At 72.8% G+C, this 54,093-nt stretch carries 61 protein-coding genes (1 of these 61 only partly in view); 20 read left to right on the top strand and 41 right to left on the bottom strand.

Annotated elements, in window-relative coordinates:
• On the bottom strand, positions 1-728 hold the 5' portion of the coding sequence (locus ACZ6N8_RS26410) for a helix-turn-helix domain-containing protein (RefSeq protein ID WP_466013195.1). The gene continues 223 nt to the left of window position 1, outside the view; the window shows 728 of its 951 coding nt (coding positions 1-728); it begins with the start codon at positions 726-728; the stop codon falls past the left edge of the window.
• Between the two features lie 421 nt (positions 729-1,149).
• Here ACZ6N8_RS26410 and ACZ6N8_RS26405 point away from each other — a divergent pair, with 421 nt between their 5' ends.
• Complete coding sequence (locus ACZ6N8_RS26405; protein WP_377602022.1) at positions 1,150-1,473, top strand: hypothetical protein; 324 nt, start codon at positions 1,150-1,152, stop codon at positions 1,471-1,473.
• A 258-nt stretch (positions 1,474-1,731) separates the two neighbouring features.
• On the opposite strand, the gene ACZ6N8_RS26400 is transcribed toward ACZ6N8_RS26405, so the two are convergent.
• The 3 genes from ACZ6N8_RS26400 to ACZ6N8_RS26390 are packed head-to-tail and all read right to left on the bottom strand — an operon-like array spanning position 1,732 to position 3,346.
• Positions 1,732-2,208: a MarR family winged helix-turn-helix transcriptional regulator gene (locus ACZ6N8_RS26400; protein ID WP_466013194.1), complete on the bottom strand. Its 477-nt coding sequence runs from the start codon at positions 2,206-2,208 to the stop codon at positions 1,732-1,734.
• Between the two features lie 52 nt (positions 2,209-2,260).
• Entirely contained in the window at positions 2,261-2,776 is a 516-nt protein-coding gene (locus tag ACZ6N8_RS26395) for a DUF2087 domain-containing protein (RefSeq protein ID WP_466013193.1), read from the bottom strand.
• Positions 2,777-2,830: 54 nt separating this feature from the next.
• Positions 2,831-3,346: a MarR family winged helix-turn-helix transcriptional regulator gene (locus tag ACZ6N8_RS26390; RefSeq protein ID WP_466013192.1), complete on the bottom strand. Its 516-nt coding sequence runs from the start codon at positions 3,344-3,346 to the stop codon at positions 2,831-2,833.
• Positions 3,347-3,414: 68 nt separating this feature from the next.
• On the opposite strand from ACZ6N8_RS26390, the gene ACZ6N8_RS26385 reads away from it, so the two are divergent.
• The gene (locus ACZ6N8_RS26385) at positions 3,415-4,647 is read left to right on the top strand and encodes an MFS transporter (protein WP_466013191.1); all 1,233 of its coding nucleotides are present in this window, start codon (positions 3,415-3,417) and stop codon (positions 4,645-4,647) included.
• On the opposite strand, the gene ACZ6N8_RS26380 is transcribed toward ACZ6N8_RS26385, so the two are convergent.
• The 5 genes from ACZ6N8_RS26380 to ACZ6N8_RS26360 form a co-directional block, all read right to left on the bottom strand.
• Positions 4,644-5,216 carry a GNAT family N-acetyltransferase gene (locus tag ACZ6N8_RS26380; protein ID WP_466013190.1) on the bottom strand — a complete coding sequence of 191 codons (573 nt, stop codon included), beginning with the start codon at positions 5,214-5,216 and terminating at the stop codon, positions 4,644-4,646. The two genes, ACZ6N8_RS26385 and ACZ6N8_RS26380, sit on opposite strands and share 4 nt — an antisense overlap.
• Before the next feature lie 24 nt (positions 5,217-5,240).
• Complete coding sequence (locus ACZ6N8_RS26375; RefSeq protein WP_466013189.1) at positions 5,241-5,747, bottom strand: mycothiol transferase; 507 nt, start codon at positions 5,745-5,747, stop codon at positions 5,241-5,243.
• Positions 5,744-6,775, bottom strand: a complete 1,032-nt coding sequence (locus ACZ6N8_RS26370; protein ID WP_466013188.1) for an aldo/keto reductase — start codon at positions 6,773-6,775, stop codon at positions 5,744-5,746. Before ACZ6N8_RS26370 ends, ACZ6N8_RS26375 begins: the two co-directional genes overlap by 4 nt.
• Before the next feature lie 61 nt (positions 6,776-6,836).
• Positions 6,837-7,655: a DUF4232 domain-containing protein gene (locus ACZ6N8_RS26365; protein WP_466013187.1), complete on the bottom strand. Its 819-nt coding sequence runs from the start codon at positions 7,653-7,655 to the stop codon at positions 6,837-6,839.
• On the bottom strand, positions 7,648-8,160 hold the full coding sequence (locus ACZ6N8_RS26360; RefSeq protein WP_466013186.1) for a SigE family RNA polymerase sigma factor: 513 nt from the start codon (positions 8,158-8,160) through the stop codon (positions 7,648-7,650). Before ACZ6N8_RS26360 ends, ACZ6N8_RS26365 begins: the two co-directional genes overlap by 8 nt.
• A 161-nt stretch (positions 8,161-8,321) precedes the next feature.
• Here ACZ6N8_RS26360 and ACZ6N8_RS26355 point away from each other — a divergent pair, with 161 nt between their 5' ends.
• The gene (locus ACZ6N8_RS26355; RefSeq protein ID WP_466013185.1) at positions 8,322-9,866 is read left to right on the top strand and encodes a glycosyltransferase family 39 protein; all 1,545 of its coding nucleotides are present in this window, start codon (positions 8,322-8,324) and stop codon (positions 9,864-9,866) included.
• Between the two features lie 7 nt (positions 9,867-9,873).
• Here the strand turns inward: ACZ6N8_RS26355 and ACZ6N8_RS26350 are convergent, their stop codons facing one another.
• Complete coding sequence (locus ACZ6N8_RS26350) at positions 9,874-10,359, bottom strand: RrF2 family transcriptional regulator (protein ID WP_466013184.1); 486 nt, start codon at positions 10,357-10,359, stop codon at positions 9,874-9,876.
• 125 nt (positions 10,360-10,484) lie between these two features.
• Here ACZ6N8_RS26350 and ACZ6N8_RS26345 point away from each other — a divergent pair, with 125 nt between their 5' ends.
• Positions 10,485-11,225 carry an SDR family oxidoreductase gene (locus ACZ6N8_RS26345; protein ID WP_466013183.1) on the top strand — a complete coding sequence of 247 codons (741 nt, stop codon included), beginning with the start codon at positions 10,485-10,487 and terminating at the stop codon, positions 11,223-11,225.
• A gap of 63 nt (positions 11,226-11,288) precedes the next feature.
• Here the strand turns inward: ACZ6N8_RS26345 and ACZ6N8_RS26340 are convergent, their stop codons facing one another.
• The gene (locus tag ACZ6N8_RS26340) at positions 11,289-11,861 is read right to left on the bottom strand and encodes a GNAT family N-acetyltransferase (RefSeq protein WP_466013182.1); all 573 of its coding nucleotides are present in this window, start codon (positions 11,859-11,861) and stop codon (positions 11,289-11,291) included.
• A gap of 147 nt (positions 11,862-12,008) precedes the next feature.
• Between ACZ6N8_RS26340 and ACZ6N8_RS26335 the strand changes: the two genes are divergently transcribed.
• Positions 12,009-12,470 carry an HNH endonuclease gene (locus tag ACZ6N8_RS26335; protein WP_466013181.1) on the top strand — a complete coding sequence of 154 codons (462 nt, stop codon included), beginning with the start codon at positions 12,009-12,011 and terminating at the stop codon, positions 12,468-12,470.
• A gap of 263 nt (positions 12,471-12,733) precedes the next feature.
• Here ACZ6N8_RS26335 and ACZ6N8_RS26330 read toward each other — a convergent pair whose 3' ends face one another.
• From ACZ6N8_RS26330 to ACZ6N8_RS26320, 3 genes are read right to left on the bottom strand one after another with little or no spacing between them, the layout of a single operon-like run.
• Positions 12,734-12,862, bottom strand: coding sequence for a hypothetical protein (locus ACZ6N8_RS26330; RefSeq protein WP_466013180.1), 129 nt, complete (start codon positions 12,860-12,862; stop codon positions 12,734-12,736).
• A 54-nt stretch (positions 12,863-12,916) separates the two neighbouring features.
• Entirely contained in the window at positions 12,917-13,375 is a 459-nt protein-coding gene (locus tag ACZ6N8_RS26325) for a hypothetical protein (protein WP_466013179.1), read from the bottom strand.
• Positions 13,372-14,376 (bottom strand): NAD(P)-dependent alcohol dehydrogenase, encoded by a 1,005-nt coding sequence (locus ACZ6N8_RS26320; RefSeq protein WP_466013178.1) that lies wholly within the window; start codon positions 14,374-14,376, stop codon positions 13,372-13,374. Before ACZ6N8_RS26320 ends, ACZ6N8_RS26325 begins: the two co-directional genes overlap by 4 nt.
• A 111-nt stretch (positions 14,377-14,487) precedes the next feature.
• Between ACZ6N8_RS26320 and ACZ6N8_RS26315 the strand changes: the two genes are divergently transcribed.
• The 3 genes from ACZ6N8_RS26315 to ACZ6N8_RS26305 are packed head-to-tail and all read left to right on the top strand — an operon-like array spanning position 14,488 to position 16,365.
• Entirely contained in the window at positions 14,488-15,204 is a 717-nt protein-coding gene (locus ACZ6N8_RS26315) for a TetR/AcrR family transcriptional regulator (RefSeq protein WP_466013177.1), read from the top strand.
• A 34-nt stretch (positions 15,205-15,238) separates the two neighbouring features.
• Entirely contained in the window at positions 15,239-15,745 is a 507-nt protein-coding gene (locus ACZ6N8_RS26310; RefSeq protein WP_466013176.1) for a hypothetical protein, read from the top strand.
• A gap of 44 nt (positions 15,746-15,789) precedes the next feature.
• The gene (locus tag ACZ6N8_RS26305) at positions 15,790-16,365 is read left to right on the top strand and encodes a maleylpyruvate isomerase N-terminal domain-containing protein (RefSeq protein WP_466013175.1); all 576 of its coding nucleotides are present in this window, start codon (positions 15,790-15,792) and stop codon (positions 16,363-16,365) included.
• Here ACZ6N8_RS26305 and ACZ6N8_RS26300 read toward each other — a convergent pair.
• Positions 16,362-16,904 carry a GNAT family N-acetyltransferase gene (locus ACZ6N8_RS26300; RefSeq protein ID WP_466013174.1) on the bottom strand — a complete coding sequence of 181 codons (543 nt, stop codon included), beginning with the start codon at positions 16,902-16,904 and terminating at the stop codon, positions 16,362-16,364. The genes ACZ6N8_RS26305 and ACZ6N8_RS26300 overlap by 4 nt on opposite strands.
• Before the next feature lie 52 nt (positions 16,905-16,956).
• Positions 16,957-17,445, bottom strand: coding sequence for a DnaJ family domain-containing protein (locus ACZ6N8_RS26295; protein WP_466013173.1), 489 nt, complete (start codon positions 17,443-17,445; stop codon positions 16,957-16,959).
• Between the two features lie 211 nt (positions 17,446-17,656).
• On the opposite strand from ACZ6N8_RS26295, the gene ACZ6N8_RS26290 reads away from it, so the two are divergent.
• Complete coding sequence (locus ACZ6N8_RS26290) at positions 17,657-18,307, top strand: LysE family translocator (protein WP_466013172.1); 651 nt, start codon at positions 17,657-17,659, stop codon at positions 18,305-18,307.
• Between the two features lie 10 nt (positions 18,308-18,317).
• Here the strand turns inward: ACZ6N8_RS26290 and ACZ6N8_RS26285 are convergent, their stop codons facing one another.
• Genes ACZ6N8_RS26285 through ACZ6N8_RS26275 form a run of 3 tightly spaced genes read right to left on the bottom strand, consistent with a single transcriptional unit; the run spans position 18,318 to position 21,172 of the window.
• Positions 18,318-19,136 carry an SDR family NAD(P)-dependent oxidoreductase gene (locus tag ACZ6N8_RS26285; RefSeq protein WP_466013171.1) on the bottom strand — a complete coding sequence of 273 codons (819 nt, stop codon included), beginning with the start codon at positions 19,134-19,136 and terminating at the stop codon, positions 18,318-18,320.
• Positions 19,133-20,467, bottom strand: coding sequence for a flavin-containing monooxygenase (locus ACZ6N8_RS26280; protein WP_466013170.1), 1,335 nt, complete (start codon positions 20,465-20,467; stop codon positions 19,133-19,135). The genes ACZ6N8_RS26285 and ACZ6N8_RS26280 overlap by 4 nt, the downstream gene beginning before the upstream one ends.
• A gap of 57 nt (positions 20,468-20,524) precedes the next feature.
• Positions 20,525-21,172: a TetR/AcrR family transcriptional regulator gene (locus ACZ6N8_RS26275; RefSeq protein WP_466013169.1), complete on the bottom strand. Its 648-nt coding sequence runs from the start codon at positions 21,170-21,172 to the stop codon at positions 20,525-20,527.
• A gap of 56 nt (positions 21,173-21,228) precedes the next feature.
• On the opposite strand from ACZ6N8_RS26275, the gene ACZ6N8_RS26270 reads away from it, so the two are divergent.
• Both ACZ6N8_RS26270 and ACZ6N8_RS26265 read left to right on the top strand, forming a co-directional pair.
• On the top strand, positions 21,229-22,584 hold the full coding sequence (locus ACZ6N8_RS26270) for an MFS transporter (RefSeq protein ID WP_466013168.1): 1,356 nt from the start codon (positions 21,229-21,231) through the stop codon (positions 22,582-22,584).
• Positions 22,585-22,610: 26 nt separating this feature from the next.
• Positions 22,611-23,768, top strand: a complete 1,158-nt coding sequence (locus ACZ6N8_RS26265) for a hypothetical protein (protein ID WP_466013167.1) — start codon at positions 22,611-22,613, stop codon at positions 23,766-23,768.
• A gap of 12 nt (positions 23,769-23,780) precedes the next feature.
• Here the strand turns inward: ACZ6N8_RS26265 and ACZ6N8_RS26260 are convergent, their stop codons facing one another.
• A complete protein-coding gene (locus ACZ6N8_RS26260) occupies positions 23,781-25,262 on the bottom strand; it encodes a peptide MFS transporter (protein WP_466013166.1) in 1,482 nt (493 codons plus the stop codon).
• A 222-nt stretch (positions 25,263-25,484) separates the two neighbouring features.
• On the opposite strand from ACZ6N8_RS26260, the gene ACZ6N8_RS26255 reads away from it, so the two are divergent.
• The gene (locus tag ACZ6N8_RS26255) at positions 25,485-25,826 is read left to right on the top strand and encodes an RNA polymerase-binding protein RbpA (protein ID WP_046564157.1); all 342 of its coding nucleotides are present in this window, start codon (positions 25,485-25,487) and stop codon (positions 25,824-25,826) included.
• Between the two features lie 68 nt (positions 25,827-25,894).
• Here the strand turns inward: ACZ6N8_RS26255 and ACZ6N8_RS26250 are convergent, their stop codons facing one another.
• The 9 genes from ACZ6N8_RS26250 to kdd form a co-directional block, all read right to left on the bottom strand.
• Entirely contained in the window at positions 25,895-26,413 is a 519-nt protein-coding gene (locus ACZ6N8_RS26250; RefSeq protein ID WP_357992170.1) for an FxsA family protein, read from the bottom strand.
• A 65-nt stretch (positions 26,414-26,478) separates the two neighbouring features.
• Positions 26,479-27,288: a polyprenol monophosphomannose synthase gene (locus ACZ6N8_RS26245; protein WP_364365192.1), complete on the bottom strand. Its 810-nt coding sequence runs from the start codon at positions 27,286-27,288 to the stop codon at positions 26,479-26,481.
• Positions 27,289-27,322: 34 nt separating this feature from the next.
• On the bottom strand, positions 27,323-28,942 hold the full coding sequence (gene lnt, locus ACZ6N8_RS26240; protein ID WP_466013165.1) for an apolipoprotein N-acyltransferase: 1,620 nt from the start codon (positions 28,940-28,942) through the stop codon (positions 27,323-27,325).
• Positions 28,943-29,423: 481 nt separating this feature from the next.
• Complete coding sequence (locus ACZ6N8_RS26235; RefSeq protein ID WP_466013164.1) at positions 29,424-30,761, bottom strand: glutamate mutase L; 1,338 nt, start codon at positions 30,759-30,761, stop codon at positions 29,424-29,426.
• Positions 30,762-30,875: 114 nt separating this feature from the next.
• Positions 30,876-31,268 (bottom strand): 3-aminobutyryl-CoA ammonia lyase, encoded by a 393-nt coding sequence (gene kal / locus ACZ6N8_RS26230; protein WP_387119286.1) that lies wholly within the window; start codon positions 31,266-31,268, stop codon positions 30,876-30,878.
• Positions 31,265-32,014: a lysine 5,6-aminomutase subunit beta gene (kamE, locus tag ACZ6N8_RS26225; protein ID WP_466013163.1), complete on the bottom strand. Its 750-nt coding sequence runs from the start codon at positions 32,012-32,014 to the stop codon at positions 31,265-31,267. The genes kal and kamE overlap by 4 nt, the downstream gene beginning before the upstream one ends.
• A complete protein-coding gene (gene kamD, locus ACZ6N8_RS26220; RefSeq protein ID WP_466013162.1) occupies positions 32,011-33,570 on the bottom strand; it encodes a lysine 5,6-aminomutase subunit alpha in 1,560 nt (519 codons plus the stop codon). The genes kamE and kamD overlap by 4 nt, the downstream gene beginning before the upstream one ends.
• A gap of 34 nt (positions 33,571-33,604) precedes the next feature.
• The gene (locus ACZ6N8_RS26215; RefSeq protein WP_466013161.1) at positions 33,605-35,170 is read right to left on the bottom strand and encodes an amidohydrolase; all 1,566 of its coding nucleotides are present in this window, start codon (positions 35,168-35,170) and stop codon (positions 33,605-33,607) included.
• A gap of 4 nt (positions 35,171-35,174) precedes the next feature.
• Positions 35,175-36,236, bottom strand: a complete 1,062-nt coding sequence (gene kdd, locus ACZ6N8_RS26210; protein WP_466013160.1) for an L-erythro-3,5-diaminohexanoate dehydrogenase — start codon at positions 36,234-36,236, stop codon at positions 35,175-35,177.
• Positions 36,237-36,376: 140 nt separating this feature from the next.
• Here kdd and ACZ6N8_RS26205 point away from each other — a divergent pair, with 140 nt between their 5' ends.
• Positions 36,377-37,783 (top strand): KamA family radical SAM protein, encoded by a 1,407-nt coding sequence (locus ACZ6N8_RS26205; protein ID WP_466013159.1) that lies wholly within the window; start codon positions 36,377-36,379, stop codon positions 37,781-37,783.
• A 52-nt stretch (positions 37,784-37,835) separates the two neighbouring features.
• Here ACZ6N8_RS26205 and ACZ6N8_RS26200 read toward each other — a convergent pair whose 3' ends face one another.
• The 5 genes from ACZ6N8_RS26200 to ACZ6N8_RS26180 all read right to left on the bottom strand — a co-directional run bounded on the left by ACZ6N8_RS26200 (position 37,836) and on the right by ACZ6N8_RS26180 (position 41,101).
• Complete coding sequence (locus tag ACZ6N8_RS26200) at positions 37,836-38,909, bottom strand: hypothetical protein (RefSeq protein WP_466013158.1); 1,074 nt, start codon at positions 38,907-38,909, stop codon at positions 37,836-37,838.
• The gene (locus ACZ6N8_RS26195; protein ID WP_466013157.1) at positions 38,906-39,475 is read right to left on the bottom strand and encodes an RNA polymerase sigma factor; all 570 of its coding nucleotides are present in this window, start codon (positions 39,473-39,475) and stop codon (positions 38,906-38,908) included. Before ACZ6N8_RS26195 ends, ACZ6N8_RS26200 begins: the two co-directional genes overlap by 4 nt.
• A 79-nt stretch (positions 39,476-39,554) precedes the next feature.
• Entirely contained in the window at positions 39,555-40,445 is an 891-nt protein-coding gene (locus ACZ6N8_RS26190) for a polysaccharide deacetylase family protein (protein WP_466013156.1), read from the bottom strand.
• A 45-nt stretch (positions 40,446-40,490) separates the two neighbouring features.
• Complete coding sequence (locus tag ACZ6N8_RS26185; protein WP_466013155.1) at positions 40,491-40,835, bottom strand: YnfA family protein; 345 nt, start codon at positions 40,833-40,835, stop codon at positions 40,491-40,493.
• 71 nt (positions 40,836-40,906) lie between these two features.
• The gene (locus tag ACZ6N8_RS26180) at positions 40,907-41,101 is read right to left on the bottom strand and encodes a CsbD family protein (RefSeq protein ID WP_357992205.1); all 195 of its coding nucleotides are present in this window, start codon (positions 41,099-41,101) and stop codon (positions 40,907-40,909) included.
• Between the two features lie 456 nt (positions 41,102-41,557).
• On the opposite strand from ACZ6N8_RS26180, the gene rox reads away from it, so the two are divergent.
• Together rox and ACZ6N8_RS26170 are read left to right on the top strand one after the other, a co-directional pair.
• Entirely contained in the window at positions 41,558-42,973 is a 1,416-nt protein-coding gene (gene rox, locus ACZ6N8_RS26175; protein WP_466013264.1) for a rifampin monooxygenase, read from the top strand.
• Positions 42,974-43,056: 83 nt separating this feature from the next.
• Entirely contained in the window at positions 43,057-43,668 is a 612-nt protein-coding gene (locus ACZ6N8_RS26170; RefSeq protein WP_387122167.1) for a histidine phosphatase family protein, read from the top strand.
• Here ACZ6N8_RS26170 and ACZ6N8_RS26165 read toward each other — a convergent pair.
• The 3 genes from ACZ6N8_RS26165 to ACZ6N8_RS26155 form a co-directional block, all read right to left on the bottom strand.
• Positions 43,598-44,104 carry an Lrp/AsnC family transcriptional regulator gene (locus tag ACZ6N8_RS26165; RefSeq protein ID WP_151490042.1) on the bottom strand — a complete coding sequence of 169 codons (507 nt, stop codon included), beginning with the start codon at positions 44,102-44,104 and terminating at the stop codon, positions 43,598-43,600. The two genes, ACZ6N8_RS26170 and ACZ6N8_RS26165, sit on opposite strands and share 71 nt — an antisense overlap.
• A gap of 64 nt (positions 44,105-44,168) precedes the next feature.
• Positions 44,169-45,311 (bottom strand): acyl-CoA dehydrogenase family protein, encoded by a 1,143-nt coding sequence (locus ACZ6N8_RS26160; RefSeq protein ID WP_466013154.1) that lies wholly within the window; start codon positions 45,309-45,311, stop codon positions 44,169-44,171.
• Positions 45,308-46,423 carry a M24 family metallopeptidase gene (locus ACZ6N8_RS26155; protein ID WP_466013153.1) on the bottom strand — a complete coding sequence of 372 codons (1,116 nt, stop codon included), beginning with the start codon at positions 46,421-46,423 and terminating at the stop codon, positions 45,308-45,310. The genes ACZ6N8_RS26160 and ACZ6N8_RS26155 overlap by 4 nt, the downstream gene beginning before the upstream one ends.
• A 203-nt stretch (positions 46,424-46,626) precedes the next feature.
• Here ACZ6N8_RS26155 and ACZ6N8_RS26150 point away from each other — a divergent pair, with 203 nt between their 5' ends.
• Entirely contained in the window at positions 46,627-47,997 is a 1,371-nt protein-coding gene (locus tag ACZ6N8_RS26150; protein ID WP_466013152.1) for a glycosyl hydrolase family 18 protein, read from the top strand.
• A 37-nt stretch (positions 47,998-48,034) separates the two neighbouring features.
• Here ACZ6N8_RS26150 and ACZ6N8_RS26145 read toward each other — a convergent pair whose 3' ends face one another.
• Entirely contained in the window at positions 48,035-48,925 is an 891-nt protein-coding gene (locus ACZ6N8_RS26145) for a winged helix-turn-helix transcriptional regulator (RefSeq protein WP_466013151.1), read from the bottom strand.
• A gap of 99 nt (positions 48,926-49,024) precedes the next feature.
• Between ACZ6N8_RS26145 and ACZ6N8_RS26140 the strand changes: the two genes are divergently transcribed.
• The 3 genes from ACZ6N8_RS26140 to ACZ6N8_RS26130 all read left to right on the top strand — a co-directional run bounded on the left by ACZ6N8_RS26140 (position 49,025) and on the right by ACZ6N8_RS26130 (position 51,583).
• Positions 49,025-50,287 (top strand): MFS transporter, encoded by a 1,263-nt coding sequence (locus ACZ6N8_RS26140; protein WP_466013150.1) that lies wholly within the window; start codon positions 49,025-49,027, stop codon positions 50,285-50,287.
• Positions 50,288-50,383: 96 nt separating this feature from the next.
• Positions 50,384-50,599 carry a hypothetical protein gene (locus ACZ6N8_RS26135; protein WP_466013149.1) on the top strand — a complete coding sequence of 72 codons (216 nt, stop codon included), beginning with the start codon at positions 50,384-50,386 and terminating at the stop codon, positions 50,597-50,599.
• Positions 50,600-50,656: 57 nt separating this feature from the next.
• Complete coding sequence (locus ACZ6N8_RS26130; RefSeq protein ID WP_466013148.1) at positions 50,657-51,583, top strand: 5'-3' exonuclease; 927 nt, start codon at positions 50,657-50,659, stop codon at positions 51,581-51,583.
• Positions 51,584-51,643: 60 nt separating this feature from the next.
• Here the strand turns inward: ACZ6N8_RS26130 and ACZ6N8_RS26125 are convergent, their stop codons facing one another.
• Together ACZ6N8_RS26125 and ACZ6N8_RS26120 are read right to left on the bottom strand one after the other, a co-directional pair.
• Positions 51,644-52,366, bottom strand: a complete 723-nt coding sequence (locus ACZ6N8_RS26125) for an isocitrate lyase/PEP mutase family protein (RefSeq protein WP_466013147.1) — start codon at positions 52,364-52,366, stop codon at positions 51,644-51,646.
• 8 nt (positions 52,367-52,374) lie between these two features.
• Positions 52,375-52,680, bottom strand: a complete 306-nt coding sequence (locus ACZ6N8_RS26120) for a GNAT family N-acetyltransferase (RefSeq protein ID WP_364365259.1) — start codon at positions 52,678-52,680, stop codon at positions 52,375-52,377.
• An 88-nt stretch (positions 52,681-52,768) separates the two neighbouring features.
• Here ACZ6N8_RS26120 and ACZ6N8_RS26115 point away from each other — a divergent pair, with 88 nt between their 5' ends.
• Positions 52,769-53,473, top strand: coding sequence for a DUF1223 domain-containing protein (locus ACZ6N8_RS26115; RefSeq protein ID WP_466013146.1), 705 nt, complete (start codon positions 52,769-52,771; stop codon positions 53,471-53,473).
• A gap of 50 nt (positions 53,474-53,523) precedes the next feature.
• Here ACZ6N8_RS26115 and ACZ6N8_RS26110 read toward each other — a convergent pair.
• On the bottom strand, positions 53,524-54,093 hold a 570-nt coding region (locus tag ACZ6N8_RS26110; RefSeq protein WP_466013145.1), incomplete at its 5' end, for a cellulose binding domain-containing protein.

The following is a 54,093-nucleotide window of genomic DNA, read 5'->3' as shown; positions in this document are numbered from 1 at the left end:
CCGTCGCTCAGGGCCTTCAGGCAGCCCTTCCCATAGTCGGGATGGTGCCACTGGATCCGGTAGAGGTCGCCACCCATCGATTCCAGCATGGTGCCCTGCGGGGCGACCGCGTCGCACCGCCGTTGCACGGCCACCAGCGGGACGTACCGCCGATCCCGCACGCGGCCGTCGGTCAGGCAGAGGTGCGGGGCGCTGACCGGGCGGATGCGCACCCAACCGTTCGGCGGCACGGCCACGGCACCGGTGGGCGTCGACGGCAACTCGGGTACGGCAACGACGCCATCGTGTTGGCTGCCATCGCGTTCGGGCAGCAGGAATGCCGCGATGCTGATCATCAGCACGAGGGTGATACCCAAGCCGATCACCACCGGCCGCGACCGCGAGCGCCGCTTTACCTGAAGATCCGCTGGCGTCTGCTCGGTGCCGCTGCCTGGCGGCGACTCCAGTAGCTCGGGAGGCGGTCCCGATGCCGGGTGCTCGGATCCTATGGCGATGCTGTTGCGCACCGCGACCCACCGGTCCGCAGTGTCCTGATCCAGGCCGCAGGCATGGACGAACGTCGTGATCAGCGGGGCGCGTGGCAGGGTGTTGCGGCCGAGCATCGAGGTGATCGTGCTGGGTGGAAGCGACCCTCCCGATGCCTGCGCCTTCGCGGCCAACTCCCGGTACGACAGCCCTGACCACAGGCGTAAAGCCCTCAGGGCCGCGACGAACTCTCCGGCGTTCATGGATGGATCGGGTGCCGGTGGTCGCAACACAGGCCACTCCCTCCATTTCACGGTGGGTCTCGATTCAGTTGGAACAACCAGGATTCAAACAACTACACATCCACGCATTTAGATCAATGACTTTCGATCCTGTTGTGACCGGCATCACATTGCTCGACCAAGCCGCAGGCAGCCCTCGAGGCGACGCGAGCGAAACTGTTCCGCACAGCTCAGACCCTGTTCCGCCTTACAACCCGCAGGTCAGGCTTACCGCCAGATTGATGCGTCCCACAGCGGGGCCGAAAGCGTCGATGCGGTTGCGCAGCCGTCCGGCCGCGTCGGCCAGGGCCCAGTCGGATGCTTAGCAACCGCCGGTTTCCGACCAGGAATCTGCTACCAGGTCAGAGAAGTGCCAGGTGCACCACAGAGGAAGGAAAAGGGTATGAAGCGAAAGCTCTTTGCTGTCGCCGCTGCGGGGCTGGCCCTCGCGGGAGGCAGCACTCTTGCGGCGGCCACGCCAGCAGTGGCCGGCCAGGGTGCCCAGCCGTTGGCGTTCTCGTGTTCGCTGGCGTGGAAAGACCAGAACACCGCTGGCATCAGGTGCTCCGGTAGCTCGTTCGTCGGCTGGGCGAGGTGCAAGAACGGTCGCATCGCACAAGGTGCGCAGGCGGCTTCCGGCACGATCTCCTACGCGTACTGCACGTCGGTCAACTCGTCCCTGAAGAGCCCCTTCACGAGTTCGGACTGGGGCGGGATCGCCAAGTAGAGGGGGCCCGGCCTGAGTGGGAGGCGGCGGCGTGGTCCGACGACGCGGGCTGCCTATGCCTCGCCGTAGTTCCAGCGAGAACAACTCCAGCCCTGGTCGGTGGCCCTGTGCGAACGCCTGGAGCCCCCGGGATCGTCATCCCCGTCTTTGACCAGCGCTGGAGTTGTTCTCGGTCGGGGAGCTACCGGCGGGCCTCCAGGGGAATCGCACGATTAAGACCGTAACAGATAGTCTTGTGCGGGACTATATGTTCCCGGATCAACAGCCGGAGCGGGCGCCCGGCGCGTACGGGGAGGTGTGCGCGAGCGGGCCGTTCACCAGCGACAGAAGGGCGCGCAGGAAGACGTCCCGGTCCTGTTCGGGCAGGGTGGCCAGCAGGTCGTCCTGGATGCGCTGGACCACCTGGCGGGCCCGCCGCAGAACCTGCTCCCCCGCCGGTGTCACCGCGACCAGGCGGGCGCGCCGATCCGTCGGCGCGGGACGGCGTTCGGCCAGCCCGGCCCGTTCCAGCTGGTCGAGCGTGACGACCATCGTGGTCTTGTCCACCCCGCACCGCTCGCCGATCTCGCGCTGGGTCAGCTCACCGGTGGTGGCCTGCGCCAGCACGTAGTGCGCCCGCGGCGAGATGCCCAGCTCGGCCAGGCCCGCCGCGTGTTCGGTCTGCAACGCGTGGCTCGCCCAGGAGAGCAGGAACAGCAGGTCGGGTGGGCCGTCGGCGGGCGTACACGAGGTCATGCACGGAGGCTAGCAACATGCTCCGCGACGAGACGGTTCGCGCGGCGGACGATCAGGGCCGCTGGTAGATGCCCTGATCGCGGGTCAGCAACCGCTCGTCGATCAGGTAGCGGCGCAGCGTGACGTGGTCCGACCCGCCCGCCGCGCACCACGGCTTGAGCGCCTCGTCGACGGCGCGCTCGGGGTAGGGGGTGCCCGCCTCGAACGACCGCTCGGCGATGTGCGCCAGCAGCACCCGCCGGCGGCCGCGTTGGGCGGGCAGACCCACGAGGGCGCCGGCGCGCAGGAACGTGCGCAGCACCGGGTCGCCGTCGGGGTCGGCGTCGCCGGCCGGGCGACGCTCGCGGGCGGCCTCCCGCAACGACGCCTCGTCGGGCGCGAGCGCGCCGTCCGCGCCGGTGACGAGACCCGCGCCGGTGAGCCGGCGGACCCCGGTGAGCACCACCCGCGCCGCCAGACCGGTCCGCTGCGCGACCTGGGTCGCGCTTGTCGCGCCCAGCACGATCGCCGCGAAGATCCGCCGCCGCCCGTCGTCGGCCAGCGCCCCGGCCACAGCATCCGCAGTCACGCCGGTCACCCTCTCAAAGGGGGTACGCGGCCGCCAGGCGATTTCCCTCGCCGCTCAGCCGGTCGCCGGCGCGTCAGCCGGTTGTTCGGTCACCAGCAGCACCCGACGGAGCAGGCCGGAGAGGTGTCGTCGTTCGGTCGGGGTGAGCGCGCCGAGCAGCCGGTGCTCCTCGTCGCCCTGGACCTCCATGGCCGCCCGCCAGGCGGCCCGCCCGGCGTCGGTGAGCGCCACGTCCACCCGGCGACGGTCGGTCGTGGACGGGGTACGGCGCACGAACTCCCGCCGGAGCAGGGTGTCGACGCGTGCGGTGATCGAGGCGGGCGCCACCGCGAGATCGGCCGCGAGTTCCGAGGGGGCCGCACGGCCGCCCCGCCCGGCCAGCGCGTGCAGGGTGTCGTACTCGTGGGCGGGCAGGTCGAGGTCGGCCAGGACGCGTTCCTTGACCGCCCGCAGGTGCCGGGTCACGTGGATCATCCGCACGACCGCGCCCTCGATGTCCGCGTCGAGGTCGGGCACCACGGGGAGCCAGCGTTCGATGTGCCTGTCGACGGCATCCGGAGTGGTGGTCACCGTCCCAGCTTACCTCAGTCCCGAAATATTCATTGCTAAAAGGTTCGACGTCGAAGTATGTTGCCGGTATGGCTCATCCCCTGCGTACGCGATCCTTCCGGCTGCTCTTCCTGGGCCGGACCGTCTCCGCGCTCGGCGACGCCGTGGTACCCGCCGCCCTGGCGTTGGCCGTCCTGCGCGCCACCGGCTCGACCGGAGCGCTGGCTCTCGTCCTCGCCGCGGCGATGGTTCCCCGGCTGCTCCTGCTGCCGCTGGGAGGCGTCGTCGCCGACCGGTTCGACGCCCGTCGCGTCGCGGTCCTGGCCGACCTGGTCCGCTGCGCGACCCAACTCGCCGTCGGCGCCCAGCTGCTCGGCGGCGACCCGTCGATGAGCACCGTCGTGGTGGCGTCCGCGATCGGCGGCGTCGCGTCGGCGTTCGCCATACCGACCGCGTCCCCACTTGTCGCCGGCACCGTCGAACCGGCCCAACGGCAACAGGCCAACGCACTGATGGGTGTGACCGCCAACTCCAGCCGGCTGCTCGGCCCGGCGTTGGCAGGTGCGCTGATCTGGGCCGCCGGACCAGGCTGGGCGTTCGTCATCGACGGCGCGTCGTTCGCGCTCAGCGCCGCCCTGCTCGTCCTGGTACGGGTACGCCACGTGCCGGTGCCCCGCAGCTCGGTCCTCGCCGACCTGCGGCTCGGTTTCGGCGAGGTACGCGCCCGCGACTGGTTCTGGACCAGCCTGCTCGGGCACGGCGTCTGGAACGGCGCCGCAGCCGTCCTGACCACCCTCGGACCGGCGGTCGCCATCAACCGCCTCGGCGGAGAGGCGACCTGGGTGCTGCTGTTGCAGGCCGGCGCGATCGGCATGCTCGCCGGGTCACTGCTGGCGGGGCGCGTCCGGCTGCGCCGGCCGGTGCTGATGGCCAACCTCGGGCTCGCCTGCTACGCCGCGCCGCTGTTCCTGCTCGCCGTCGCCGCACCCTCCGCCGCGGTGATCGTCACCTACGCCGTGGCGCTGACCGCCCTCGGTTACCTCAACCCGGTCTGGGAGACAGTCGTGCAGCACCAGTTCCCGCCGGAGGTCCTGGCCCGGGTCACCTCGTACGACTGGCTGGTGTCACTGGCCGCGATGCCTGTGGGCTACGCGCTGGCGCCGCTGGCCGCCGACGCGTTCGGCGCGCCCGTCCCGCTGGCGGTCGCCGGCCTGCTGGTCCTCGCCTCCTGCGCCGGCACCGCGCTCGTGCCCGGCGTACGCCGGCTCACCTGGCCGGTGGCCCCGCCACCGCAACCCGCCGAGCCCGCCGGCGTGCGCTAGGCCAGCCGTGCGTGCAGGTGCATGTCGTGCCACCCGTCGGCGTGCCGAACCGACTCGCGGCGCACACCCTCCACCGGGAAACCGGCCCGCGCGGCCACCCGGCAGGACGCCGCGTTGGCGGTGGAGTGCTCCAGGGCCAACCGGTGCAGCCCGGCGCGTGTGAAGCTCCACCTGGTGAGCGTCTCCAGCGCCTGGGTGGCGATCCCCCGACCACGCGCGGCGGGCACCACCCAGTACGACACGTCAGCCGTCGCCTCGGTCAACAGCACCCCGCGCAGTCCCACCTGACCGACCGGCCTGTCGTCGGCGTCGACGATCGCCCAGCTGGCGTCCGTCTCGGCGTGCCAGCGGGCCGCCCACTGCGCCGTCCACGACCGCGCCTCGTCGTCACTGTCCAGGCGACGGACGTGCCACCGCTGGATCACCGGACAGTCGAAGGCGGCCCGGACGGTCGGGGCGTCGCCGGTCCGCCAGGGCCGCAACGCCAGTCCGGGGCGTACCGGAAGGTGGGGTTGCTCCTGGGCGCCGAGGCTCCCGGCGGGCAGGGCGGGTGCGACGAGCAGCGGCATCGGTCCATTGTCGCCGTCGCGACGTCACTCCCCGGTCGGCGCCCCGGCCAGTTCGGCGACGACGTCGAGGTGACCGAGGTGGCGGGCGTACTCCTGGACCAGGTGGAACAGCACCCGCTCCAGCGACGCCGGGTCGGCGCCGTTCCACCGCGGGCCGGGCGCGCCGATCTCCGCCAGGTCGTGCGCCGTCACCACCGCAGTGGTGTGCGCGCCCTGCGCCCGCAGCGCCGCCACCAACTCCGCGCGTGTCACCTCCGCAGCGACGTACCAGCGGTCCCCACGGCGGTCACCCCACGGCTCGGCGACGTCCCGGCCCTGAAAGCCCCACTCGATCCAGCGCAGCTCGACGTGGCGCAGGTGCGTGAGCAGCTCCAACGGGGTCCACCCGGACGGCAGCCGGCTGCGCCGCAGCTCGGCCTCGTCCAGCGCCGACACCTTGTCCACCACCGACTCGCGGAAGAAGTCCAGGTAGCGAAGGAAGACCTCGGTGCGGCTGCCGGCCGGGGCGGTGGGCTCGGGGAAGGGGATCACGGCGCGGCCGGCAGGTCACGGGCGCGCTGGCGCACACCCGCGCCGCCGTACGGGTAGTCGCCCACCGGTGGGGCGCTCGCCTCGTCCAGCAGTCGCATCTGCTCGGCGTCGAGGACCAGGTCGGCGGCGGTCAGGTTGTCGTCGAGCTGCTCGGTGGTCCGTGCGCCGAGGATCACCGAGGTGACCGCCGGTCGGGCCGCCAACCAGGCCAGCGCCACCGCCGACATGGACGCGCCGTGGTCCCCGGCGACCTTTCGGACCGCGTCGAGCACCCGCCAGGTGCGCTCGTCGGCGTTGCGACCGGCGTACGCCTCGACGCCGCGCTGCGGGTTCTCACCGAGCCGGGTCGCGCCGGTGGGCGTGCTGTCGCGCTGGTACTTGCCGGTCAGCCAGCCGCCACCAAGCGGCGACCACGGCAGGATGCCGATGCCCTCGTTCTCGCAGACCGGCACCAGCTCGAACTCGATCTCCCGGGCCAGCAGGTTGTACTGCGGTTGCAGGGTCACGATCGGCGTGAGGTTGAGGTGCTGGGTGAGCAGGGCCGCCTTCTGCAACTGCCAGCCGGTGAAGTTGCTGACCCCCGCGTAGCGGATCTTCCCGGCGCGTACGGCGTCGTCGAAGAACCGCAGCGTCTCCGGCAGCGGGGTCAGCGGATCCCAGGCGTGCGCCTGGTACAGGTCGACGGCCTCGACGCCGAGCCGTCGCAGGCTGGCGTCCAGGGCGCGGGTGAGGTGCACCCGGGACAGACCGGCGTCGTTCGCGCCGGAGCCCATCGGGAACCGCCCCTTCGTGGCGATGACGAGGCGGTCCCGCAGCTCCGGGCGCGACCGCAGCCACCGGCCGACGATCTCCTCGGAGACGCCTGAGGAGTAGACGTCGGCGGTGTCGATGAAGGTGCCGCCGGCGTCGACGAAGCGGTCCAGCTGGGCGAAGCTGGCCGCCTCGTCGGTCTCCGCGCCGAAGGTCATCGTGCCCAGACACAGGGTCGACACCACAGTGCCGGTGGCGCCCAGAGTGCGATAGCGCATGTCGTCCTTCCGGTCCGAGTGACAGAGCCGATCTTCGCACCTGGTCCGGGCACCCGCACGTTCAGCCCGAGCGGCCCGTGGTCCCCGGGACGACGGGGTGCACCTCCAGGTCACTGCAACTGTCGGTGTCCCATCGCAGGCGTACCGACCGGACGTCATCCGGCGGCGTGACCAGCAGGCGCACGTACGCCGTGCACGGTTCACCGTCGGCGCGGAAGCCCGCCGCCTCCACAAGCGCCGACGCGACGCCACCGGGGCGGAGGGTCACGGTCGGCGGCCGCGCCCCCTGCGCCACACCGCCCAGGTAACCGCGCGGTGTGCGTTCGGCGTGCGCAAGCGTCCTGCCGTCACCGCCCAGGGCGTCGATGCCCGGGTAGCCGGTCAGCCGGCAGCTGGTGCTGCCGCTGTTGCGGAACACCACTGCCACGCTGCGGTGTCCGCTCGCGGAGTCCGGTGCGCCGAGCGTCACCGTCAGGTTGGCCGTCGTGCAGCGGCCCGGCGTCGAGTCGGACGTGCCCGGCGGTCGGGCGCCGACGGTCCCGGCCGGCGACTTCGACGACGGTGGGGAGATGGTCGCCGAGGGCGACTCCACGGTGGGCGTCGGTGTGCTGCTCGGCGGGGTCACAGGCGAGGGCGTCACCGCCGGCGGTACGTCGTCGCGCATGGACGGACGTAGCACCCCGCCCGCCACGACGGCGCCCAGCACCGCCACGGCCAGGGCCCCGGTGCCGACCCGACGGCGCACCGTACGGCGTCCGGCCCGTCGTCGCACATCCCCCGGCGACTCCGGTCGCGCCACCGCCGCCGCCGATCGGGCCAGCTCTGCCAACCTCCGGTCGAACGCGGGCGCTCCCCGGGGCATCTCATGCGGGTCAGACACCTTCCGAGATCCTTCCGTGAGCGGTGCCCCTGAACTCGGCGACGTGCTGGGCCAGCGCCTGCCGGCCGCGGGCCAGCCGGGACTTCACAGTCCCCAGTGGCGAACCGGTCTCCCGGCAGATGTCGGCAAGTGGCAGACCGACCAGGTGGTGCAGCACCAGCACCCGCCGCTGCTCGTACGGCAGGCCCGCCAGGGCCCCGACCAGGTCCAGATCTCCGGAGTCGACCGACTCGACGGGATGGTGCGGACCGTGCCGCCGGTGGGCGGCGAGGCGGTTCCTCGTCCGGCGCCAGCTGCTCACCGCGATGCGGTAGGCGACCGTACGGACCCACGCCTCGGGATTGTCGTACTCGTTCAGCTTCGCCCGTCGCTGCCACGCACGGCAGTACGCCTCCTGCACCGCGTCCTCGGCCTCGCTCAGGTCTCCCAGCATCGCGTACAGCTGACCGACCAGCCGGCGATACGTGCTGGTGTAGAACTCATCGAATTCGTCGGCATGCAACATCCCCTTCGCCCCCGCCCTCCCGGCGTCCCCCGTCGATGTTCACCGCACTCACGCCTCGGTCGCGGTTGAAGTTCCGCCGAACCCGATTCTCGTTCTGTCCGGACGGCGACACCACCGGACAGGGGCAGCCACGCGGCGGGTCGGGGGGCGATGATGAGCGGGTGAGCGATTCCGCCGTCGCCGTCGACAGTCCTCACCGGCCGGTCGCGGCGGCCGCACCGGACCGACCCGGTCCGCGCGCGCTCGGCCCGTGGCTGGCGGCCGCCGCGACAAGCGTGACACTGCTGCTGCTAGCCGGCCGCTACGGCTACCACCGTGACGAGCTGTACTTCCTGCTCGCCGGCCGGCACCTGGCCTGGGGGTACGTCGACCAGGGTCCCCTCGTGCCGGCGCTGGCCCGACTGCTCGACACGATCGCGCCCGGCAACCTGGTGGTGCTGCGCACCCCGTCGGCGGCGCTGGCCGGCGGCGCGGTCCTGGTGGTCGCCGCGATCGCCCGCGAGTTGGGCGCCGGCCGGGGCGCGCAGACGTTCGCGGCGGTGCTCGCCGCGCTGTCCGGCATCGTGCTCGCCGGCGGGCACCTGCTCAGCACCACCACAGTCGACCTGCTGGTCTGGCTTGTCGCCGTGTGGTGCGCGGTACGACTGCTGCGTACCGGCGACAGCCGCTGGGCGCTCGGCACCGGGCTGGCGCTCGGCGTGGGCATGCTCAGCAAACTGCTGCCGGCGCTGCTGGCCGTGGGCCTGATCGCCGGGGTGCTGATCGCCGGCCCACGTCGGCTGCTGCGTGACAGGTGGGTGCTCGCCGCCGCCGGGATCGCCCTGCTGCTGGCCGCGCCCAACCTGATCTGGCAGGCCACGCACGGCTTCCCGCAGCTCGGCGTGGCCGCCTCCATCTCCAGTGGCGACAGCTCCTACAGCGGCCGCCTCGACGCGTTCACCCTCCAGTTCGTCATCATCAGTCCGTACGCCGTACCGATCTGGATCGCCGGTCTCGTCGCGCTGCTGCGGCGGCCGCGGTGGCGGGCGTACCGGGCGATTGGCTGGTCCTGGTTGGTCGTGGTCGGCGTCGTGCTTGTCGCCGGCGGCAAGGGCTACTACGACGCGCCGCTGCTGCTGGTCCTCACCGCCGCCGGCGCGGTGGTCACCACCGCGTGGGCGGCGCGCGGGTCCGTGCGGCTGCGGCGCGGGCTGCTCGTGCTGGGTGCGGTGCCGTTCCTGCTGCCCACAGTCGTGCTGCTGCTGCCGGTGCTGCCGGCCGACCGCCTGCCCGGTCTCGTGGTCGACGTCAACTACGACGCCGGTGAGACGATCGGCTGGCCGGCCTTCGCAGACTCGCTGGCCGCGGTCCATCGCGGCCTACCGGCCGAGGAACGCTCTCGGGCGGTCATCCTCACCGGCAACTACGGCGAGGCCGGTGCGGTGGCCCGTTACGGTCCGGCCCGTGGCCTGCCCCGCGCCTACTCGGGGCACAACAGCACTGTCGACTTCGGCCGGCCGCCGGCCGGGTCGGACGTCGTCATCGCCGTCGGCTGGGAGCGTCCCGAGCCGCTGGCCGCCTGGTTCGACGCGTGCGCACCCGCCGGGCTGGTGGACCAGCGGGTCGAGGTGGACAACGACGAGAACGGCGGCCCGATCTTCGTGTGCCGGGGGCTGCGGCGTCCGTGGGCGCAGATCTGGGACACCGAGGTACGCCACACCGGCTGACCCGCGCTCAGGCGTCGCGGTCGCCGGTGAGCCAGGCGCTGACGCTGACCAGGGCCTCGGGACCGGAGTCGACGTCGACGTCGCGGGCCAGGTCGGCGATCGTGACGGCGGCGAGCGCCTGACGCCACGCGTCCTCGGCCGCCCACATGGCGCGGGCGACCGGGCACGCCCCGGTGCAGGCGCTGGCGGGGGTGGCCAGCGGACCCCGCTGACGGATCTCGGTGCAGACGAAGGCCGGGCCGGGGCCGTCGACGGCCCGCACGACGTCGAGCAGGGTGATGCTCTCCGGTGCCCGGGTCAACACGTAGCCGCCCGATTTGCCCTGCACCGAGTGGATCAGGCCGGCGCGGGCGAGGGACTGCAACTGCTTGGCGAGGTAGCTGCCGGAGACGTCGTGCAGCTCGGCGAGCCTGGCCGCCGGCACGGGAGTGCTGCTGGCCGTGAGGACGACGCAGCAGTGCAGCGCCCACTCGACCCCGCCGGACATCTTCATGACCTCACCCTAGCCACACCCCATTACTCGGACTTACATTGTCCGAGTATAGTTCCCGGACAGGAAAGGTCCGAGTATCGGCGCGTGCCGTACGACGGGCCGAACACCGAGGAAAGGTGCTGGACATGAAGATCGCCGTACTGGGCGGTACCGGTCTCATCGGATCGCAGGTCGTCACGATCCTGCGGGCCGCCGGACACGAGGCCGTGCCGCTCTCGCCGTCCACCGGGGTGGACCTCCTCACCGGGCAGGGCCTGTCCGACGCGCTCACCGGCGCCGACGTCGTGGTCAACCTGACGAACTCGCCGACTTTCGACGACGCCTCCCCCGCCTTCTTCCAGACGACCATGGACAACCTGCTCGCCGCCGCCGACCGCTCGGGCGTCGGCCACGCGGTGATCCTGTCCATCGTCGGCGTCGACCAGGTGCCCGACCTGGCCTACTACCGCGCCAAGGTCCTCCAGGAGGACATCCTCAAGGCCGGGCCCATCCCGTACTCGATCGTCCGCGCCACCCAGTTCTTCGAGTTCGTGGACGCGATCCTGTCCTGGACCGCCGACGCGAACACCGTCCGCCTGCCCGCCACACCCGTGCAGCCGATGGCCGCCGCGGACGTGGCGCAGGCCGTGGCCGACGTCACCCTGGGCGCGCCCCTGCGGGGCGTACGCAACGTCGCAGGCCCGGACGTCTTCGCCCTCGACGAGCTGGGACGGATCACCCTCGCCGCCCGCGGCGACAAGCGCACCGTCACCACCGACGACAGCGCCGGCATGTTCGCCGCCGTGCCCGGCGACGTCCTCGTCTCCGCAGGCGACGCCGTCATCGCGCCCACCTCCTACCGGGAGTGGCTCGACCGCCGGGCCTGACCGCCCCCCACCCGCGTCTCGCGGCGGTGATCGACCGCCGCCGCGACGCGCGGGTCGCTCCCGTCAGCCCTGCGAGGCCCGGGGCCGGGCATTCCACTCGCCGGCCAGGACTGCGAAGACGAGCTGGTCGGCCCACACCCCGTCGAACAGGTAGCTCTGCACGTGACGGGCTTCCTGACGCATCCCGATCCGCCTCATCAGCCGGGCGGACGCGTCGTTGCGGGCATGGCAACGACCGAAGACCCGGTGCAGCCCGACCTCGTCGAACCCCCAGCTCACGAGCGCCACGACGGCCTCCGTGGCGAACCCGCGACCGCAGTGGGCGGCATGGAACACGTACCCGACCTCGGCCGTGCGGTCACGCTCGCTGCGCCACACCAGCTCCACGGCCCCGATCACCCGGGCGTCGGAGACCACGGCCACCGTCAGGCAGTCACCCTCGGCACGCCACGCGTCCTCACCGGCCATGGTGAGCACCGACGCCCGCGACTGTTCACGGGTACGCGGCTCGGCGCCGAGCATCCAGCGGACCACGTCGGGCCGACTCTGGTACGCGTACACGTCGTCCAGGTCGTCCATCGTGACCGGACGCAGGGTGAGCCGCTCGGTACGGATCGGGTAGGCCGGTCGGAACATCAGGCGATCCTAGGGCGGCGACCGCCCGCCTCGGAACGACCGGGCGACCCCCGGGGGCGTCGGGGCGAGCTGGTCGCATCCGTGGCAGCAGGCCAGGCGTGGAGAGCGATGGCCGAGAGTTCGACCTGGTACGACAGAATGCGCCGTATGGTCTCCGGCGTCCACGGGCTGTCCCGCCACTTCACCGCCGACAGCCTGCGTGAGCACCTGCTCGCCCGCTCCGTCCGAGCCGAGACCGGGTGCCTCATCATCACCGGCTACGGCTCTCAGCGTGGCGTCTACCAGAAGGTCGCCGGCCGCGCCTGGGCGCACATCGCCGCGTACGCCGTCCTCGTCGGTGACTACGACCCCGACCTCGAGGTCGACCACGTCTGCGGCGTCCCCGACTGCATCGAACCCACCCACCTACGACAGGTGACGCACGCGCAGAACTGCCGCGCCCGCGAGCGCAACCCGCGCTGCCGCAACGGCCACGACCGGGAGGTGGACCCCGCCACCGGCACGTACCGTCGAGTCTGCCGCGCCTGCAACCGCGACGCGCAGCGTCGGTGGCGGCAGCGGCAGGCCGCCGAGGTGGCCCAGGCCCGGCAGGCGTACGGGCGCAGCTAGAAGCCGCCTCGCCGTCGGTCCCTCGCGAGATCGTGGACGTCCTACAACAGCCCAAGTGCTTACGCACAAGAACTGTCATTATGATGTACGTGCGTTACGTCCCTTTTGCCGTCGGTTTATCGAGTTACTGTTACCGGTAATCCGATAAACCGCCCAGGGGCTGCCCGGGTGAGTCACGACCCGACGGCCACCTGAGCCAGCCGGCAGGTCCAGAATCGGACAAGCACGGGGCCTCCGCGCGGAGCCAGTCATGCCGGGTCCGGTCAGACGCCGGTGCCCTCCATCTCCGCGCCGAGGATCTGGGACGTCGCCACGAGGCAGGCGAGGCTGGCACCGTGGACGACCCGACAGGGCATCTGCGCGTGCGGTGCCGGGCCACTGAAGGCGATCATGCCGGCGGCATGTGGTGGGCGACGAGGCACTTGTCGGGTAGGCCCGGGGCACGGTCAGGGGTCGAGCAGGCGCGTCACCTCGTCGAGGCCGTTCCTGATCAGCTGTCCGTACGGGTCGTCGGCGAGCGCACCGATGTCCGCTCGCGCGCGCTGGAGGTGGTTCCTGGCGCTGTCGAGGTCACCGAGCTTGCGGTGACACTCGGCCAGGTTGAGGTGCAGCGACGGGTACAGGCCGGCCACCGGCAGGGTGATCCCCGCCTCGACGAGGCGGGCGTCGGTGAGCGCGTGAGCAGCCGCCAGGGCCCGCTCGTCCCAGAGCAGTTCCTGGTGGACGTCGTCCTGCACGTCGGCCATCGCGTGGGCGAGGACGCAGACGTGCAGGGGATCGCCCCGCTCGCCGCCGATGTCGGCCCAGACCTGCGCGAGCAGGTCGCGGGCGGCGTCGCGCCGGCCCTGCTGGTGGTGCAGTTGCACGCCCTCGTCGACGCGCCGCAGCGTGTCGTCGATGGTCATCGGCCGCCCTGCTCCGGGTCGACGGTGATGACGACCTTCGACCGGGCGTGCTCGCCTTCGAGGTACCTGATGGCGTCGGCGACCTCGGGCAGCGGATACGTCCGGTCGATCACGGGGGTGAGGTCCCCCGCCTCGGCGTACGCGGCAAGGGCCTCCAGGTGCGCGCGGCTCGGTGTGGCGGTGAGCGTCACGACGCGCTGCCGCAGGAAGGGTGCCACGAGCCGCCCGCGCGCGAGGAGCCAGACCGGACCCACGAGGCTGCCGCCACGGTAGGTCCCGCCACCGGACAGGACCAGGGTGCCGGTGGGGGTCAGCGTGCGGCGCAGCGCGGTGAGCGTGCGGTTGCCGACCAGGTCGAGGACGACGTCGTGGCGGCGGCTGGCACGCGTGACGTCCTCGCGCGTGTAGTCGACGACGTGGTCGGCGCCGAGCGATCGGACGAGGTCGACGTTGCGGGTGCCGCACACGGCCGTCACCGTCGCGCCGAGCAGCTTGGCCAGTTGGACCGCGAGGGTGCCGACACCACCGGAGGCGCCGTTGATCAGCACGCGCTGCCCGGGTTCGACATGGGCGACGTCGCGCAGCCCCATGAGGGCCGTGACGCCGGCCAGCGGCAGGGCGGCCGCCTGCCGGGGCGTCAGGGTCACCGGCCGGATCGCGGCCAACTCCTCCGGCACGCACACGTACTCGGCGAACGCGCCGTTCGCGTCGCCCAGGTCGCCGAAGACCGCGTCGCCCGGGCGCAGGCGGCGCACCCCGGCGCCGACGGCCTCGACCCGGCCGGCGAAATCGCGGCCCCGGATGCGGGCCCGGGGCGCCGAGCGGCCCATCGTCAGTCGCGCCAGTCGCGGGTCACCCCGCATCGCATGCCAGTCGTACGCGTTGAGCGCGGCCGCCTGCACGCGCACGAGGACCTCGTCGGCGGCGGGCGTCGGTACGTCCACGTCGGCGAGTGTCAGTGTCTCCGGTGGGCCGTACCGGTCCTGGACGATGGCCTTCATAAACCCTCCCCTCGTGGTGTACGCCGTACACCTTGAGGAAACGGTAGGTGTACGGCGTACACCTGTCAAGCCGGTTATGGTTTCAACCGCCACCGGAAGACGAGGACCACGATGGCTGACATGCTGCACCGGACGCCGTTGACCAGGGAGCGCATCCTGCTGGCCGCCGTCGCGCTCGCCGACGCGTCCGGCATCCAGGCGCTGAGCATGCGCAACCTCGCCCAGGATCTGGGCGTCGTGCCGATGGCCCTCTACAAGCACGTGGCAAACAAGGACGAGTTGCTCGACGGCATGATCGACGTGGTCGTCGGCGAAATCGACCCGCCCCGCGACGACGTCGACTGGAAGCGGTCCGTGCGCCTGCGGATCCTCTCGGCCCGGCAGATGCTGATCCGCCACCCGTGGGCGCCACTGGCCATCGAGTCGCGGAACATGGCCACGATGGCCGTCCTGTCCTACCTCGACTCGGTCGTCGCCACACTGCGCGCCGGCGGTTTCTCCACCGACCTCGCCCACCACGTGATGCACGCGATGGGCAGCCGCATCCTGGGCTTCAGCCAGGAACTGTTCGACGCGTCCCGCCGCGCCGGCCAGACCGGGGCGGCCGACGCCGACCCGCCGGCGGCCATGCCCCCGGAGGTCGCGACCCGCTTCCCGCACCTGGCGGAGATCGCGGCGGCGGCAACGCACGACGACGGCTCGGTGGTCGGGTCGGGCTGTGACGACCAGTTCGAGTTCGAGTTCGCGTTGGACCTGCTGCTGGACGGCATCGAACGACTGCGCCAGCAGGGCTGGACGTCAGCGGCCCACACCCGCCGGGCGGCTTGACCCTCGACCCGGTCGAGGCCCCAGCATCGGTTGCATGTCCGACCAACCGACACCGGATCCGACCATGACCCGCATCGGCGAGGCGGTGCAGCTCGGACGGTCCGGCGCACCGGCCGAGGCCCGCGATCTGCTCACCGCCCTCTGGAACGAGATCGGCCCGACCGGGGACCCGCTGCACCGCTGCACCCTCGCCCACTACCTGGCCGACCTCCAGGACACCGCCGAGGCCGAGCTGGCGTGGGACGAACGCGCGCTCGCCGCAGCGACCGACCTCACCGACGACCGCGCACAGCGGTACGACCGGGCGCTTCAGGTGCGCAGCTTCCTGCCGTCGCTGCACCTGAACCTGGCCGACGTCCGCCGGCGCCTCGGCGACCCGACCCGGGCGCGGGCCCACCTGGCCACCGCGTCGAGTCTCGTCGGGCACCTGCCCGGCGACCCGTACGGCGAGCTGATCCGCGCCGGCATCCGCAACGTGGGCGAGGCTCTGGCGGCGGGCTCGACGGACCGCCTCGCCTCGCATCCTCCCGCGGCCGTCTGACGAGCCCGGTTGCCGGCGCCGGCCGGCGCTGCGAAGGTCGACGGATGCCCACTGTGACCGGTGCCGACCTGCTCGAGGCGGCCGACGAGATGACACGCGTGCTGCGTCCCCACCACGAGCGCGACTGGTCGGTGCCGGCCGGCACGCTGACCTGGAGTTGCTGGACCACCGCAGCCCATGTCGCGCACGACCTGCTCGCCTACGCCGGCCAGGTCACCGCGAGCCCCGACGACGGGTACCTCCCGTACGACCTGCGGGTCTCCCCCACCGCGCCCCCGGCGCAGGTGCTCACCGTGGTGCGCGCCTGCGCCGCAATGCTCGCCACCGCCGTCGACGCGACCTCACCGCAGGCGCGGGCCTGGCACTTCGGGCCCTGCGACCCGGCGGGCTTCGCCGCCATGGGGGTGGCCGAGACGCTGCTGCACACGCACGACATCACAGTCGGCCTCGGTGTGCCGTGGCAGCCGCCCCCGGAGCTGAGCACGCTGGTGTTGCGGCGACTCTTCCCGGACGCCCCGACGGGCGCCGCCCCCGACGTGCTGCTGTGGATGACCGGTCGCGGTGAGCTGCCGGGACGCGCGCGCCGCACCTCCTGGATCTGGCGGGCCGCTGTGGACTAGGGCGCGTCGAGCGAGTGCCGGTGACCGTCCAGCGGAAACGGCGGTTGGGCCGGCAGCACCTCGCGGAACGCGTAACCGCTCTTCTGCGCCACCCGGCAGGACGCCACGTTGTCCACCTGGTGCAGCAGGTCGAGTCTGGTCAGCCCGGGAAGCCGGTCGAACGCCCACCCGCTCAGCGCGACGACCGCCCGGGGAGCGACTCCGCGACCGCGGGCCCACGCCGCCGTCCAGTACCCCACCTCGGCCGTCGGTCCGCCCGGCGTGGGGTTCTTGAGCACCACGTTCGCGACAAGCCGTGGGCCGTCCGGGTCGTCCTCGAGGACGGCGAAGCTGTACCGGCGGCCGTCGTCCCAGTCCCGTCGCGCCCGGTCCAACCACCGCCGCCCCTCGGCGGCGTTGCTCACGGGCAGGCGGGTCCACCGCCGCAACACCGGATCCCGGTACGCGTCCACGAGGGCGTTCAGGTCGCCGGCGCACCAGGGGCGCAGGGCGAGTTCCCGCGCCGGCGAAACCGCAGGCGCCCGTAGCTCGATCAGCATCCACACAGTCTGCCGCCGCGAGCCCCGATCCGGGTGCCCCGCCGGTCGCGGCTCAACCCCGGCGCCACCAGCGCAGCCACCAGCTGCGGCGCGTCCGGCGCGGCGAAGCGACGGCGGTCGTCACCGGCTCGACGGCGGGCGTGGTGATCTCGGGCCGGGCGCGCTCGGCGCGCCAGCGGTGGACCACCTCGTCGACGTTCACCGGCCGGACCGCCACGCGTGGACCCTCGGGGTTGCGCAGCCACGCCACGATCTGCGCGTTGAGCTGGCCCACGAAGTCCCGGACGGACTGTTCGGTGGGCAGGTCGCGGACCTCGTCGGGGACCTGCTCGACCCGCCGGCGCAGTTGCAGCGGGGTGGGCAGCAGCAGGTCGCTGGGCAGCTTCTCGCGCTCCAGGAAGCTCTTGATCCACCACGACTCGTCGTACGGCATTCCGCGCCCGGGGATCGGCTTGCCCATGCCGGGCAGGTTGTCGAACTCGCCGCGTTGCACCGCTCCCCGGATCTGCGCCTCGACGGCCGCGTCCCATGCCTCGGTCACCCTGCGCACCTCCCCTGGTCACCGTAACGCGCCGCCGCCGACCGGCCGACACGCATCTGATCAGCGCGGCAGGGAACCGGACCATTCCCGCCGAGACGGTTTGCGCCCCGCTGACCGGATCCGAGGCCACCGCCTGGCAGGTGGCATGGGACAACGCGGCCAGCCCGGACTTACGGTCGGTCTGGACGGCTGTGGAAACGGGGGAATCGTCATGGTCGGTTCGGGTGCGCTGCTGGGCATCGCGTTGGTGGCGTTGGGGCTGGTGCTCACACCGGGCCCGAACATGGTCTACCTGGTCTCCCGGTCGGTGGCGCAGGGCCGCCGGGCCGGGCTCGTCTCGCTGCTCGGGGTGGCCGCCGGGTTCGGCGTCTACCTGACCACGGCGGTCGCCGGCCTGGCCGCCGTGTTCGTCCTGGTGCCGACGCTGTACGCGGTGGTGAAGCTGGCCGGGGCCGGCTACCTGCTGTGGCTGGCCTGGCGCACGGTACGCCCGGGCGGCAGATCTCCCTTCACGCCCGCGCCGCTGCCGCCGGACCCGCCGCGGCGGCTGTTCACCATGGGTCTGGTCACCAACCTGCTCAACCCGAAGATCGCCATCCTGTACGTGTCGCTGCTGCCGCAGTTCGTCGACCCGGCGCGCGGGCACGTGGCGGCGCAGAGCCTGCTGCTGGGCCTGACCCAGATCACCGTCGCGCTGAGCGTCAACGCGCTCATCGTGCTCAGCGCCGGCACCCTTGCCGGGTTCTTCGCCCGCCGGCCGGTGTGGCTGCGCGTGCAGCGGTGGGTCACCGGGACGGCGCTGGCGGCGCTGGCCGTGCGCATCGCCGCCGACCGTTCCCGCGCCGCGGTCGCCACCCCCTGACCCCGGCGGGTCACCGCTCCCGGTGGCGGCGCAGCATCCCGGCGGCCAGCGGCGCGGCGTCCAGGTCACCGGCGGCGAGCCGGGCTGCGAGGGTACGGCGCACCATCCGGTCGGCCAGCGCCGGCGCGTGCCGGGCCACGGCCATCTCCAGACGTCCACGCCGGGTCGTCGCCACGTCCCGGGGCGCCCGGCGGGCGGTGGCGGCCCGCAGGATCGCCGCCACGACACCTTCGACGGGCTCCGGGCGGGACACCCCGCGCAGGGACAGGCCGGCCTCGGCGGTGCTGTCGTGGATCGGTGACGCCACCATGCTCGGGTAGACGACGCTCACCCCGACGTGGGTGCCCACCTCGTGGCGCAGCGCGTCGGCGTACGCGACAAGGGCCCGCTTGCTGACTCCGTACGCGGCGGCCAGGGGCAGCGGCAGCACCGCCATCCGGCTGGCCACGAAGATCACCCGACCGCGTGCGTCGAGCAGCGGGGGCAGCGCGGCGGCGGTGGTCCGCCACGCGGCGAGCAGGTTGACCTCCAACTGCTGGCGTACCACCTCGTCGGGCGGCAGCTCGGCCGGGGCGGGGCCACCGACCCCGGCATTGTTGACCAGCAGGTCCAGCCCGCCGAGCCGTTCGACAGCGGCGTGCACCGCGGCCGGTACGGCGGCCGGGTCGGTGAGGTCGCAGCCGAGCACCGGCAGCTCGTCGTCGGGGCGCGGGTGCAGGTCGAGCCCGACCACCCGGGCGCCGGCGGCGCGCAGCGCGGTGCCCAGGTGCCGGCCGAACGTGCCGCTCGCCCCGGTGACAAGCACCCGCCGGCCGGTCAGGCCGGTCACCGCTGCGACCCGGCCGGGACGACGGCGCGGACGCGGCGGGCGCCGGAGGCCAGTTCCCGGGTCAGCTCGGCCAGGTAGGCGTCGAAGTCCACACGCATCGCCGGTCGGCGCTGACCCCAGCGGGCCGTCGCCGCGCGCAGCTCCGCACGGCAGGCGGCGCGCTGCCGGTCCGGCTCGGGCAGCGTGTACCTGCCGGCGAGCTGCGCGGCGATCAGCTTGGCCTGCGCCTCCACCAGGGGGAACGCGGAGCCGGTGGACTGCATCAGCCCGACGAACGTCAGGCCCGGCGCGTCGGGGTGGAACACGTGCCGGTACAGCGGCAGGGTGTCGGCGCCGCCGCCGAGCAGTTCCGGGTCGAGAAACGGGATCTCCACCCGGTAGCCGGTGCACCACACGATCAGGTCGACGGTGTCGCTGCGGCCGTCGGTGAACTCGACCCGGTCGCCGTCGAGGGCGGCGACGCCGGTCCGCGCCTCCACGTCGCCGTGGGTGAGCCGGGACAGCAGCCCGTCGGAGAGCGTCGGATGGTCCTGCAGGAAGCCGTGGGTGGGCGCGGGCAGCCCGTACCGGGTGGGACTGCCCACGGTGGCGGTGAGCATCGTCTGTGTGATCCGCTGGCGCAGCCGCCACGGCAGCCGGCGGGCCAGCGCCCCGTTGAGGGTGTCCGACGGGCGGCCCAGCAGGTACTTCGGCACCACCCAGACGCCCCGGCGCAGCGACAGCAGGGTGCGCTCGGCGGCGTACGACGCGTCGACGGCGATGTCCATCGCCGAGTTGCCGCCCCCGACGACCAGGACGCGCTTGCCCGCCAACTGCTCGGGGCCGCGGTAGTCGTGGCTGTGCAGCTGCTCGGCGGTGCACGTGCCGGCGTACGGCGGCTCGGGCAGCCGGGGCACCCGGTTGTGGCCGTTGGCGACGACGACGGCGTCGACGGTGACCTCGACCGGACCGTCGGGGCCGCCCGCGCGCACCGTCCACCGGCCGGCGGAATCGCGTGTGACCCGCTCGACCGTGTGCCGCAGGCGGATGCTGTCGCGCAGGCCGAAGCGGTGGGCGTAGTCGGCCAGGTAGCCGGCGACGCGGCGGTGGTCGGGGTAGTCCGGCCAGTCGGCGGGCATCGGGTGGTCGGCGAACTCGGTGCGGCCCCGGCTGGTGTTCAGGTGCAGGGTGCGGTACGCGGGCGAGTCGGGCGCCCCGTACACCCACAGTCCACCGACCTGGTCGGCGGACTCGAAACACACGGTCGGCACGGCCGCGTCGCGCAGCGCCTTGACGGCGGCGAGCCCCGCCGCGCCGGCGCCGATCACCGCCACCCTGGGTGGTGCCTGCATCGCTGCCCCCCACTTAATCCAACGTCCGATGGATAATCGTCGGACGGGGGCGGCCCGTCAAGGGGTCGGCGGCCCGTACAGCCCGTCCAGGAGCCGGTGCACGAACGCCCGGAACTCGCGCCGCTCCCGGGCGCCCGGCGCGCCGGAGGCAAGCGCCACCACGTGCCCGTGCGTCGCCCAGACCAGGCTGCGCACGGTGACGTGCGGGGTCGGCTCCGCCAGCGCGCCGGCCGACGCCGCGGCGGTGAGCAGCTCCGCCACCAACCGGTACAGGGGTTCGGCGTAGCGCTCGTCCAGCTCGGCGTGCCGCTGTGGCTCCAGCCAGCGACGCAGCCACAGCGCTGTGGTCTCCGGCCGGTCCTCCAGGAAGTCGACGAACACGTCGACCAGATCGTGCAACGCCCGCCGCGCCGCGTCCGGACCGGCCCGCAGCGCCGAACGGGCCTGCTCGGCGGCCTCGGTCAGCACCTGTTGCTCGGCGGTGAAGACGCGCGCGAAGCAGGCGTCGTAGAGCGCTGCCTTCGTACCCGTGTGGTGGGCGACAGTTGCCACGTCGACCCCGGCGGCGGCGGCGACCTCCCGCAGCCCGACGGCGTCGAAGCCGCGTTCGGCGAACAGCGTGGTGGCCGCGTTGAGCACCACCTCGCGCGTCGGTCGGGTCTCGTCGCGCCGGGGACGACCCGGTCGGCGGCGGGGCATGGTCATGGCCGCCATTGTGCCCCTAGAATCCAGCAACTGTTGGATTGGGAGAGGATGCGGCGATGACCGGGCTCGACAGGCGGCCCGTGGCCGCCACGGACACGACGCTGCCCCGTGGCCCTCTGGCGGGCTTCGCGGCCGGCTCGCTCGGCATGGGCGTCTGGGTGACGGTGCCCGGCCTGCTGCTGCTCTACTTCCTCACCGACGTGCTCGCCGTCGGCCCGTGGCTGGCCGGCCTCGCGCTGCTGCTGCCGAAGATCGCCGACGTGGTGCTGCACCCGTGGGTCGGGCACCGCGCGGACGTCGAGCAGGCCCGCCGGGGTGACCGGCGGCGGCTGCTGCTGCTCGGCTGCGCGCTGCCTGTCGCGTTCGCCGCGCTGTTCGCGGTGCCCGGCGGCCTGACCGGCGCCTCGGCCGCCGCGTGGGTGGCTGTCGTCTTCATGGCCGGCAACCTGCTGTTCGCCGCCTACCAGGTCCCCTACCTGTCGACTCCGGCCGACCTGCGGATCGGCTACCACGAACGCACCAGGCTGATGGCGTTCCGGATGGTCGTGCTGACCCTGGGCATCCTGCTCTCCGGGCTGCTGGCCCCGCTGCTCACCGGCGGCGACGCCGCGACCCGCGCCGGCTACCAGCGGATGGGTCTGGTCCTCGCGGTGGGCATGCTGGTGGCCATGCTTGTCGGCGTCGCCGGCATCGCCCGGCTGCGCGGTTCGGCGGCCGACCCGACCCCGGCGGGGCACGGCGGGTGGCGTGCGCTGCGCACGGCGCTGCGCGACAGGCAGTTCCGCTGGCTCGTCGCCGCGTACCTGGCCATGTCCACCACCACCCACCTGGTGCTGGCCGGGGTGCCCTACTACGCCGAGTACGAGCTGCGCGCGCCCGGACTGACCACGGTGCTGGTGGCCGCGTTCGTCGCTCCGGCGCTGCTTGTCACACCCGGTTGGCTGGTCCTGGCCCGTCGGGTCGGCAAACAGCGGGCGCTGCTCGGCGCGCAGGGCGCGTTCGCGCTCGGCTCGTTGGTGCTGGCGGTGGGCCGCCCGGCCGGACTGCCGCTGCTCATCGGGGCGGTGGCGGTGCTCGGGGTGGCGTTCGCCGGCATGCAGCTGCTGCCGTTCTCGATGTTGCCCGACGTGATCCGCGCCGCCAGCGCCGACGGCACCGGCGCGGGCACCTACACCGGGGTGTGGACGGCCACCGAGGCCACCGGTGCGGCGCTGGGCCCCTACGCGTACGCCCTGTGCCTGACCGTCGGCGGATTCGTGGCGTCGACGGCAGGTGAGTCGCCGGTGCAGCCCGACGCGGCGCTCGCGGCGGTCCGCTACGGCTTCGGGCTGCTGCCGGCGGTGGCGATGCTCGCCGCGGTGCTGCTGCAACGCCGCTACACCCTGGACGCGACGGCCCGGGCGACGAGCTGAGCGCCCGGCACTAGACTTCGCCCTCGATGGACGCGCAGCTCACCCCCGCCGAGACCCGTCCGTGTGCCCACTGTGGACGGCCGGTGCCGCAGCGTGTCGGCGCGGGTCGACCGTTTCGCTACTGCCGGGACAACGACGGCGCCTGCCAACGCGCGTCGCGCAACAGCCGCATGCGCCACCGCAACGCCCCCGGCCTGCCCGGGCAGGTGGCCCGCACGTGGGAGGCTGTGGACCGGCTCGACCAGATCGTCGAGACGCTCACCGAGGCGCTGCACGCCGAGCTGTCCCCGGTGGGGGTGCAGCGCCAGCTCGCCCAGGCCCACGCCGAGGCCGCCGCCGAGATCGCGGCGGCGCAGACCGAACGGGACGAGGCCCGCGACGACGCCGAGACCGCGGCCGCCGACGCGGCCCGGGCGCGGGAGCAGGCCCGGCTCGCCCGCGCCGAGGCCGACGACGCCCGCCGCGACGCCGAGCAGGCAGCGCGGCGGGCCGCCGACGCCGACGAGCGGGCCCACCGCGCCGAGGCGGCCCGGGACGACGCCCGCCGCGACGCCAGCGCGGCCCAGGCGCTGCGCGCGCAGGCCGAACAGGACCGTGACCAGGCGCGCCGCGACCGGGACGACCTGCGCGCCGCACACGACGCCGAGCGGCAGCGGGCCGCCGACCTGACCGTGCGACGCGACGCGGCGCGCGCCGACGCCGAGCGGGCCACCCGGGAAGCCGCCGAGGCCACCGAGCGGGCAGAGCGGTGGCAGGCCGAGGTGCAGGACGTGCGCCGCCAGATCGACCAGGCCCGCGCCGACGCCGCGCGCACGCGCACCGAGGCCGCGGACGCGGCCCGGGCGCGCGAGCAGGCCGACCGGGCCCGCGACCGCGCGCTGGTCGCCGCCGAACAGGCCGAGCACGCCAGGCAGGAGGCCACCGAACTGGCCGTGCGGCTGCGCGCGGAGCTGGCCGCCACCGCCGCGCACCGCGACGCGCTCGCCGCCGACCTGGCCGCCGCCCGCGACGCCGCGGCCACCGCCGAGGGCCGGGTCACCACCCTGACGGTACGACTGGACGCCGCCGAGACCGACCGGGACGTGGCCCAGCGGCGGGTGGCGCAGCTCGGCGACCAGGTCAGCGATCTGGCGCTGGCGCTGTCCCGCCTCGGCGCCGCCGCCCCCCGGGACGCGGCCGGCTGAACGCGCGCGGGTTCAGTGGATGCCCGCCATCAGCGCGCGGATGTGTCGGGCGAACATCACCGCGCCCGCCCCGAACGCCACCGACGCCAGCCCGAAGGTGAGGAAGTAGGTCGGCTCGGACCAGGTCTCGGCGAGGCGGGCCACCTGGCCACCTATCGCGTCGCCGACGGCGGTGGCCAGGAACCACAGCCCGAGCATCTGACTGGCGTACTTCACAGGCGCGAGCTTGGTGGTGGCGGACAGCCCGACCGGGCTCAGCGACAGCTCACCGGCGACCTGGATGGCGTACACGGCCACCAGCCACCACGGTGACACCCGCTCACCGCCGACGGCGGCCTGCGCGGCGGCGGCCATCAGCACGAACGACAGGCCGTTGAGTACCAGACCGACGGAGAACTTCACAGGTGTGGACACCCGGTTGCCGACGCGCAGCCACAGCAGCGCGAACAGCGGCGCGCCGATGATGATCAGGATCGGGTTGACCGACTGCAACCACGACGCGGGGAAGGTGAAGCCGCCGACGTTCCGGTCGGTGCGCTCGGCGGCGAAGATGTTCAACACCGACCCGGCCTGGTCGTAGATCAGCCAGAACGCGGCGGCGAAGACGAACAGCCACAGGTACGCCTTCATCCGGGACCGTTCGGTGGCGCTGAGCTCCCGGTCGGTCATGATCCGGGCGAAGTAGCCGACGGCGACGAGCACGGTGACCCCGGTGAGCAGGTTCACCACCGTGTTGACGGTGAACAGCCCGACAAGCGCGAGGACGGCGACGAGCACGACGAGCGCCACCACTGCCATACCGGCGCGGGTCAGCGCCCGGCGGCGGTCGGCGCCCAGCAGCGGATCGGCCGGCCGGTCGCCGGCGTCGCCCAGGTTGCGCCGGCCCAGCACGTACTGGATCACGCCGAAGGTCATGCCGACGGCCGCCACCGCGAACCCCAGATGCCAGTTGATCTTCTCGCCGAGGTAGCCGGTGATCAGCGGGGCGACGAACGCGCCCAGGTTGATGCCCATGTAGAAGATCGAGAAGCCGGCGTCACGGCGCGGGGAGTCCCTGGCGTACAGGCTGCCCACCATGGTGGAGATGTTCGGTTTGAGCAGGCCGGTGCCCAACACGATGAGCGCCATCCCGGCGAACACGCTCCAGCGCACCGGCACCGCCATCACGTAGTGCCCGGCGGCGATCACCACCCCGCCCCACAGCACGCTGCGCCGGGCGCCGATCAACCGGTCGGCGACCCACCCGCCGGGCAGCGCCAACAGGTACACCATCGCGTTGTACGTGCCGTAGACCGCGTTGGCGCTGGCGTCGCCCAGGCCCAACCCGTCGTCGGCGACCTCGGCGGTGAGATACAGCACGAGGATGGCCCGCATCCCGTAGAAGCTGAACCGCTCCCACATCTCGGTGAGAAAGAGCGTCGCCAGGGCCCGGGGATGCCCGAAGAACGTCCGCTCGCTGGTCGCTCGGCGCTCGACCGGGACGTCCTGGGTCATCGCAACCTCCTGTGCGCTCGGGCCGTTAACATCCCCGGTGGCAGCCGAAACACTCCACCATCGCGACCCGCCCGGGGATCACCTGCCCGGGTGGCCGCCCCGGCCGGCTACCCTTGGTCGCGGCCCACCCGTGGACGCCTCACGCCCTGCGGCGGGAATGGCGCGACGGGAACGCACCGTTACACCCAGAAGACCAGCACCACGAACGAGGGGAAGTCGATCATGGGCGAGCGTATGCTGCGCGGAAGCCGCCTGGGCGCGGTCAGCTACGAATCCGACCGCAACACGGAGCTCGCGCCGCGTCAGACCCGCGAGTACCTCTGTGCCAAGGGCCACCAGTTCGAGGTGCCGTTCGCCGTCGACGCCGAGGTCCCGACGACCTGGGAATGCAAGTTCGACGGCAGCGTCGCCCGACTCGTCGACGGCAGCGAGCCGGAGCAGAAGAAGGCCAAGCCGCCGCGTACCCACTGGGACATGCTGCTGGAGCGGCGCTCGATCGCCGAGCTCGAGGACATCCTCGCCGAACGGCTCCAGGAGGTTCGTACCCGCCGCGGCCGCGCCTGAGCCGCACACCGAACGACACGGCGCCCCCGGGGTTCTCCCCGGGGGCGCCGTCGTGTGTGCGTCGCGGTTCAGTGGCGCCCGGGCTCGATGATCTCCCCCTCGATGGCCCGGCCCCCGTCGACGACCACCGGCTGCTCCGGCTGCGGCGTCGGCTGCGGCGCGCCCTGGCGCACCCGCACCGTACGCGGCCCGAACAGGTCACCGGCGACCATCGACGACACCCGCCGCTCGGCGGTGCGTTGCACCCCGGAACGGGCCAGCCGTCGCAGTGGCGGCACCAGCAGCAGCAGCCCGACCAGCCCGCTGACCAGACCGGGCACCGCCAGCAGCAGCGCGCCGGCCAGCCCGACGAGCCCGTCGGTCACCTGCCGTCCCGGCGGCTGACCCGCCTGCGCCGCGGTGCGGAACCCGCGCCAGGCGCGCATGCCCTCGCGGCGCAGCAGCACCAGCCCCAGCAGCGACGCCGCGAACACCAGCAGCACCGCCGCGCCGAACCCGACGGCCCGCCCCACCAGGACGAACACCGCCAACTCCACCACCACCGACAGCAGCAGGGCAATCGGCACGAACCTCAGTCCTCGGCGCATCTCACCTCATCGCCAATCCCCGGTACGCCGACACGCACCGTCCTTCCAGCATGACACGGCCCCGCTCACGGCCACCGCACCTGACCTGTGGGGGTGCCGTTGAGGCCACGGCGTACCGCCTGACGCCGGTCCTGCACCCCCCAGGTGGTGATCCGCCACAGCGCCTCGGCCACGATGCGGGGGCTCATCTTGCTGTCGCCCCGCTCGCGTTCGGCGAACGTGATCGGCACCTCCACGATCCGCACACCGGCGCGGTGCGCCAGCCGGGACAGCTCCACCTGGAACGAGTAGCCCTGCGAGCACACCGACGCCAGGTCGATGGCGTCCAACGCGCTGATCCGGTACACCCGGTAACCGCCTGTCGCGTCGGACACCGGCATGCCCAGGGCGAGGCGCGCGTACAGGTTGCCGCAGCGCGACAGCAGCAGCCGCCGCAGCGGCCAGTTCACCACCCGCGCGCCGCTGGTCCACCGCGACCCGATCACCACGTCGGCGTCGCGGGCCGCCGTCAGCAGCGCCGGCAGGTCCTCCGGGGCGTGTGAGCCGTCGGCGTCCATCTCCACGACCGCGTCGTAGCCACGCTCGCGCGCCCACCCGAACCCGGCCAGGTACGCCGCTCCGAGGCCCTGCTTGCCCTCGCGGTGCAACACCTGCACGTGCGCGTCACCGGCGGCGAGGTCGTCGGCGATCGCGCCGGTGCCGTCGGGGCTGTTGTCGTCGGCGATGAGGATCTGCACGGCCGGGGCGGCCCGGCGGACCCGTCCCACGATCGCGGCGACGTTGTCGGCCTCGTTGTAGGTGGGGATCACCACAAGCACCCGGCCGACGCCGGGCACCTCGTCCGGCCGCCTGATCGTATCGGTCGCCTGGATCACGGTTCCTCCGCTTCCGCCGGCGTACCGGCTGCTGCTATCCGGGCATGATCCGCTGCCGCCGGCGCAGCACCGCCGCACCGACCAGGGCCGCCGCGGCCAGCCCGGCGAGCGCCACCTCCGGCCACCAGCCGAGGCGGGTGGCGAGTGTGCGTCCGCTGTCGAGCCGCAGCTGCCGCACCACGACCTCCCGGGTGTTGAACCCGGTGGCATCGCTTACCCGCCCGTCCGGGGCGACGAACCCGGACACACCGACCGTGGAGGCCATCAACGCCGGCCGGCCGTGCTCCACTGCCCGCAGCCGCACCATGGCCAGCTGCTGACGGGCCTCGGCCACGTCGAATGTGGCGTTGTTGGTCTGCACGACGAGCAGCTGCGCGCCGCCGGTGACGGTGTCGCGGACCACCCCGTCGTAGGCGACCTCGAAGCAGATCACGTCGCCGAGCACCGCCGGGCCGGCGCGTACCACGCCCGGGGTGCTGCCGGCCACGAAGTCCGACCGGACCAGGTCGACCTTGTCGCTGACCATGCGGGCCACGTCGCGCAGCGGCACGTACTCGGCGAACGGCACCGGGTGGCGTTTGGCGTACAGCTGGTCCAGGTCGGGGCCGGCGCCGGGCCGCCACAGGATGCCCACGTTGCGGACCTCCCCCGCGCCGGGGCCCTGCAGGACCGCGCCGACGAGGATCGGCGCGGCGATGGCGTCGGCGGCCTGCGAGATGCGCGCCCCGGCGGTGGGGTTGCGCAGCGGGTCGATGTCGCTGGAGTTCTCCGGCCACACCACCAGGTCGGGGCGGCGCTGCTGCCCGGCGGTGACCCGCGCGGCCAGCTCGATGGTGGCGTCGACGTGGTTGTTGAGCACGGCCTGCCGTTGGGCGTTGAAGTCCAGGCCGAGGCGCGGCACGTTGCCCTGCACGATCGCCACGGTGACCGTGTCGCCCGACCCGGCGGTGGCGACGGGAACCAGCAGGCTCACCGCGCCCACCCCCACGGCCACGGCGGCCGGTGCGGCAGCCGCCAGCCACCATTCGGCCTGGGCGTCGCGGCGGGCCACCACGCCCCGCCAGACGGCCGTGACGAGCAGCCCACCGAGCAGGGCGACCGCGAAGGTGACTAGCGGGGCGCCGCCCAGCGAGGCGAGGCGCAGCAGCGGCGACGTGTCCTGGCTGAACGCCAGCCGCCCCCACGGGAACCCGCCGAACGGGGTGCGGTCGCGCAGCGCCTCCTGCCCCACCCACAGCAGGCCGGTCAGCGCCGGCCACGCCCACCGGCCGCGGTCGGCCAGCGGCGACACCCAGGCCGTGGCCATGCCCAGCAGCGCCAGGTAGCCGGCCTGCAACAGCGACAGCAGCACCCACGGCAGGTAGCCGGTGTGCAGGTTCGTCCATTCCAGCAGCGGCGCGAACAGCGCCACACCGGTCAGGAAGCCCAGTCCGGCGCCGGCGCGCAACCGCCGCCGGTGCGCGGCGGCGGCCAGCAACGCCACGCCCACCGGCGCGAGCGGCCACACCCCGTACGGCGGGAACGCCACAAGCAGGGCCAGCCCGGCGGCCACGGCCATCGGCGCGGCCACCCGCAGCGGCAGCGGCCGCCCGGCGGCAGCCGGGCCGGGCGCCGGTGTCGGCGCGTGAGTCTCGTCCCGGTCCAGCGTCGTCACCGCAGCGTCCCCTCGATCACGGGGCGAAGGCTACCTGGCCAGCGGCCGTGACGGCCGCATCGGGCTGTCGGGGACAGACCACCCGACGGACATGAAATCGGGGCGCGGCTCGCGCCGCGCCCCGATGCTCCCAGGCCCTCCCCGGCCGGTGCGGCGAGGATGCGGCACGCCGACCTTCGGACCGACCGGACGCGGACTGGCTGCCCCCGCCGGGCCGTTGTCTACTGGCCGTGCACCTCACCCTGCCCGTACACCGGTAACCGCGACCGGTTCGCGCCGCCCCGCCGACCCCCGCCCGCTGGACCTGGCCGCCGCGACGATGACGCTGAAACATGTCGCTCGGCCAGCGGACGAAGGGACGAAGCGAACAACAGCCGCTTCCCGTGGTAGGACTCAAAGACGGTACGTGCTGCACCCCGCCTCCTGTCAACCCACCCGGGCCTGTCGTGTGTTGCGACACGGCGTGTCGGGTCGGCGCGTCTCACTGCGTCCGCAGGTGGTGACGCAGCAGCGCCCCCGCGGCCGTCCGGTGCTCCTCGGCGAGGAGCCCACCGGCGGCCAGCACGTAGTCGACGTCGACCACGGGGGTCGCGGCGCGGGGCAGCGGCCACCCGCCGGCGTGGTCGCCCAGGACCGCCGCCAGCACCTGCCCCGCCACCGGCGCCGGGGCGTGCCGCAGCACCCCGCCGGAGCCCACCATCAGCCGCACGTCGCGCAGGTCCCGCCCGGCGCGTTCCCCGGTGGCGGCCCCGCGGGCGTGCCGGCGCAGCGCCACGGTCGCCGCGAGGGCGGCGATGCGGGCGTCCGCCGCCCGCTCGGTGTCGTCGACGGCCAGGAAACCGGGGTCGGTGGCACGCCGGTCGGCGGCGGCCGTCAACGCGTCGGCCTCGTCGGCGGCGAGCAGCCGCTCCTCGGCGGCGGCCCGCACCACGCCCGGCGCGCTCCACCGCATCCCCAGGTCACCCTCGACGGTGCGGGCCCGCCACAGGCTGCCGGCGACCTCCCGACCCGGCCCGGTGGCCCGCTCGTCGGGCGTGAGCACCGAGTACACGTCGGTGGTGGCGCCTCCCACGTCGACGACGGCCAGGTCGCCTCCGATGGTGTCGGCAAGCACCTCCACGCCGGTGAGCACCGCGTCCGGTGTGGCCGCACGGACCAGCCGCGCGAACCGGTTGCCCCGTGACAGCCGTTTCCCGCCGATCACGTGACGCAGGAACACCGCCCGGATCGCCGCGCGCGCCGACTCCGGGGCGAGCACCCCGATGCGTGGCAGCACGTTGTCCGCCCCTGTCACCGGCACACCGGCGGCCTGGAGCAGCCCGGTCAGCTCCGCGCGCACGTCGGCGTTGCCCGCGTACACCACGGGTCTGCGCCAGCGGGCGCGGGCCAGCCGGGTCGCGTTGTGGGCGATCGTGTCGGCGTCACCGCCGTCGGTGCCGCCGACCAGCAGCACCACGTCGCAGCGGGCCGCCCGCAGCGCCGTCAGGTCCGCCGCGCCGAGCCGCCCGGCCGCCACGTGCACCACGTGCGCGCCGGCGGACAACCCGACCCGCCGGCCGGCCTGCGCGGTGACCAACGGCTCGTAGCCGATCACCGCCAGGCGCAGCCCACCGCCGGCCGACGAGCACACGTACCACGGCACGTCGCGCGCCCCGAGCCCGGCGGTGGCCGCCGCGACCGCGGCGTCCAGGCCGTGCAGCACGTCGCTGCCCACCGTCGTGGGCGCGGCCGCCGCGCCCACGAGGACACCGGCGGCCAGGTCCACCACCGCCGCCTTGGTGTACGTCGAACCGACGTCCGCGCAGACCGCCAGGGTCACAGGCCTCCCCGTTCGCGACTGCGGGGCTCGCAACCCCGGCTCACTCCTCGCGACTCACTGTGCCTTCTCTGTTCGCGACTGCGGGGCTCGCAACCCCGGCTCACTCCTCGCGACTCACTGTGCCGCGGGGACGACCACGGTGCCGGTCGCGGTGACAGCCACGATCGGCGGGTCCAGGACCTCGGCGGCGGACTCGGAACGGTCCGGGCGGCCCCTGCACACCACCGCGCAGCTCAGCTCCAGGGTGCGGCTGCGCGAGCCCACCCGGGACACCTGTGCGGTCACCTCCACCACGTCACCGGCGCGGATCGGAGCGGTGAACCGCACGTCGGTGTACCCGGCGAACAGTCCCTCGTCGCCGTCGGTGCGGATGCACACCTCCGTGGCGACGTCCCCGAACAGTCCGAGGGCGTACGCCCCGTCGACGAGGTTGCCGGCGTAGTGCGCGTGCGAGTACGGCACGTACCGCCGGTGCGTCACCGTCAACCCGAGCCTTGCGTCGGTCATGTGGTCGCCTTCCGCTGCGTGATCAGGGCGTGCACGAGGTAGCTGGCCACCTCGCCGGGCGTGGTGCCCCGGCCGAAGATCCGGTCCACGCCCAACTCGTCGGTCATCGTCTCGTCGAACCGGGGACCGCCGACGATCAGCAGGGGCCGCTTGCCCGCCGGCATGGCCTCGCGGAACGCGGCGGACATCTCCCGGGTGTTGTGCAGGTGCGCGTCGCGTTGCGTGACGACCTGCGACACGAGCACCGCGTCGGCCTTCTCCGCCCGGGCGGCCTCCACCAGCTCCGGCACGCTCACCTGCGCGCCCAGGTTGGTGACCTTCAGCTCCCGGTAGTACTCCAGGCCCTTCTCCCCCGCGATGCCCTTGACGTTGAGGATCGCGTCGATGCCCACGGTGTGCGCGTCGGTGCCGATGCACGCGCCGACCACTGACAGCTTGCGGCGCAGCCGCTGCTTGACCACCGTGTTGACCTCCTTGGCCGACAGCAGCGGGAAGTCCCGTTCCACCACCTGCACCGCGTCGACGTCGACGAGGTGGTTGACCCGCCCGTAGACGACGAAGAAGGTGAACCCGTCACCCATCGGTTTGGCGTGCACCAGCATCGCCGGGTCGATGCCCATCTTGTTGGCCAGCTGCACCGCCGCGCCCTCGGCCCGCTTGTCGTGGGCCACCGGCAGGGTGAACGACACCTGCACCATCCCGTCACCTGTGGTGTCCCCGTACGGGCGCACGATCTGCCTACTCACGCCGCCGCCTCCAGGATGTCGGTGGCCGGGTTGCAGTAGTCCGCCTCGTGGGCGGCGACCCCGGCCAGGCCCTTGCCACGGTCCGCGGGCCGTTTCATGATCCCGAAGGTGCCCTCGGCGATGGCGGTGAGCAGCGTCTGCTCCCCGATGCGCTCCAGCAGGTCCAGTGCCTCACCGAGGACCTGGTTGGCGCGGCGGCGGATGAACCCGCCGGGCGCCGGCACGAAGTCCTCGTGCAGCCCACCGGCCGCGCCCAACACGTACCGCACGTTCTGCAGGGCGATGTCCCGGTCGGACAGCCACGGCGTCACCACCGCCTCGGTCATCATCCCCACCAGCAGGATGCCCTGACCGGTCAGCGCACCCGCCAGGTTGAAGAACCCGTCGAGCAGGTTGCCCCGGAACACGTCACCGGTCATGTGCTTCGTCGGCGGCATCCACTTCAACGGCGCGTGCGGGAACAGCTCGCGCGCCAGCAGGGCGTGCGCCAGCTCCAGCCGGAACGACTCCGGCACCTCCGGGTTGATCTCGAACGCGTGACCCAACCCCAACTGCCAGTCCGCGAGGCCCGCCTCGTGCGCGAAGAACTCGTTGAGCAGCTGCGACACCGTCACCGTGTGCGCCTCGTCGACGGCGTCGGCGGTGGTCAGGTAGTTGTCCTCACCGGTGTTGATGATGATCCCCGCACGGGCGTGGACCTGCCGGGAGAACCGCTGGTCGACGAACGTGCGCACCGGGTTGATGTCGCGGAACAGGATCCCGTACATCGAGTCGTTGAGCATCATGTCGAGGCGTTCCAACCCGGCCAGGGTCGCCATCTCCGGCATGCACAGGCCCGACGCGTAGTTCGTCAACCGCACGTAGCGGCCCAACTCCTTCGACGACTCGTCCAGCGCCGCGCGCATCAGCCGGAAGTTCTCCTGCGTGGCGTACGTGCCGGCGAAACCCTCCCGGGTCGCGCCCTCGGGCACGTAGTCCAGCAGCGACTGACCCGTGGAGCGGATCACCGCGATGACGTCCGCGCCGGCGCGCGCCGCCGCCTGCGCCTGCGGGATGTCCTCGTAGATGTCCCCGGTCGCCACGATCAGGTAGATCCACGGCCGCTGCTTCGGGTCGCCGTGCCGCTTGATGAGCCGGTCCCGCTCGGCGCGCCGCCTGTCGATGCGCCGGATGCCCGCACCGACGGCCCTGCGCGCCGCCGACCGGGCCGCCGTGGCGGCCCGCCCGGTGGGCAACGCGAAGCGCACCGACCCGGCCGCGGCCTTCTGCGCCAGCAACGTCACGTCAGTGATGCCCTCGCGGGCGAGGGCGTCGAACACCGGCAGCGCCACCCCGTGGCCCAACCCCACGTCCGCGACGACCGCGTCGACGAGCCGGTTCACCCAGGGGATGCCGTCCGGGTCGGCGCCACTCACCCCGGCCAGGCGCAGCACGGCCCGCTCCACCGACACCGTGGTGTGACTGCGGGCCAGGTCGACCACCGGCTGCCCAGCGCGACGCGCCAACTCCCGCGCCCGCGCCACCAGCACCGGATCAAGATCAAGCTTGCCGGTCACGCCGCCGCCCCCGCCACACCGCTCGTCCGCTCGTTCACGACGACCCTTCCTCGTAGATGACCTCACCGCGCAGCACCAGGCGCCGGCAGACCGGCAGCGGCGTCGGATCGTCCGGACCCCGCAGCTCCGGGTCCTCGGCCAGCAGCACCGGCAGGCCCCGCTCCACCCCGGCCGGCGTCGACCACACCGCGAACGTCGCCGGCGCGCCCAGCGCGAGAACGCCCTCGGCGTCCAGGTGCACCGCCCGCCACCCACCCCGGCTGTGCGCCGCGAACGCCGACCGCACACTCATCCGCTGCGCCGGGTTGTGGTGCGCCGCCGCCGCCCGCACCGACCCCCACGGGTCCAGCGGCGTCACGGGCGAATCCGACCCGAACGCCAACGCCACACCCACCGAGTGCATCGCACCCATCGGGTTCGACTCCAACGACCGGTCCAACCCCAACCGCGCCTCGTACATCCGACCCGCGCCGCCCCACAACCTGTCGAACGCCGGCTGCATGCTCGCCACGACCCCGTACTCCACGAACTGGGCGATCATCCGCTTGTTCATGATCTCCGCGTGCTCGACGCGGTGCCGCGCCGCGCGCAGCCGCTCCACGCCGAGCGTCGAAGCCGCCGCCGCGAAGCCCTCAAGCACCGTGCCGATCGCCGCGTCACCGATCGCGTGGAACCCGCCCTGCATGCCGTGCGCCGCGCAGTCCACCAGGTGATCACGCACCTGGTGCGCCGACAGGTACCCGTGCCCGCAGCCGTCACCGTCGCCGTACGGCTGCGACACGTGCGCCGTACGCGAACCCAACGCCCCGTCGGCGAACAGGTCACCACCGGCACCCACCGCGCCCAACTCCCGGGCCCGCGCGGCGCCACCCAACTCGCCCCAGTACCCGTACACCTCGGGCAGACCCGCGCCGGAGATGCCCAGCAGGCCGGTGAAGTCCTCCTCGTCGGAGATCTCCGGACCACCGCACTCGTGCACCGCCGCGATGCCGAGCGACGCCGCGTGCTCCAGGGCCACCCGCTGCGCGGCGACCCGCTGCGCCCGACTCACCGACCCCTGCGCCGCCGCCCGCACCACATGGTGCGCGTCGCGCCGCAACCAGCCCGACGCGTCGTACCCGGCCTCGGTCGCCGCCTGCGGGCACGCCGCCAGCAACGCCGACGACACAAGCGCCGAATGGATCGACGCCTGCGACAGGTACACCCGCCGGCCCCCGGCCGCCCGGTCCAGCGCCGCCGCGTCCGGCAACGCCGGATCCGACCAGCCCGACTCGTCCCAACCGTGGCCCAGCACCACCGCGTCGGCCGGCAGACCCGCCGCGAACGCCGCCACCGCGTCCAGCAACTGCCCCGCCGAGCGCACCCCGGACAACTCCAGCCCGGACAACGCCAACCCGGTGTCGGTGGCGTGCACGTGCGCGTCCACGAACGCCGGCGTCACCAGCGCCCCACCCAGGTCCACCACCCGGTCGGCCGGCGGCGCGTCACCGTCGGTCCCCAACCAGGCGATCCGCCCAGCGGACACCAGCAGCGCCGTGGCGCTCGGATCGGCGGGACAGTGCAGGACGCCGCCGCGGTACAACGTCGAGGGGTTCGTCATGACCTCAGTCTGCCGCGATCCGTGCCGTGAACAGCTGACGCACCCCCGGCTCGGCGCGCAACAACCCCAGCGCCAGCTCCGCGTGCCCCGGCACGTACCCGTTGCCCACAAGCATCGTCACGTCCGCCGCCAGCCCCTCGGCGCCCAACGCCGCCGCCGAGAAACTCGTCGCCATCGAGAAGAAGATCACCGTGCCGCCGTCAGCGGTGGCCAGCACCGCCCCGTGCTCACACCCCGGCACGTCCACGCACACCACAGTCACGTCCGCCGGGGCGCCCAGCGCGGTGGTCACCGCCGTGGACAACCCGACCGGGTCCCGCGCGTCGGCCAACGCCACCACCGAGGCCAGACCGGCGGCCGTCAGCGCGTCGCGCTCCGCCGCCACCGGAACCACGCCCACGGTACGGGCGGCGCCCGCCCGCCGCGCCGCCGCGAGGGACAGCGACCCGCTCTTGCCCGCCCCACCGATCACCGCGACCCGCACCGGCGTCGGGTCACCGGCACGCTGACGATCCTCGACGTACCGCGACACCACCCGGGCGGTCAGCGCGGGCGCCCCGCACACGTCCAGCACGGCGAGGGACAACTGGGGGTCCTCGTCGTCGGGCAGCACCGCGGCGATGGACCGCGCGAACAGGATCGCCCACCCGTCGCACGGCACCTGCTCGCTGCGGCCGTCCCAGCGGGCCAGCCCGTCGGTCACGACAAGCGGCGTCAACGTCAACGACACGAGCGTGGCGACCCGCTCACCGGGCTTGAGCCCGAGCGGGGAACGCCGACCGGCCTCCTCGACGGTGCCGATCAGCATGCCGCCGGAGCCGGTCACCGGGTTCTGCATCTTGCCCCGCGTCGATATGATCTCCAGCACCTCGGCACGGACCGCGTCACCGTCGCCGCCGTGCTTCTCGGACAACTGCCGGAAGCTCGCCGCGTCGAGGTTGAGCCGCTGCACCCGGATCCGCACCTCGTTGGGCGCGATGGCGGCGGACGCGTCCAGCCGCCAGGCCGCCTGCGGCAGCACCCCCGCCGGTTCCACGACGCGGTGCAGTCCCACCGGTGACGTCACGCCGACCTCCCCTGTCCAGCCGTCCGAAGCCACCGTCAAGGCTCGCGTAACGGGAAAACTTACGGCAGACTAGTTTCTGTACCGAATATTTTCCAGTAGCCTTCGGGCCCGTTGATCAGCCGCAGCACCGAGGAGGGGCCGTGACCCAGACCCAACCGGTTGAGACCATCCCTCAACCCCGTCACGCCCCGGTCGCCGCACCGACCGCCGGGCAACCGTACGAATACCACCGCCGCCCCCTGGTCGAACCCGACTGGACCCGCTTCCCCGGCTGGCGCCACGTCACCCGCGAGCAGTGGGAATCCGCCCAGTGGCAACGCGTCAACTGCGTCAAGAACATCAAGCAGCTCCGCGTCGTCCTCGGCGACCTCGTCGACGAGAGCTTCTACGCCGACCTCGAGGCCGACCAGAAGGCCATGGCAACCATGTCCATGCTGGTGCCACCACAAATGATCAACACGATGGTGCCGTTCGCGCCCCTCACCACCGAGGCGCTGCTCGCCGACCCCATCCGCCGCTACATGATCCCCGTCGCCTCCGACCGGCGCACCGACTGGCCGTCACACCCCTACGCCAGCCGCGACAGCCTCCACGAACACGACATGTGGGTCGCCGAAGGCCTCACCCACCGCTACCCCACCAAGGTCCTCGCCGAACTGCTCTCCACCTGCCCGCAGTACTGCGGCCACTGCACCCGCATGGACCTGGTCGGCAACTCCACCCCCGCCGTCGACAAACTCAAACTCACCCTCAAGCCCGTCGACCGCTACGACGCCCACATCGCCTACCTCAAGGCCCACCCCGGCGTCCGCGACGTCGTCGTCTCCGGTGGCGACGTGGCAAACGTCCCCTGGCGCAACCTCGAGTCGTACCTCATGCGCCTGCTGGAACTGGAGACGGTCCGCGACATCCGGCTCGCCACCAAGGCCCTCATGGGCCTGCCCCAGCACTGGCTCCAGCCCGACGTCGTCGAAGGCCTCGAACGCGTCGCCCGCACCGCCGCCCGACGCGGCGTCAACCTCGCCATCCACACCCACGTCAACCACGCCCAGTCGCTCACCCCACTGGTCGCCAAGGCCGCCCAGACCGCCCTCGACGTCGGCGTCCGCGACGTCCGCAACCAGGGCGTGCTCATGCGCGGCGTCAACGCCACCACCCCCGAGCTGCTCGACCTCTGCTTCGCCCTCCAGGGCGAAGCCGGGATCCTGCCGTACTACTTCTACATGTGCGACATGATCCCCAACGCCGAACACTGGCGCGTCCCGGTCTGGCACGCCCAGCAGCTCCAGCACGACATCATGGGCTACCTGCCCGGGTACGCCACCCCCCGCATCGTGTGCGACGTGCCGTTCGTCGGGAAGCGCTGGGTGCACATGCTCACCGACTACGACCGGGAACGCGGCATCTCCTACTGGACCAAGAACTACCGCACCTCCATCGAGTCCACCGACCTGGAGGCGCTCAACAAGCGCTACGCCTACTACGACCCGATCGACACCCTGCCCGACGGCGGCCAGCAGTGGTGGGCCGACCACCGCGACGACTGACCCACCGACCACGACACCCCCGGGACCTCCCCGGGGGTGTCGCCGTCCACCGTCACCGGCAGCCCAGGCCCTGCGCGTACCCGGCCGGCAGCCTCCCCGCCGCGATCTCGTCGGCGTACTCCCAGAACACCTCCGGCCAGTCACCGGCCTCGTCCATCTCCCGCAACACCCGCCAGGTGTGGCTGCCGCGCATCGCCTCGACGGCCCGCCGCACCGCGGCCTCGTCCCCGCCCGCCCTCGCCCGCTGCCACTCCGCGATCCACCCGCAGCCCACAAGCGACGTCACCGCGGCACCGAACTGGTACGAGTCGTTCACACCGACCTCCTCCAGCGCCGCGACATCGAAGCCCGGCGGAAGCGGCACGCCCGCGAGCACCTCACCCGCCCGCGCCCGCACCCGCTCCGGCGTGACGATCTCCGCCGGCAGCGCGCCCAACCAGGTCCGCACATCCACGCGCACGACCGCCGCGAGAACCTGGTCGAACTCCCCACGGGACCAGTTGTCCCCGGTACGCATCTCCACGAACACACCGTCGCGGGGACGCAGGATCACCGCGAAGTCCCGGGCGGAGTACCGGAACAGATCACCAGGCCAACCGTCGACCCGCACCGCCTCCGGCCGGCTGACCTCGAGCCGGTCGTCGAAACGGTCCGCGTACCCGCCGGCCGGGTACCAGTTCATCTCCAACTCTCGATCGCCTCGACGAAACGCGATGGTGCCCTCCTCCTGGGCGAACCCGTACACGGTGGTCGCCACCCAGCCCGGCTGGTTGATCAGCAGCCGCGGATTCTTCTCCGCGGCCCGCATCGCCACAGGCGAGTAGACAACCGGCGCACCGGCAGCCGGCGCGGCAGGTTCCTCACCGCCCTCCCCCGGCTCACGTACCAGGACGGACACGCCAAGGACGCCGGCGAGCACCGCGGCCGCCGTCACCACGCCCGCGAAGCGACGCACCGTCCGCCCCGCCCCCGGTCGCCGTCGCGGCGGCTCCACGAAACGATCGAGCGTCGACTCCGACATGATCTCCTCCAGGATGGACTGCTTCACCCCGCCGAGGGCACCGACGACGTCCAGCCGAGCGGGGTCGGCGTCGCGAACCAACCGGTCCAGCTGTTCCTCGGTCATCTCTCCTCCTTGCGGGTGGCTGCGGTCAGCACGTCCAGTACATGTCCGGGCGGTCCGAGGTCGTCACCGACAAGCTCCCGCAGCCGGGCGCGCGCCCGCGACAGTCGGGTCCGGACCACGGCCGGACCCACCCCCAGGACCGCCGCCACCTCGCGCGGTTGCAGACCCTCCCAGACCGTGAGCATCAGCACCTCCCGATCCAGCCCACCCAGACCCGCCAACGCCGCCCGGACGGCGAGCTGCTCGGGCACCTCACTGCCCGGATCGACGGCCACCGTGGCGACGATCTGCTGACGCAACCGCTCACCCAGCCGCTGCCGGCGCACGCCGCCACGGTGATGGTTGGCCAACACCCGCCGGGCCACCCCGTACAGCCAGAGACGGGCCTCGGCACCGTCCGGAATGTCGTGCCGACGACGCCACGCCACCAGGAACGTCTCCGCGACGACGTCGGCCGCGTCCTCGGGGTGCTCGACGCGCCGCAGCGCGTACGACAACAACGGCTCGAAGTCCGCGACGTAGACGCGCCGGAAGTGGTCCTCGTAGTACTCGATGCCGGAGCTCACGTTCACTCCATGTCCGGGAGGACCTCAACCGTGACAGGTCGCGCGAACGCGTTGTGGCGCGCCCCGGCGCGACGGGCCGTCAGGCCACCAACACCTCGGACAACGGCGCCGGCACCAGGCCCCGTTCCCGCAACCCGGCCAGGATGTGCGGAAGCGCCTCATCGGTCATCGCCGCGTTCGCCTCGGTCACATGCATGATCACCACCGACCCGGGGCGTACGTGATCGAGCACCGCCCGCACCAACGGCTTCCACGCCGTCGCGAACGGATCCCCGCTGACCACGTCCCCGTCGACCACAGTCACGCCCAGCGGCGCCAGGGCGTCCAGCGCCGCCGCGTCGTGGCACAGCCCCGGAAACCGGAAGTACCGGGTCTGCCGCCCCCCGTACGCCTCGATCACCTCGAACGTCCTCGCCACGTCCTCGGCCAACTCACCGACAGGCGACCGGGGCAGGTCGTAGCAGTCAGCGGTGAACGCCGCGTGCCCGTAGGTGTGGTTCGCCAGCTCGAAGCGGGGATTGTCGGCGATCCGCCGCGTCACGTCCGGGTACCGCTGCACCCACTTTCCGGTGAGGAAGAACGTCGCAGGCACCCGCTCGCGCTCTAGCAGGTCGAGGATCCGCAGGTTCGCGTACGACGTCACCCGGCCGGCGCGCAGGTTGCCCAGCATCGCGTCGGTCATGTCCGCGTCGAAGGTCAACGCGACCTTGTCACCGGTCCGCGGCCCGTGGTCGACCACAGGCGCCCGGGTTCCCACAGGCGTCGCCCCCGGCACGGAGGTCACCGGCGCCACGTCCGGGACGGTGGATGCCGTCGGGGTGGGACTGACACGTGCCGACGGCGCGGCTGACGAGCCGACGAAGACCGGCCGTTCCGGTGGCGGCACCCGGGACGCCGAGCAGGCGGCGGCGCCGACAACGGCCACCGCGACCAGTACGCAGGACAACGGGCGGAGCCGAGGGCGGATCACGCCGCAGATCATCGCAGAGGTGAACGGGGCTCACTGTCCCCGACCTTAGGCGGGGGCGCCGCCGCGCGGGGCGTACATGATGACCGCGACGCCGAGCAGACAGAGCGCCGCGCCGGTGACGTCCCAGCGGTCCGGGCGGAACCCGTCCACCACCATCGCCCAGCCCAGCGAACCCGCCACGAACACCCCGCCGTACGCGGCCAGGATCCGCCCGAAGTTCGCGTCCGGCTGGAAGGTGGCGACGAAGCCGTAACAGCCCAGCGCGACCACACCGGCCGCGATCCACCACAGACCCCGCTGTTCACGCCAGCCCTGCCACACCAGCCAGGCGCCGCCAATCTCGGCCAGCGCGGCAAGCGCGAACAACACCAGGGAACGCAGCACGGTCACCCCGCGACCCTAGCGGCATACGCGTCGGAGCCCCGGGCAGCACCTGCCCGGGGCTCCGACGGTCACTCGGGTCACTTGTTGAAGGCGTCCTTGATCTTGCTGCCGGCGTCCTTCATGCTCTGCCCGGCCTGCTTGGCCCGCGCGTTCGACTGCTGGCTCGCGCCGTCGCCGCGCATCGGCTCGTTGTCGGTCATGTCGCCGACGCGCTCCTTCGCGGCGCCGGCCAGCTGCTCAACCTTGCTCTTTGCCTTCTCGGTGAAGCTCATCGCGCCTCCTCGGTCTGGCGGTTGTTCCGCCTCGCTTGCCCGGTCTTCGGGTGCCGAAACCGGCGGTGCCGGTCGGCACATCCGCTCAGGCATCCTAGGAAGATAGGTTGTGGAGAATCAACCGAAGAGGCCTTCGGGAGTCGTCGGAAAAGGATTGGACGACACGACGGACGGGCTTGTAGCTTGCGGGCGAACGTGACACGGCCCGAGGAGGTGAGACCCATGAACGCTGTATCGATGTGGGTGCTCCCCCTCCCGTCACGATCGGGCGATTGACGTAGGTGTCGCCGGGAGCGCCACGCCAAACGGCACTCCCGAAGGGCAACACCTGTGCAACCTCTGCCATTCACCGCCGAGCCGTCGACGACCGACGCACTCGAACGACACTCCGCCACCGGCCACCTCCCCGAGCCCCAGTCACCGGACTCCGGCCCCGATCGCGCACCCCACTTCGACGTGATCATCGCCGGTTGCGGCCCGACCGGCGCGATGCTGGCCGCCGAACTACGACTGCACGATGTGCGGGTCCTGGTTCTGGAGAAGGAGAACGACCCCACGTCGTTCGTACGCATAGTCGGTCTGCACATCCGCAGCCTCGAACTGATGGCGATGCGCGGACTGCTGGATCGCATCCTCCCGCACGGCAGGCGGCGTCCGGCCGGCGGTTTCTTCGCCGCCATCCCCAAGCCCCCGCCGACGAGCCTGGATTCCACGTACGCCTATCTCCTGGGCATCCCGCAGCCGGTCATCGAACGGCTGCTCGCGGAGCACGCGATCGAACTCGGTGCGCAGATCCGGCGCGGGTGCGCGGTCACCGGCCTCCAGCAGGACGACGACTGTGTGACGGTCGAGCTGGCCGACGGGGCACAACTGCGCTCGCGCTACCTCGTCGGCTGTGACGGCGGGCGCAGCACGGTGCGCAAACTGCTCGGTGTCGGATTTCCCGGCGAGCCCGCCCAGAACGAGACCCTGATGGGCGAGATGTCGGTCGGTATGCCACCGGAGGAGATCGCCGCCACGGTGGCCGGGCTCCGCGAGAACCATCATCGATTCTGGCTCCGGCCCGCGGGCGGGGAGACGTACAGCGTCCTCGTGCCCGCCGCGGGAGTCAGCGACCGCGCGAAGCCGGCCACCCTCGACGACTTCAAGCAACAGTTGCGTGCCATCGCCGGAACCGATTTCGGTGTGCACTCCCCGCGCTGGATGTCCCGCTTCGGCGACGCCACCCGGCTCGCCGAACGGTACCGGGTCGGGCGGGTGCTGCTGGCCGGCGACGCGGCGCACATCCATCCGCCCATCGGCGGACAGGGCCTCAACCTGGGCGTTCAGGACGCCTTCAACCTGGGCTGGAAACTGGCCGCCCAGATCCGCAGCTGGGCGCCCGACACCCTGCTGGACACGTACCAGGCAGAACGCCGTCCGGTCGCCGAGGAGGTGCTGGACAACACCCGCGCCCAGACGGAACTGCTGTCCACCGCGCCAGGCGCGCAGGCCGTGCGCAGGCTGCTCACCACGTTGATGGACTTCGACGAGGTGAACCGCCATCTGATCGAGAAGATCACCGCCCTCGACATCCGGTACGACTTCGGCCCGGGCCCCGACCTGATCGGCCGCCGCCTGCCCGACATCGACGTGCGACAGGGCCACCTCTACGGGCTGCTGCACCACGGCCGTGGCCTGCTGCTGGACCGCACCGGACGCCTGACCGTCGGCGGCTGGTCAGACCGCGTCGACAACATCGCGGATCCGACCGCGGCACTGGACGTCCCGTGCGTCCTGCTCCGACCCGACGGTCACGTCGCCTGGATCGGCGATGATCAGCAGGACCTGGACGGCCAGCTCTCCCGCTGGTTCGGCGCACCCGCCGACTGATCCGCGCCCGCCCGTCGAGCGTGCGGCGCCGCCCACACCACAACCGCCGGGTGCCGGCCGAGCGGCGGTGGTTAACTGATCGGATGGGAGAGCTCCTGCTGATCCGGCACGGCGAGACCACCTGGAGTGCCAGCCTGCGGCACACCTCGTACACCGATCTGGAGCTGACCCCCGACGGCGAGCGGCAGGCCCGCACCCTCGCGGCGTTCCTGGCCGGCCGGCGGTTCGTGAGCGTGCTGGCCAGCCCCCGCTCCCGGGCGCTGCGCACCGCGCAGCTCGCCGGGCTCACCGTCGACGCCGTCGACGAGGACCTCAGCGAGTGGAACTACGGCGAGTACGAGGGCCGCACCACCGTCGACATCCACGAGAACCAGCCGCACTGGAACATCTGGACCGACGGCTGCCCCGGCGGCGAGTCACCCGCGCAGGTCGGCGAGCGACTCGACCGGGTGCTGGCCCGGGTCACCCCGCTGCTGGACCGGGGCACCGTGGCGCTCGTCGGCCACGCGCACAGCCTGCGGGTGCTGGGGGCCCGCTGGATCGGCCTGCCCCCGTCCGCCGGGGCACGGCTGCGGCTGGACACCGCCACGGTAAGCGTGCTCGGTCACGAGCACGACCGGCAGGTCATCCTGCGGTGGAACCAGCCGGCTCCTCCGGCACCCGGGACCGCGACCGACTCGGCGCCCCGGCACTGATCTTCGGCGGCCGGTTCTCGTACGGCGTGGACAGCACCACAGTCGTGCGGGTCGTCACGTTCGCCGACGTACGGATCTCCTGGAGCACCCGCTCCAGGTCCGCGGGGCTCGCCACCCGCACCAGCAGCAGGTAGAAGTCCTCCCCCGCCACCGAGTAGCACGAGTCGATCTCGGGCAGGTGCGCCAGCCGTTCCGGGGCGTCGTCCGGCTGCGACGGGTCGAACGGCCGGATCGCCACGAACGCGGTCAGCGGCAGGTCCAACGCCTCGAACGACACCCGCGCGGCGTACCCCTTGATTACCCCGCGCTGCTCCAGCCGGCGCACCCGCTGGTGCACGGCGGACACCGACAGGCCCACCTTCTCGGCCAGATCCGTGTACGACAGGCGGCCGTCAGCGGTCAACGCTGCGACGATGGCGCGGTCGATCTCCTCCACGGCGAGCAACCTACCGGGAAAACGGCGCGACGGCGACGACGAACGCGACGGTGGACCCGCCGTCTCAGCCCTTGGCGAGCGCCCGGGAGATCACCAGCCGCTGGATCTGGTTGGTGCCCTCGACGATCTGGAGCACCTTGGCCTCGCGCATGTACCGCTCCACCGGGTGATCGCTCACGTAACCGGCACCGCCGAGCACCTGCACCGCGTCGGTGGTCACCCGCATCGCCATGTCGGTGGCGAAGAGCTTCGCCTTGGCCGCCTCGATCGAGTACGGCCGGCCGGCGTCACGCAGTCGGGCAGCGGCGAGGGTCAGCGCGCGGGCCGCCGAGATCTGGGTGGCCGCGTCGGCCAGCAGGAAGCCGAGCCCCTGGAAGTCGATGATGGACCTGCCGAACTGCTGCCGCTCCCGGCCGTAGGACACCGCGTAGTCCAGCGCCGCCTGCGCCAGCCCGACAGCGCACGCCGCGATGCCCAGCCGACCCGAGTCCAGAGCGGACATCGCGATGGTGAAACCGGTGCCCTCACCTCCGATCAGCCGCTCGGCCGGCACCCGCGCCGAGTCGAACGCGATCTGCGCCACCGGCGAGGACCGCAACCCCATGGTCCGCTCCGCCGTCTGGGGGGTGATGCCGGCGGTGCCGGAGTCGGCGAGCAGGCAGGAGATCCCCTTGGGACCGGGCTCACCGGTGCGGCAGAAGATGTTGTAGAAGTCGGCCACCTGGGCGTGGGTGATCCACGCCTTGGTGCCGGAGACGACGTACGTGTCGCCGTCCCGAACCGCCCGGGTGCTCAGCGACGCCGCGTCCGAGCCACCCTGCGGCTCGGAGAGGCAGTACGCGCCGAGCAGCTCGCCGCCGAGCATGTCCGGCAGCAGTTTGCGCTGCTCGTCGCTGCCGAACGCGGCCACCGGGTAGCAGGACAGGGTGTGCACGCTGACCGCCTCGGCGACGGCGAGCCAGCGGCTGGCCAGGACCTCCAGCACCTGGAGGTACACCTCGTACGGCTGGGCCGCCCCGCCGTACTCCTCGGGGTAGGGCAGGCCGAGCAGGCCGGCCCGGCCGAGGGTACGCAGCACCTCGCGGGGGAACTCGGCGCGCTCCTCGAAGCCGGCGGCCTTCGGGGCGAGTTCGCGGTCGGCGAGCTCGGTGGCGAGGTCCAGCAGGTCGTGGGCCTCGTCGGTGGGGAGGATCCGGTCGACAGTCATAGCGCGATGAGCTCCGTGGGGGTGGTGTTGAGCCGTTGCACGCCGTCCGTTGTGCAGACGACGATGTCCTCGATGCGGGCGCCGTGCCGGCCCGCCAGGTAGATGCCCGGTTCGATGGAGAACGCCATCCCGGCCTCCAACTGCCTGTCGTTGCCGGCCACCAGGTAGGGCTCCTCGTGGCCGTCGAGGCCGATGCCGTGCCCGGTGCGGTGCAGGAACGCGGGGCCGTAGCCGGCGGCGGCGATCGGCTCGCGGGCGGCGGCGTCGGCCTGCGCGCCGGTGATGCCGGGCCGCACCGCCGCCACGGCGGCCCGCTGGGCGTCGCGCAGCACCGTGTAGTAGTCGAGGAAGTCGGCCGGGGCCGGTGCTCCCGCCACGTAGGTGCGGGTGCAGTCGGAGCGGTAGCCCGACGCCATGGTGCCGCCGATGTCGACCACCACGGGCTCGCCGGCGCCGATCGGCCGGTCGGAGGTCCCGTGGTGGGGGCTGGCGCCGTTCGGCCCGGCGGCCACGATGACGAAGTCGACGCTTACGTGTCCGGTCGCGCGGATCGCCGCGGCGATGTCGGTCGCCACCTCGGCCTCGGTGCGCCCGGGGCGCAGCCACTCCCCCATCCGACGGTGCACCTCGTCGATGGCCGCGCCGGCCTCGGCCAGGGCCGCGACCTCCGCCGGGGACTTGCGGATCCGCAGCTCGCGCAGCACCTCCCCGGCGAGTCGCTGGGTGGCGCGGGGAAGCACAGCGCGCAGCGCGAGGACCTGCTCGGCCCACATCCGGTCGGCGAGCCCGACCGCCGCCGGCGGGCCGTCGAGGGCGGCCACCACCAGGGGGTACGGGTCGACGCCGTCGACGTGGTCGACGATGCGCACGCCGGTGGCCGGCGCGGGGGACGCCTCGGCGGCCGGGCGTTCCAGCCTGGGCACGATCAGGGTCGCCTCGCCCTCGGCGGGCAGCACGAGGCAGGTCAGCCGCTCCCCCGCGTGGGCGTCGTACCCGGTCAGGTAGCGCAGGTCGGAGCCGGGGGTGAGCAGCAGGCCGTCCAGACCGGCGGCGGCCGTGGCGCGCTGCGCGGCGATCAGCCGATCGGGCGGGTACAGCTCGTCGATTCCCACCCCCTCAGCTTAACGGTCGTTTGGGCGTTGCTCGAACCCGGACAACAGGCACGAAGGAAATCAACAAACTTTGATTGACGCCGACAGTTAACACTCTTTAAGATTTGCCTGCCTCGAGGCCCACCCGTCCCTGCTGCCGTACCTCCCGCCCGCGACAACCCTGCGCGGGCGGGCGTCGTCCCCCGCCCACGGGAAGGCCCCCGATGTCCTCACCACTGCGCCGCGCCCTCGCCGCCGGCCTGCTCGCGCTGGCCACCGCCGGCGCCACCCTGACCCTCGCCCCCACCGCCGCGCAGGCCGTGGTGCTGCCGAACAACTTCAAGAGCGTCGGCTACATGCCCTCGTGGGCCGGCGACGTGAACACCATCCAGTACAACAAGCTCACCCACATCAACTACGCCTTCGTGCTGCCCAACAACGACGGCAGCCTGCGGGCGGTGGAGAACCCGAGCAAACTCTCCTCGCTGGTCTCGCGGGCGCACGCCAACAACGTCAAGGTGTCGATCGCCGTCGGCGGCTGGAACGACGGCAACGACTCGGCGTTCGAAGCCCTCGCCGCCAACTCCGGCAGCCGGACGACCTTCGTCAACAACCTGGTCGCCTTCGTCAACCAGTACAACCTCGACGGCGTCGACATGGACTGGGAGTACCCCGACCCGGGCGCCTCGGCCAACAACTACACGGCGCTCATGACGCAGCTCGGCAGCGCCATGCACAGCCGCGGCAAACTGCTCACCGCCGCCGTGGTCAGCGAGGGCTACTACCTCGACGGCGTGCAGCCAGCCGTGTTCAACCAGGTCGACTGGCTCAACATCATGGCGTACGACGGCGGCAGCCCGCACTCGAACTACGACTGGTCGATCAACAGCGTCAACCTGTGGAAGGCCCGGGGCCTGCCGGCAAGCAAGGCCGTACTCGGCATCCCGTTCTACAGCCGTCCCGGCTACTTCACGTACTCGGCCCTTGTCGCGCTGGACCCGGCGAACGCCAACCGCGACTGCACCACCGCCGGCGGCGCGCAGCAGTGCTACAACGGCATCCCGACTGTCAAGCGCAAGACGCAGTGGGCCCTGGCCAACGCCGGCGGCGTGATGAACTGGGAGCTGTCGCAGGACACCACCGGCTCCACCTCCCTGGTCAGCGCCATGTACGACACCATCATGGGCGGCACCACCCCGCCGCCGAGCGGTCGTACCGGCCGGATCACGGGCATCGGCGGCAAGTGCGTCGACGTGGCATCGGCCAGCACCGCCAACGGCACCGCCATCCAGCTGTGGACCTGCAACGGCACCACCGCGCAGACCTGGACGGTAGCCGGCGACGGCACGCTGCGCGCCCTCGGCAAGTGCGCCGACATCGCCAGCGGCTCGACCGCCAACGGCGCCAAGGTCCAGCTCTGGGACTGCAACGGCAGCGGCGCCCAGGTGTGGCAGGCGCAGTCCAACGGCACCCTGCGCAACCCGCAGTCGAACAAGTGCCTCGACGCCACGGACAACAGCTCCGCCGACGGCACGCGGCTGCAGATCTGGGACTGCTTCGCCGGCACCAACCAGCGCTGGACCCTTCCGGCCTGACGGCGTGACCCGCACGGTCCCCGGTCGACGCCCAGCGTCAGCCGGGGACCACCGCGTGCACGCGGGCCAGGGCGAGCATCTCGTCGACCGAGCCGGCCGGATCGGTGACCGGGAACTGCACCGCCCGGACCACCGACGCCGGGTCGACAAGCAGCGTCAACCGCTTGAACCGGGTCTGCCCACCGGCCCGGAAGACGGGCAGCAGCAGCCCGGCGGCGAGCCGACCGTCCTGGTCGGACAGCAACGGGAACGGCAACTCGGCGTACGCGGCGAAGTCGGCGAGCTGGTCCGGTCGTTGGGTGCTGATGCCGTGCACGCGTACCCCCACCGCCTGGAACTCCGGGTGCCGCCGGGCGTAGGTGGTCGACTCCAGGGTGCAGCCCCGCGCGCCGGGGATCTCCGCCCAACCGGGCGGGTAGTTCTGCACCGCCCCCGGCGCGTACGCCCCGGGAAAGAGGTACAGGACGCTCCAGGCGTCCGGTGCGGTGACCGCCACCGGCTCTCCGTCCAGGCCGGGCAGGGTGACCTGCGGTAGCCGGCGGCCGATCAGGTCGTGCACCCGGCGCGCCTCGGCCGACTCGGCGTCGGCGGTCGCGGTCAGGTCTCCGTCGCCCATGAGGTGCCTCGTTCCCCAGTCCTGAAGGGCGATAAGCACCGGCAACAGTCCCTCGCCCCTCGCGGTGAGCAGGTAGTCGTACCGTGGCGGATGCGTGGAGTAGGGACGGCGTCGCAGCACACCGTGCTCGACCAGGGCGGCAAGGCGTTCGGTCAACGCGCGCCGACTGACACCCAGCTCGCGCTGGAGCGCGTCGAAGCGGGTCGTGCCGCCGGCGACGTCGCGCACGATGAGGAACGTCCACCAGTCCCCCAGTACGCCGAGCGCCTGTGCGATGCCGCAGTCAGCGTCGGCGAGATCCTCCCGTCGCACCGGCTTCCCTCCGATCGTCCGACCCGACTATAGTCCGTTCCAGATTGGAACGCACCGATCTGGCGGGATGCATCGGCGCGACGAACGGGGGCCGGCGACATGCACGTCGACGACCGCGCCGCGGTGTTCTGGCGTTGGTGGACCGCCGGCACGACAAGCTTGGTCGGGTCGGCGGTCGGCGCCGTGGCCCTGCCACTGACCGCGCTCACCGTCCTGGACGCCTCCGCGTTCCAGATGGGCCTGATCGCCGCGGCCAGCTACGTCGCCTGGATCGTGATCGGCCTGCCCGCCGGCGTCATCGTGCAACGCCTGCCGCTGCGCGGCGCCCAGGTCGGCGCCGACCTCGCCCGTGCCGTCGCAGTGGCGTCGATCCCGCTCACCTGGTGGTGGGGCCACCTCACGGTGACCCACCTGGTGGTCACCGCGCTCGTCGTCAGCTTCGCCAACGTGCTGTTCGACGTGGCAAACGCGACGTTCCTGCCCAGCATCGTCGAGCGGGAACGGTTGCAGTCCCGCAACAGCCTCACCTCCGCCACCCACGCGGCCACCCTGCTCAGCGGGCCCTCCCTCGGCGGCCTCGCCGTGCAGGCCCTCGGCGCGGTGCCCACCCTGCTCGTCGACTCCGCCAGCTACCTCGTCTCGGCGGCCCTGCTGCGCACCCTTCCCACCAGCCGCGTCCCGTCGCCGGATCGCTGGCCCCCGGTCGGCGAACTGATCCGCCAGGGCTGGCGCTACGTCACCGACCACCGGGTGATGGGGCCGAGCATGTGGGCCGCCACGGCGATGAACCTCGTCTGCGGCGCACAGTTCGCGCTGCACCCGCTGTACCTCGTCCGCGACCTGCACGCGCCCGCCGGCCTGGTCGGCGTCCTGCTCGCCGTCGAGGGTGTCGGCGCGCTGGTCGGGGCGGCCCTCACCACACGCATCACCAACCGGATCGGCACCGCCCGCGCGCTGGTCGCCGCCGGGTTCACCACTGTCGCCGGAGCGTTCCTGATCCCGTTGGGTACGGGCTGGTCGGCGTACGCCGCGTTCGCCGCCGGCAGCATCGTCTTCTCCCTCGGCACGGTGGTGCTCAGCGTGACCACCCGGACGTACCGGCAGATCGCCAGCCCACCCGACCTGCTGTCCCGGGTGATGGCGACCGTGCGGTTCGTCTCCTGGGGGGCGATCCCGGTCGGCGGGCTGGTCGCCGGCATCCTGGCCGGCCCGCTCGGCGCCCGCACCACCCTGCTCGTCTTCGCCGCGACCCTGGTGTGCGCGCCGCTGGTGCTGCTGCTCTCCCCCGTGCGGCACCTGCGCGACCTCACCGACCACGATCCGCGGCCCGACCGGCGCCCCAATGTCGCCGCCGGTCGGTGACCTGCCCCGCGCGGGCGTTTTCCCGCTCGGACGGCACCGCGGGGTCATAGCCTGGATCCGGGACGCCCGCGCGGGCGTCCCGACCGGGAGGACCAGGTGGCAGCGAACGAGGCGGACCGGGCGGCGACACGCCGCCGCCGGCAGCTGTGGGCCGGGGTGCTGGCGCTCGTCGGCCTGGTCCTGCTGATCATCGGTCTCACCGTGGCCGACGGGGTCGCGGCCTGGGTCGAGGTGCTGGTCGCGATCCTGCTGCTGGTGGCGAGCTACGTCGTACAGCACCTGGCCCGCCGGGAGACCGTCTACCGGCGCTGACCCGTCGGCGGCCGGGCGTACCAGTGATCGTCGGAGGGCTGTGCCAGGCTGTTCGGCGTGGCACACCGATCCCCGATCCTGCTGATCGACGCACCCAGCCTCTACTTCCGGGCGTACTTCGGCATTCCGGAGTCCGTCGCGCGCGCCGAGGACGGCACCCCCGTCAACGCGGTACGCGGCTTCCTCGACATGCTCGCCACCCTGATCCGCGGGCGGGGCGCCGACCGGATGGTCTGCGCCCTCGACTACGACTGGCGTCCGGCGTGGCGGGTCGACCTGCTGCCGTCGTACAAGGCGCACCGGGTGGCGCCGCAGGGCGGTGAAGTCGTACCGGACACGCTCTCCCCGCAGGTGCCGATGATCCTGGAGGTGCTGGAGGCCGTCGGCATCACGTCCGTCGGGGCGACCGGCTACGAGGCCGACGACGTGCTCGGCACGCTGTCGGTGACCCAGCCCGGCCCGGTCGAGGTGGTCTCCGGCGACCGGGACCTGTTCCAGCTCGTCGACGACGCCCGGGGGGTCCGGCTGCTCTACGTCGGGCGCGGCGTGGCCAAGCTCGACGACTGCGACGACGCCGCCGTGCGGTCGCGCTACGGCGTGCCTGCCGACAGGTACGCCGACTTCGCCGCCCTGCGCGGCGACCCCAGCGACGGCCTGCCCGGCGTGGCGGGCGTCGGTGAGAAGACCGCCGCGCGGCTCATCGAACGGTACGGCAGCATCGCCGGCATCCTGGCCGCGCTCGACGACTCCGACTCGTCCTTCGCGCCGGGCCTGCGCGGCAAGCTGGTCGCCGCCCGCGACTACCTGGCTGTGGCGCCGACGGTGGTCCGGGTCGCCCTGGACGTGCCACTGCCGGAGCTGCCCACCGCGCTGCCGACAGCGCCCGCCGACCCGGACCGGCTGCTGGACCTGGCCGGCAGGTGGAATCTGGCCGGCTCGACCCGCCGACTGGTGGACGCCCTCGCCGCCCGCGTCGACGCCTGAGGGCGGCTCCCGGGGTCGGGCCCTCCCCGGGCGGGGCGTCGCGCCGTCCGGGGCTACGGCTCAGGCGCGCAGCGCCGCCGCGAGGTCGCCGATCGCGCCCATCGCGTACCGCTGCATCCCCGGCCCGAAGGTGATCCGGGTGGCGCCGAGCCGCCCCAGCTCGGCCACGGACTCCGGGGCCGGGCCGGCGGCCATGTTCAGCGGGCCCTCGACGGCGTCGCGGAGCAGCGGCAGCACCTCGGTCGGCGCGCGCAGCGGGTAGACGCAGTCGGTGCCGGCGGCCACGTACAGCCGGGCCCGCTCCACCGCGTCGGCCGGGTCGCCCGACCCGAACAGGAACGTGTCGACGCGCGCGTTGATGAACAGGGCGTCGCCCGCCGCCGCCCGCACCTCGGCCAGCCAGTCGGCGTGCCGCCGCGGGTCCTTGAGGGTGCCGTGCCCGTCGGAGTCCTCCAGGTTGCAGCCGACGGCGCCCGTGTCGAGGATCCGCCCGACCAGTTCGGCGGGGGCGAGACCGTAGCCGCCCTCGACGTCGGCGGACACGGGAACCGCGACGGCCCGGACGATCCGGGTCACCGCGGCGAACATCTCCTCAGGTGGCGTGGAGCCGTCCTCGTACCCGAGGGAGGCGGCGATTCCCGCGCTGGGCGTGGCGAGCGCGGGAAAGCCGGCGTCGGCGAAGACCCGGGCGCTCGCCGCGTCCCACGGCCCCGGCAGGACGAGCGGGTCGCCTGTGGCGCGACCGTGGTGCAGGGCCCGGAAGGTGGACGCTGTCGTGGTCACTCGTACCTCTACTTTTTCATCTTCCGCGTGGACCGGGCCACGATGTCCTCGTACTCCGGGTGCTTGGTCAGCCACTCGGCGAGGAACGGGCAGATGGGCACGACCGTCCGGCTCCGGGCCCGCGCGTCGTCCATCACCGCCCGGGCGAGGGTCGAGCCGACACCCCTGCCCTCGAACGCGGGGTCGACCTCTGTGTGGGTGTAGGCGATGATGCCGCCGGTCAGCTGGTAGGTCACGATGCCGGCGAGGGCGCCCGCCTCGTCGCGCGCCTCGAAGCGTTCCCGCTCCGGCGCGTCTGTCACGGTGAACTGCACCGGATCATCCAATCACAGCGTGCGCGGGCATTCTCGCGACCGTAACGGGAATCGCAGACCCGGCCGAGGGACCGGGAGGAGACGCGCCATGACGGGCCTGACGACTGACGGCGGCTTCGCCGTCGTGGAGATGTTCACCTCCCAGGGGTGTTCGAGCTGCCCTCCCGCGGAGGAACTGCTGACCGAGATCGACGACGACGCCCGCACGCGGGGGCGGCCGGTCTTCGCCCTCGGCTTCCACGTCGACTACTGGGACGACCTGGGCTGGCCGGACCCGTTCGCGGACGCGGCGTACACGGCGCGGCAGGAGTCGTACGCCCGAGCCTTCCGCTCCGGGCGCCTCTACACGCCACAGATGATCGTCAACGGCACCGACGAGTTCGTCGGGTCGGACCGGCGCCGGGCGGAGAACGCGATCGCGTCCGCCCTGGCGGCGACGCCCACCACACCCGTCGCCCTGACGGTGCGGGAGTTCGACGGCGAACGTCGGGTGGTGGTGGACGTACGGGCCGAGCGGCCCCCGCAGCACGCGGTGGTGAACGTGGCGGTCGTGGAGCGCGGCCTGAGCAGCGAGATCACCCGGGGGGAGAACGCCGGACGGACCCTGCGGCAGGACAACGTGGTCCGCGCCTTCACGTCGGTGGCCCTGGACGGCGGGCAGGCTCGGGTGGAGGTGCGGGCGCCGCGGACCATGGACCCACAGCGGACGAGTGTGATCGGCTACGTGCAGCACGACGGCAACCGGGCCGTCGTCGGCGCCACGGCCGTCGACCTGTCGGCCGAGAGCCGATGAGCCGGGGCCGGTGCGGAGGACAGGAGACGTCCTCCGCACCGACGCCGTGATCAGCTGGCGGTGCAGGTGGGGGTCAGGCCGGCCCCGCTTCCGTTGCCCTGGAAGCCGAACTCGGTGCCCTGACCCGCGCCGAGCCGCCCGTTGTAGTCCACGTTGGTGAACCGCACGGTGCCCGTGGAACCACTGGCCGACGCGCTCCAGGTGTTGGTGACACTCGCGCCGCTCGGAAGCGTCACGCTGACGGTCCAACCGTTCGTTCCGGACGAACCGGCTGTCACCTTCACGGTGGCCACGAACCCGCCGGTCCACGAGTTCAGTGACACCGACGCCGAGCAACCACCACCACCCGGCGGAGGCGTGGTGGGCGGCGGCGTGGTCGGCGGGGGCGTGGTGGGCGGCGGCGTGGTGCCGCCGGCGTTGAGGGCGTTCAGCACGCTCGTGTACGCGGCCTTCTTGTTGCCGCCGCAGTCGAACAGCAGCGCGTTGTCCGAGCCTCGCCACGAGTCGCAGTCGCGTACGCCCCAGACGGTGATGCCGGTGCAGCGCGAGACAGCCAGGCAGGCCCGGGTGACCGAGGCGAAGATGTTCGCCTGGTTGGAGCCGGTCATCACGTCCAGCTC

It is taken from the genome of Micromonospora sp. NPDC047521 (assembly GCF_055587305.1).
This window is presented reverse-complemented; position numbering and strand designations above follow the sequence as displayed.

Coding starts and splice junctions, on each gene's coding strand:
- ACZ6N8_RS26290 (WP_466013172.1), top strand. CDS start 17,657: ATGGTCGGTTCGGGTGCGCTGCTGGGCATCGCGTTGGTGGCGTTGGGG.
- ACZ6N8_RS26280 (WP_466013170.1), bottom strand. CDS start 20,467: ATGCAGGCACCACCCAGGGTGGCGGTGATCGGCGCCGGCGCGGCGGGG.
- ACZ6N8_RS26300 (WP_466013174.1), bottom strand. CDS start 16,904: ATGCTGATCGAGCTACGGGCGCCTGCGGTTTCGCCGGCGCGGGAACTC.
- ACZ6N8_RS26150 (WP_466013152.1), top strand. CDS start 46,627: ATGTCCTCACCACTGCGCCGCGCCCTCGCCGCCGGCCTGCTCGCGCTG.
- ACZ6N8_RS26405 (WP_377602022.1), top strand. CDS start 1,150: ATGAAGCGAAAGCTCTTTGCTGTCGCCGCTGCGGGGCTGGCCCTCGCG.
- ACZ6N8_RS26340 (WP_466013182.1), bottom strand. CDS start 11,861: ATGTTCCGACCGGCCTACCCGATCCGTACCGAGCGGCTCACCCTGCGT.
- ACZ6N8_RS26325 (WP_466013179.1), bottom strand. CDS start 13,375: ATGACCATCGACGACACGCTGCGGCGCGTCGACGAGGGCGTGCAACTG.
- ACZ6N8_RS26170 (WP_387122167.1), top strand. CDS start 43,057: ATGGGAGAGCTCCTGCTGATCCGGCACGGCGAGACCACCTGGAGTGCC.
- ACZ6N8_RS26215 (WP_466013161.1), bottom strand. CDS start 35,170: ATGACGAACCCCTCGACGTTGTACCGCGGCGGCGTCCTGCACTGTCCC.
- ACZ6N8_RS26140 (WP_466013150.1), top strand. CDS start 49,025: ATGCACGTCGACGACCGCGCCGCGGTGTTCTGGCGTTGGTGGACCGCC.
- ACZ6N8_RS26345 (WP_466013183.1), top strand. CDS start 10,485: ATGAAGATCGCCGTACTGGGCGGTACCGGTCTCATCGGATCGCAGGTC.
- ACZ6N8_RS26315 (WP_466013177.1), top strand. CDS start 14,488: ATGGCTGACATGCTGCACCGGACGCCGTTGACCAGGGAGCGCATCCTG.
- ACZ6N8_RS26330 (WP_466013180.1), bottom strand. CDS start 12,862: ATGATCGCCTTCAGTGGCCCGGCACCGCACGCGCAGATGCCCTGTCGG.
- ACZ6N8_RS26400 (WP_466013194.1), bottom strand. CDS start 2,208: ATGACCTCGTGTACGCCCGCCGACGGCCCACCCGACCTGCTGTTCCTG.
- ACZ6N8_RS26360 (WP_466013186.1), bottom strand. CDS start 8,160: ATGTTGCATGCCGACGAATTCGATGAGTTCTACACCAGCACGTATCGC.
- ACZ6N8_RS26335 (WP_466013181.1), top strand. CDS start 12,009: ATGGTCTCCGGCGTCCACGGGCTGTCCCGCCACTTCACCGCCGACAGC.
- ACZ6N8_RS26160 (WP_466013154.1), bottom strand. CDS start 45,311: ATGACTGTCGACCGGATCCTCCCCACCGACGAGGCCCACGACCTGCTG.
- ACZ6N8_RS26305 (WP_466013175.1), top strand. CDS start 15,790: ATGCCCACTGTGACCGGTGCCGACCTGCTCGAGGCGGCCGACGAGATG.
- ACZ6N8_RS26250 (WP_357992170.1), bottom strand. CDS start 26,413: ATGCGCCGAGGACTGAGGTTCGTGCCGATTGCCCTGCTGCTGTCGGTG.
- kal (WP_387119286.1), bottom strand. CDS start 31,268: ATGACCGACGCAAGGCTCGGGTTGACGGTGACGCACCGGCGGTACGTG.
- ACZ6N8_RS26350 (WP_466013184.1), bottom strand. CDS start 10,359: ATGAAGATGTCCGGCGGGGTCGAGTGGGCGCTGCACTGCTGCGTCGTC.
- ACZ6N8_RS26370 (WP_466013188.1), bottom strand. CDS start 6,775: ATGCGCTATCGCACTCTGGGCGCCACCGGCACTGTGGTGTCGACCCTG.
- ACZ6N8_RS26380 (WP_466013190.1), bottom strand. CDS start 5,216: ATGCCGCTGCTCGTCGCACCCGCCCTGCCCGCCGGGAGCCTCGGCGCC.
- ACZ6N8_RS26270 (WP_466013168.1), top strand. CDS start 21,229: ATGACCGGGCTCGACAGGCGGCCCGTGGCCGCCACGGACACGACGCTG.
- ACZ6N8_RS26115 (WP_466013146.1), top strand. CDS start 52,769: ATGACGGGCCTGACGACTGACGGCGGCTTCGCCGTCGTGGAGATGTTC.
- ACZ6N8_RS26180 (WP_357992205.1), bottom strand. CDS start 41,101: ATGAGCTTCACCGAGAAGGCAAAGAGCAAGGTTGAGCAGCTGGCCGGC.
- ACZ6N8_RS26260 (WP_466013166.1), bottom strand. CDS start 25,262: ATGACCCAGGACGTCCCGGTCGAGCGCCGAGCGACCAGCGAGCGGACG.
- ACZ6N8_RS26275 (WP_466013169.1), bottom strand. CDS start 21,172: ATGACCATGCCCCGCCGCCGACCGGGTCGTCCCCGGCGCGACGAGACC.
- ACZ6N8_RS26200 (WP_466013158.1), bottom strand. CDS start 38,909: ATGACCGAGGAACAGCTGGACCGGTTGGTTCGCGACGCCGACCCCGCT.
- ACZ6N8_RS26310 (WP_466013176.1), top strand. CDS start 15,239: ATGTCCGACCAACCGACACCGGATCCGACCATGACCCGCATCGGCGAG.
- ACZ6N8_RS26255 (WP_046564157.1), top strand. CDS start 25,485: ATGGGCGAGCGTATGCTGCGCGGAAGCCGCCTGGGCGCGGTCAGCTAC.
- ACZ6N8_RS26265 (WP_466013167.1), top strand. CDS start 22,611: ATGGACGCGCAGCTCACCCCCGCCGAGACCCGTCCGTGTGCCCACTGT.
- ACZ6N8_RS26320 (WP_466013178.1), bottom strand. CDS start 14,376: ATGAAGGCCATCGTCCAGGACCGGTACGGCCCACCGGAGACACTGACA.
- ACZ6N8_RS26385 (WP_466013191.1), top strand. CDS start 3,415: ATGGCTCATCCCCTGCGTACGCGATCCTTCCGGCTGCTCTTCCTGGGC.